Origin of the sequence: Devosia sp. MC532 (assembly GCF_016461625.1) — a bacterium.
Classification (GTDB): Bacteria; Pseudomonadota; Alphaproteobacteria; order Rhizobiales; family Devosiaceae; genus Devosia.
Genome location: NZ_JAEMNZ010000010.1, coordinates 114,484 through 157,932, shown reverse-complemented (window position 1 = coordinate 157,932; position 43,449 = coordinate 114,484). Strand labels below are relative to the sequence as shown.

The 43,449-nt window shown below is 57.8% G+C and carries 54 protein-coding genes (1 of these 54 only partly in view); 29 read left to right on the top strand and 25 right to left on the bottom strand.

Annotated features, from left to right (window positions below; translation table 11 throughout):
- Positions 1-139: 139 nt before the first annotated feature.
- Positions 140-487 carry a DUF559 domain-containing protein gene (locus JHC09_RS13525; RefSeq protein WP_199532336.1) on the bottom strand — a complete coding sequence of 116 codons (348 nt, stop codon included), beginning with the start codon at positions 485-487 and terminating at the stop codon, positions 140-142.
- 174 nt (positions 488-661) lie between these two features.
- Complete coding sequence (locus JHC09_RS13520; RefSeq protein WP_199532335.1) at positions 662-1,063, bottom strand: DUF559 domain-containing protein; 402 nt, start codon at positions 1,061-1,063, stop codon at positions 662-664.
- A 170-nt stretch (positions 1,064-1,233) separates the two neighbouring features.
- On the opposite strand from JHC09_RS13520, the gene JHC09_RS13515 reads away from it, so the two are divergent.
- Positions 1,234-1,740 carry a pyridoxamine 5'-phosphate oxidase family protein gene (locus JHC09_RS13515; protein ID WP_169195630.1) on the top strand — a complete coding sequence of 169 codons (507 nt, stop codon included), beginning with the start codon at positions 1,234-1,236 and terminating at the stop codon, positions 1,738-1,740.
- 106 nt (positions 1,741-1,846) lie between these two features.
- Complete coding sequence (locus tag JHC09_RS13510; protein ID WP_199532334.1) at positions 1,847-2,215, top strand: hypothetical protein; 369 nt, start codon at positions 1,847-1,849, stop codon at positions 2,213-2,215.
- A 76-nt stretch (positions 2,216-2,291) separates the two neighbouring features.
- On the opposite strand, the gene hemH is transcribed toward JHC09_RS13510, so the two are convergent.
- From hemH to JHC09_RS13495, 3 genes are all read right to left on the bottom strand, one after another.
- Positions 2,292-3,314 carry a ferrochelatase gene (gene hemH, locus JHC09_RS13505; RefSeq protein WP_199532333.1) on the bottom strand — a complete coding sequence of 341 codons (1,023 nt, stop codon included), beginning with the start codon at positions 3,312-3,314 and terminating at the stop codon, positions 2,292-2,294.
- A gap of 86 nt (positions 3,315-3,400) precedes the next feature.
- Complete coding sequence (locus JHC09_RS13500) at positions 3,401-5,098, bottom strand: DUF1007 family protein (protein WP_199532332.1); 1,698 nt, start codon at positions 5,096-5,098, stop codon at positions 3,401-3,403.
- Between the two features lie 9 nt (positions 5,099-5,107).
- Positions 5,108-6,007 (bottom strand): LysR family transcriptional regulator, encoded by a 900-nt coding sequence (locus JHC09_RS13495; RefSeq protein WP_169195634.1) that lies wholly within the window; start codon positions 6,005-6,007, stop codon positions 5,108-5,110.
- A gap of 147 nt (positions 6,008-6,154) precedes the next feature.
- Between JHC09_RS13495 and JHC09_RS13490 the strand changes: the two genes are divergently transcribed.
- Positions 6,155-6,577 (top strand): hypothetical protein, encoded by a 423-nt coding sequence (locus JHC09_RS13490; RefSeq protein ID WP_199532331.1) that lies wholly within the window; start codon positions 6,155-6,157, stop codon positions 6,575-6,577.
- Positions 6,578-6,693: 116 nt separating this feature from the next.
- Positions 6,694-7,185: an SH3 domain-containing protein gene (locus JHC09_RS13485; protein ID WP_169195636.1), complete on the top strand. Its 492-nt coding sequence runs from the start codon at positions 6,694-6,696 to the stop codon at positions 7,183-7,185.
- Positions 7,186-7,225: 40 nt separating this feature from the next.
- On the opposite strand, the gene JHC09_RS13480 is transcribed toward JHC09_RS13485, so the two are convergent.
- From JHC09_RS13480 to JHC09_RS13475, 3 genes are read right to left on the bottom strand one after another with little or no spacing between them, the layout of a single operon-like run.
- Positions 7,226-7,498, bottom strand: a complete 273-nt coding sequence (locus JHC09_RS13480) for a hypothetical protein (RefSeq protein ID WP_199532330.1) — start codon at positions 7,496-7,498, stop codon at positions 7,226-7,228.
- 45 nt (positions 7,499-7,543) lie between these two features.
- Complete coding sequence (locus JHC09_RS17085) at positions 7,544-7,666, bottom strand: hypothetical protein (RefSeq protein WP_282567693.1); 123 nt, start codon at positions 7,664-7,666, stop codon at positions 7,544-7,546.
- 49 nt (positions 7,667-7,715) lie between these two features.
- Positions 7,716-8,603: a DMT family transporter gene (locus JHC09_RS13475; protein ID WP_199532329.1), complete on the bottom strand. Its 888-nt coding sequence runs from the start codon at positions 8,601-8,603 to the stop codon at positions 7,716-7,718.
- A 177-nt stretch (positions 8,604-8,780) separates the two neighbouring features.
- On the opposite strand from JHC09_RS13475, the gene JHC09_RS13470 reads away from it, so the two are divergent.
- The 6 genes from JHC09_RS13470 (at position 8,781) to JHC09_RS13445 (ending at position 14,194) form a co-directional block, all read left to right on the top strand.
- Positions 8,781-9,566: an SDR family oxidoreductase gene (locus tag JHC09_RS13470; RefSeq protein ID WP_199532328.1), complete on the top strand. Its 786-nt coding sequence runs from the start codon at positions 8,781-8,783 to the stop codon at positions 9,564-9,566.
- Positions 9,563-11,440 carry an excinuclease ABC subunit UvrC gene (gene uvrC / locus JHC09_RS13465; protein ID WP_199532327.1) on the top strand — a complete coding sequence of 626 codons (1,878 nt, stop codon included), beginning with the start codon at positions 9,563-9,565 and terminating at the stop codon, positions 11,438-11,440. The genes JHC09_RS13470 and uvrC overlap by 4 nt, the downstream gene beginning before the upstream one ends.
- A gap of 246 nt (positions 11,441-11,686) precedes the next feature.
- The gene (locus JHC09_RS13460) at positions 11,687-12,760 is read left to right on the top strand and encodes a 3-deoxy-7-phosphoheptulonate synthase (RefSeq protein WP_199532326.1); all 1,074 of its coding nucleotides are present in this window, start codon (positions 11,687-11,689) and stop codon (positions 12,758-12,760) included.
- Between the two features lie 165 nt (positions 12,761-12,925).
- Positions 12,926-13,495: a CDP-diacylglycerol--glycerol-3-phosphate 3-phosphatidyltransferase gene (gene pgsA, locus JHC09_RS13455; protein ID WP_199532325.1), complete on the top strand. Its 570-nt coding sequence runs from the start codon at positions 12,926-12,928 to the stop codon at positions 13,493-13,495.
- On the top strand, positions 13,492-13,743 hold the full coding sequence (locus JHC09_RS13450; protein WP_169195643.1) for a MoaD/ThiS family protein: 252 nt from the start codon (positions 13,492-13,494) through the stop codon (positions 13,741-13,743). The genes pgsA and JHC09_RS13450 overlap by 4 nt, the downstream gene beginning before the upstream one ends.
- A 4-nt stretch (positions 13,744-13,747) precedes the next feature.
- The gene (locus JHC09_RS13445; RefSeq protein WP_199532324.1) at positions 13,748-14,194 is read left to right on the top strand and encodes a molybdenum cofactor biosynthesis protein MoaE; all 447 of its coding nucleotides are present in this window, start codon (positions 13,748-13,750) and stop codon (positions 14,192-14,194) included.
- Positions 14,195-14,261: 67 nt separating this feature from the next.
- Here JHC09_RS13445 and JHC09_RS13440 read toward each other — a convergent pair whose 3' ends face one another.
- The gene (locus JHC09_RS13440; protein ID WP_199532323.1) at positions 14,262-15,155 is read right to left on the bottom strand and encodes a branched-chain amino acid aminotransferase; all 894 of its coding nucleotides are present in this window, start codon (positions 15,153-15,155) and stop codon (positions 14,262-14,264) included.
- Positions 15,156-15,291: 136 nt separating this feature from the next.
- Between JHC09_RS13440 and JHC09_RS13435 the strand changes: the two genes are divergently transcribed.
- Entirely contained in the window at positions 15,292-15,813 is a 522-nt protein-coding gene (locus JHC09_RS13435) for a MarR family transcriptional regulator (RefSeq protein WP_349236552.1), read from the top strand.
- A 63-nt stretch (positions 15,814-15,876) separates the two neighbouring features.
- Here JHC09_RS13435 and proC read toward each other — a convergent pair whose 3' ends face one another.
- The 3 genes from proC to JHC09_RS13420 all read right to left on the bottom strand — a co-directional run bounded on the left by proC (position 15,877) and on the right by JHC09_RS13420 (position 17,774).
- The gene (gene proC / locus JHC09_RS13430) at positions 15,877-16,698 is read right to left on the bottom strand and encodes a pyrroline-5-carboxylate reductase (RefSeq protein WP_199532322.1); all 822 of its coding nucleotides are present in this window, start codon (positions 16,696-16,698) and stop codon (positions 15,877-15,879) included.
- A complete protein-coding gene (locus JHC09_RS13425; protein WP_199532321.1) occupies positions 16,698-17,198 on the bottom strand; it encodes a YbjN domain-containing protein in 501 nt (166 codons plus the stop codon). Before JHC09_RS13425 ends, proC begins: the two co-directional genes overlap by 1 nt.
- Positions 17,199-17,528: 330 nt before the next feature.
- Positions 17,529-17,774: an accessory factor UbiK family protein gene (locus JHC09_RS13420; protein ID WP_169195648.1), complete on the bottom strand. Its 246-nt coding sequence runs from the start codon at positions 17,772-17,774 to the stop codon at positions 17,529-17,531.
- 195 nt (positions 17,775-17,969) lie between these two features.
- On the opposite strand from JHC09_RS13420, the gene lgt reads away from it, so the two are divergent.
- From lgt to JHC09_RS13400, 4 genes are all read left to right on the top strand, one after another.
- Positions 17,970-18,794: a prolipoprotein diacylglyceryl transferase gene (lgt, locus tag JHC09_RS13415; RefSeq protein WP_199532320.1), complete on the top strand. Its 825-nt coding sequence runs from the start codon at positions 17,970-17,972 to the stop codon at positions 18,792-18,794.
- 33 nt (positions 18,795-18,827) lie between these two features.
- A complete protein-coding gene (locus JHC09_RS13410; protein ID WP_349236551.1) occupies positions 18,828-19,907 on the top strand; it encodes an SAM-dependent methyltransferase in 1,080 nt (359 codons plus the stop codon).
- The gene (pgeF, locus tag JHC09_RS13405; protein WP_199532319.1) at positions 19,904-20,668 is read left to right on the top strand and encodes a peptidoglycan editing factor PgeF; all 765 of its coding nucleotides are present in this window, start codon (positions 19,904-19,906) and stop codon (positions 20,666-20,668) included. Before JHC09_RS13410 ends, pgeF begins: the two co-directional genes overlap by 4 nt.
- A 115-nt stretch (positions 20,669-20,783) precedes the next feature.
- The gene (locus tag JHC09_RS13400; RefSeq protein WP_199532318.1) at positions 20,784-21,716 is read left to right on the top strand and encodes a ribose-phosphate pyrophosphokinase; all 933 of its coding nucleotides are present in this window, start codon (positions 20,784-20,786) and stop codon (positions 21,714-21,716) included.
- A 72-nt stretch (positions 21,717-21,788) separates the two neighbouring features.
- Here the strand turns inward: JHC09_RS13400 and JHC09_RS13395 are convergent, their stop codons facing one another.
- On the bottom strand, positions 21,789-22,220 hold the full coding sequence (locus tag JHC09_RS13395) for a hypothetical protein (RefSeq protein WP_199532317.1): 432 nt from the start codon (positions 22,218-22,220) through the stop codon (positions 21,789-21,791).
- Positions 22,221-22,461: 241 nt separating this feature from the next.
- On the opposite strand from JHC09_RS13395, the gene JHC09_RS13390 reads away from it, so the two are divergent.
- Both JHC09_RS13390 and pth read left to right on the top strand, forming a co-directional pair.
- Positions 22,462-23,061, top strand: a complete 600-nt coding sequence (locus JHC09_RS13390) for a 50S ribosomal protein L25/general stress protein Ctc (RefSeq protein WP_199532316.1) — start codon at positions 22,462-22,464, stop codon at positions 23,059-23,061.
- A gap of 72 nt (positions 23,062-23,133) precedes the next feature.
- Complete coding sequence (gene pth, locus JHC09_RS13385; RefSeq protein WP_199532315.1) at positions 23,134-23,865, top strand: aminoacyl-tRNA hydrolase; 732 nt, start codon at positions 23,134-23,136, stop codon at positions 23,863-23,865.
- A gap of 310 nt (positions 23,866-24,175) precedes the next feature.
- Here the strand turns inward: pth and JHC09_RS13380 are convergent, their stop codons facing one another.
- The 3 genes from JHC09_RS13380 to ychF all read right to left on the bottom strand — a co-directional run bounded on the left by JHC09_RS13380 (position 24,176) and on the right by ychF (position 28,421).
- The gene (locus JHC09_RS13380; protein ID WP_199532314.1) at positions 24,176-25,522 is read right to left on the bottom strand and encodes an alpha-glucosidase/alpha-galactosidase; all 1,347 of its coding nucleotides are present in this window, start codon (positions 25,520-25,522) and stop codon (positions 24,176-24,178) included.
- A 172-nt stretch (positions 25,523-25,694) separates the two neighbouring features.
- A complete protein-coding gene (locus tag JHC09_RS13375) occupies positions 25,695-27,170 on the bottom strand; it encodes a multicopper oxidase family protein (protein WP_199532313.1) in 1,476 nt (491 codons plus the stop codon).
- Between the two features lie 153 nt (positions 27,171-27,323).
- Complete coding sequence (ychF, locus tag JHC09_RS13370; protein WP_169195656.1) at positions 27,324-28,421, bottom strand: redox-regulated ATPase YchF; 1,098 nt, start codon at positions 28,419-28,421, stop codon at positions 27,324-27,326.
- A gap of 196 nt (positions 28,422-28,617) precedes the next feature.
- On the opposite strand from ychF, the gene JHC09_RS13365 reads away from it, so the two are divergent.
- The 6 genes from JHC09_RS13365 (at position 28,618) to JHC09_RS13340 (ending at position 32,300) form a co-directional block, all read left to right on the top strand.
- A complete protein-coding gene (locus JHC09_RS13365; protein WP_182394182.1) occupies positions 28,618-29,097 on the top strand; it encodes a MaoC family dehydratase in 480 nt (159 codons plus the stop codon).
- Positions 29,094-29,651: a MaoC family dehydratase gene (locus JHC09_RS13360; RefSeq protein WP_182394183.1), complete on the top strand. Its 558-nt coding sequence runs from the start codon at positions 29,094-29,096 to the stop codon at positions 29,649-29,651. The genes JHC09_RS13365 and JHC09_RS13360 overlap by 4 nt, the downstream gene beginning before the upstream one ends.
- 31 nt (positions 29,652-29,682) lie before the next feature.
- Positions 29,683-30,027 carry a hypothetical protein gene (locus JHC09_RS13355; protein ID WP_182394184.1) on the top strand — a complete coding sequence of 115 codons (345 nt, stop codon included), beginning with the start codon at positions 29,683-29,685 and terminating at the stop codon, positions 30,025-30,027.
- A 228-nt stretch (positions 30,028-30,255) separates the two neighbouring features.
- The gene (locus JHC09_RS13350; RefSeq protein WP_199532312.1) at positions 30,256-31,275 is read left to right on the top strand and encodes a TerC family protein; all 1,020 of its coding nucleotides are present in this window, start codon (positions 30,256-30,258) and stop codon (positions 31,273-31,275) included.
- A 171-nt stretch (positions 31,276-31,446) separates the two neighbouring features.
- The gene (locus JHC09_RS13345; RefSeq protein ID WP_199532311.1) at positions 31,447-31,839 is read left to right on the top strand and encodes a VOC family protein; all 393 of its coding nucleotides are present in this window, start codon (positions 31,447-31,449) and stop codon (positions 31,837-31,839) included.
- A 62-nt stretch (positions 31,840-31,901) separates the two neighbouring features.
- Positions 31,902-32,300 carry a GFA family protein gene (locus tag JHC09_RS13340; RefSeq protein WP_199532310.1) on the top strand — a complete coding sequence of 133 codons (399 nt, stop codon included), beginning with the start codon at positions 31,902-31,904 and terminating at the stop codon, positions 32,298-32,300.
- 55 nt (positions 32,301-32,355) lie between these two features.
- Here the strand turns inward: JHC09_RS13340 and JHC09_RS13335 are convergent, their stop codons facing one another.
- From JHC09_RS13335 to petA, 5 genes are all read right to left on the bottom strand, one after another.
- Positions 32,356-32,889 (bottom strand): adenine phosphoribosyltransferase, encoded by a 534-nt coding sequence (locus tag JHC09_RS13335; protein WP_169195663.1) that lies wholly within the window; start codon positions 32,887-32,889, stop codon positions 32,356-32,358.
- Positions 32,890-32,917: 28 nt separating this feature from the next.
- Positions 32,918-33,112: a hypothetical protein gene (locus JHC09_RS13330; protein WP_169195664.1), complete on the bottom strand. Its 195-nt coding sequence runs from the start codon at positions 33,110-33,112 to the stop codon at positions 32,918-32,920.
- 155 nt (positions 33,113-33,267) lie between these two features.
- The gene (locus JHC09_RS13325; protein WP_199532309.1) at positions 33,268-34,110 is read right to left on the bottom strand and encodes a cytochrome c1; all 843 of its coding nucleotides are present in this window, start codon (positions 34,108-34,110) and stop codon (positions 33,268-33,270) included.
- 14 nt (positions 34,111-34,124) lie between these two features.
- Positions 34,125-35,378, bottom strand: coding sequence for a cytochrome b N-terminal domain-containing protein (locus JHC09_RS13320; protein WP_169195666.1), 1,254 nt, complete (start codon positions 35,376-35,378; stop codon positions 34,125-34,127).
- Positions 35,379-35,393: 15 nt separating this feature from the next.
- Positions 35,394-35,921 carry a ubiquinol-cytochrome c reductase iron-sulfur subunit gene (petA, locus tag JHC09_RS13315; RefSeq protein ID WP_169195667.1) on the bottom strand — a complete coding sequence of 176 codons (528 nt, stop codon included), beginning with the start codon at positions 35,919-35,921 and terminating at the stop codon, positions 35,394-35,396.
- Between petA and JHC09_RS17200 the strand changes: the two genes are divergently transcribed.
- From JHC09_RS17200 to JHC09_RS13295, 4 genes are all read left to right on the top strand, one after another.
- Complete coding sequence (locus JHC09_RS17200; protein WP_349236550.1) at positions 35,901-36,629, top strand: tRNA (cytidine(34)-2'-O)-methyltransferase; 729 nt, start codon at positions 35,901-35,903, stop codon at positions 36,627-36,629. The two genes, petA and JHC09_RS17200, sit on opposite strands and share 21 nt — an antisense overlap.
- Positions 36,630-36,703: 74 nt before the next feature.
- Complete coding sequence (gene hemF, locus JHC09_RS13305; protein WP_248309022.1) at positions 36,704-37,576, top strand: oxygen-dependent coproporphyrinogen oxidase; 873 nt, start codon at positions 36,704-36,706, stop codon at positions 37,574-37,576.
- A 65-nt stretch (positions 37,577-37,641) separates the two neighbouring features.
- Positions 37,642-38,775: an AAA family ATPase gene (locus JHC09_RS13300; RefSeq protein WP_199532306.1), complete on the top strand. Its 1,134-nt coding sequence runs from the start codon at positions 37,642-37,644 to the stop codon at positions 38,773-38,775.
- Positions 38,776-38,841: 66 nt separating this feature from the next.
- Complete coding sequence (locus JHC09_RS13295) at positions 38,842-39,027, top strand: DUF1059 domain-containing protein (protein ID WP_169195670.1); 186 nt, start codon at positions 38,842-38,844, stop codon at positions 39,025-39,027.
- Here the strand turns inward: JHC09_RS13295 and JHC09_RS13290 are convergent.
- Genes JHC09_RS13290 through JHC09_RS13280 form a run of 3 tightly spaced genes read right to left on the bottom strand, consistent with a single transcriptional unit; the run spans position 39,024 to position 41,402 of the window.
- Positions 39,024-40,187, bottom strand: a complete 1,164-nt coding sequence (locus JHC09_RS13290) for a CCA tRNA nucleotidyltransferase (RefSeq protein ID WP_199532305.1) — start codon at positions 40,185-40,187, stop codon at positions 39,024-39,026. The genes JHC09_RS13295 and JHC09_RS13290 overlap by 4 nt on opposite strands.
- Positions 40,184-40,807 carry a CoA pyrophosphatase gene (locus JHC09_RS13285; RefSeq protein WP_199532304.1) on the bottom strand — a complete coding sequence of 208 codons (624 nt, stop codon included), beginning with the start codon at positions 40,805-40,807 and terminating at the stop codon, positions 40,184-40,186. Before JHC09_RS13285 ends, JHC09_RS13290 begins: the two co-directional genes overlap by 4 nt.
- 46 nt (positions 40,808-40,853) lie before the next feature.
- A complete protein-coding gene (locus JHC09_RS13280) occupies positions 40,854-41,402 on the bottom strand; it encodes an N-acetyltransferase (protein WP_169195673.1) in 549 nt (182 codons plus the stop codon).
- Positions 41,403-41,748: 346 nt separating this feature from the next.
- Here JHC09_RS13280 and JHC09_RS13275 point away from each other — a divergent pair, with 346 nt between their 5' ends.
- Complete coding sequence (locus JHC09_RS13275; protein ID WP_169195674.1) at positions 41,749-42,708, top strand: glutathione S-transferase family protein; 960 nt, start codon at positions 41,749-41,751, stop codon at positions 42,706-42,708.
- Between the two features lie 21 nt (positions 42,709-42,729).
- Here JHC09_RS13275 and JHC09_RS13270 read toward each other — a convergent pair whose 3' ends face one another.
- On the bottom strand, positions 42,730-43,203 hold the full coding sequence (locus JHC09_RS13270; RefSeq protein WP_248306013.1) for an NUDIX domain-containing protein: 474 nt from the start codon (positions 43,201-43,203) through the stop codon (positions 42,730-42,732).
- A 45-nt stretch (positions 43,204-43,248) separates the two neighbouring features.
- On the opposite strand from JHC09_RS13270, the gene JHC09_RS13265 reads away from it, so the two are divergent.
- Positions 43,249-43,449 carry the 5' end (the start) of a metallophosphoesterase gene (locus JHC09_RS13265; protein WP_199532303.1) on the top strand. It continues 759 nt past the right edge of the window, so only the first 201 of its 960 coding nucleotides appear in the window; its start codon is at positions 43,249-43,251; its stop codon lies off the right edge, out of view.

Genomic DNA, 43,449 nt, shown 5'->3' with positions numbered 1-43,449 from the left:
GGACAATCTTGCGCGGTTCAATCGGCGGACAAAGCGCGTCTCCAAAACAGTGCAGATGCTCGAGATTACGCTCAATCTGTTCTTCAACAGACACCTCATAAGGAGTCCCAAATGAACAGTCCCCCCTATTAGGGGGAGGTTAGGTGGGGGTTGCAAGCACTCGGCACAGCACATCGAAGACGCCCTCAGGGCTCTCGTACAAGTCAACATTGCTGAAGCGGAGAACCGTAAAACCTTGGCGTTCGAAATAAGCCGTTCGCGCCGCGTCGTGCGCAAGTTCAGCGTCGGTTGCATGGGTATCGCCGTCGATCTCAACAACCAGCTTCATCCGCTTACAGCAGAAATCGACTACATATGGGCCAATAGGCGCCTGCCGCCGCCAGTGTATTCCCTGCTCTCTCCACGGATAAAGCAGCGCCCAAAACTGACGTTCAGCGTCGGTCTGGTTGCGCCTTAGGGTCTGCGCAAACTTGATCTGGTCACGCATGGTCTCCCCCACCCAACCTCCCCCGCAAGCGAGGGAGGGGCGCTCCTGCGTTCGTAACGGCGACCGCGACAACGACGATGCAACCCCTCACCGTAACATGGGGGCTAATTCGCCCTCCCCACTGCCCGAGAATACGAACAGATCACGCACCCAAAGTCGATCAGACTACGTCTGTCACCCCTCCCGTAAAACCTGAGCCATTTGCCGCGTCAGTGCAGCGATATCCGTCGGCCAGGTTGTGCTAAAGATCGCATTGAGCTGCTCGGTCACCCAATCAGGACGATAGCGCAACTGATCATGGCTGAAGCGGACCACGCGATAGCCGCGCGCGGCGAGCCTAGCATTGCGGGCACTGTCTTCGGTCCCGGCATTGACGTCTGCATCGGAGGTGCCGACGATATCGAACACCACCTTGCCGCGCTTACATACCACGTCAGCCACAAATGGCCCGACCCTGCCCTGACGGCGAAAGTGCCAGCCACTCACCCGCCAGGGATACAGCAGCGCCCAAAAGCGCCGCTCGGCCATTGTTTGATAGCGCCTCACGCCCTGTGCAGGCTTGCCCCCATCACTCATGTCGCCCCCCTGCAACATTGCCCGCCTACCCTCTGCCGTTTCCAAAGATCCGACAAGACAGATTTTTCCGGACAGGCAACGCGGTGTCCGCCCTGCCTTCCCCGCGTGTGGGGGCGGCGTGCAACCGCAGGAGCGCCGAGCCGTTACACACTCCTAACGAGGAGATACACATGGTCAAAGAACACCACGACAACGAGAAAACCCCTCAGGAAGTCGCTGACCGCATTTGGGAACTGGCAGGCAAGATTGACATCTGCATGTTCACCACTTGGGACGGTGAACGCCAGCGCTCTCGCCCGCTCTCCGCCCGCGTTAAACGCGAGGAGGATGCGATTTATTTCCTCGTCGATGTGAGCGGCGAGAAGAACCACCAGATCGAAAAATACCCGTTTGTGTCTCTGGCTTGGGCCGATAATGGCGGCCATCGCTATGCGGTGATGTCTGGCAAAGCCTCGGTGAGCAATGACCGCGCCAAAATCACCGATCTATGGAGCGATTGGGATAAGGCTTGGTGGGAAGATGCCAATGATCCAAGCATTCGTTTGATCACCGTATCGCCCGAAGATGGGGAGCTCTGGGATAGCCCCAATGCCGCTGTCGCGCTGGTCAAAATGGCTGCTGCTGCCGTCACCGGCAAAGCGCCAGACATGGGTGAAAACCAGAAGGTTGAACTCTAGCCACCTCAGATGCGTTGATTGACCAGCAAAGGGGAAAGCCAATCTTTTCCCCGCCACAATCTGCGCGCAGAGACAAGTTTTCTGCGCGCCAGACGGAGTTTGAGAGATGAAGCTGACCATTATTGGTGTGGCAGCAGCCGTGTTGGCGAGCGCCACTTTGATCGCCCCGACTTTCGCCCTGACCATCACCGCCCGCGTCTCGGGCGGCAATATCGCTGTCTACGATCAACCCCGCGAAGGCGCGCGGATCGTTGCGCGCCTGACGGATGGACAGGAAATCCCGGTCGACGAATGCACCCAGAACGATAGTGATAGCTATTGGGGCTCATTTGGCGATGCCGGCCACCGACTGCGCGGCAAGTTTGCGCGTCAGTATTGCCACATCCCTGAACTGGGTTGGGTGGACCGCAGCTGGATCGTCGGCAAGGGCCTCGTCAATGTGACACCCCCCGATTTCCACGGCGCCGGCTGGTAATTCGGCCTTCAAGTCTAGCCAACAAAAAACCCTCCTAGCCTAGGCTGAGAGGGTTTTGTTTCGTCTGGCGCTAGGCTTAGAGCCAGCCCATCAATTCGCGGCGAACCATCGCCTCGATCATGTCCATGCCTTCATCCGAAGCATTCAGACATGGGATATAGGCATAGTTCTCGCCGCCAGCTTCAAGGAAGGTTTCCTTGCCGCCAATAGCGATTTCCTCAAGGGTCTCGATACAGTCCGCCGAAAAGGCTGGGGCTAGGATCGCGACCTTCTTGATGCCCTTCTTGGGCAGTTCTTCCAGTGTCGTGTCGGTGTAAGGCTGCAGCCATTCCGTCGGCCCAAATCGGCTCTGGAACGTCACCATCAGCTTCTCTTTCGACCAGCCGAGATATTCGCGCACGAGACGCGTCGTCTTGAGACATTGGCAGTGGTACGGGTCGCCGTTCTTGAGATATTCGACCGGCATGCCGTGATACGAAGTGATCACCAGATCCGGCTCAAAATCGAGCTTGGCGACGCCATCGCGGATCGAGTTACCAAGGGTCTCGATATATTTTGGATCTTCGAAATAGGCTGGTGCTGTACGAACAGCTGGCTGCCAGCGCATGGTCTTGAGCGCGTCGAAAGCCTTGTCGTTTGCAGTCGCGGTCGTCGTTGCAGAATACTGCGGGTACAGCGGCACCAGAAGGATCTTCTGGCAACCAGCGGCCTGCATCTTTTCCAGGACAGACTTGGTCGACGGATTGCCATAGCGCATGGCGTATTCAACCATAACGCCGTCGCCAGCCATACGCTCGGCCAGCGCTTCGCTCTGAGCACGCGTGATCACGCGCAGAGGGCTCTCATTGCGCTCCTTGTCCCAAACCATATCATACGCATGCCCGGCCTTTTGCGGGCGGAAGCTGAGGATGATCAGGTTGAGGATCGGCCACCACTTCCACTTCGGCGTTTCGATAACGCGCGGATCGGACAAAAATTCCTTCAGATAACGTCGAACGCTCCAATAATCGGTAGCGTCGGGCGTCCCGAGGTTCAGCAACAGAACCCCAATCTTCTGCTGGGGAACGGTCGGGTGATCTTTGGGCAAAACTTGGGACATGAGAGCCAGTTTAGAAGGGTTCCACTTTTGGACGGAACATAAGGGTTTAATTCAACCTCGCAAGGCGGCGATGGGTCGCGCTTCGATCAAATACTCGCAACCAACAACAATATACCAAATACGAGCACAAAAACGGCCCCCAACAGTTCAGCCCACCACAGCAACGCTACAGCCAACCGACTGTCAGCGCCGCCGATCTTGCCAGCGAAACTCTTGGCCGTCACGGCCAAAGCAGCCAGCGTGCTCACAGTGATTGCCGTACCTGCTGCCATCAAAAGCACAGAAAAGATACCGGCCGCCAGCAAGCCCTGCGATAAAGCGAAAACCATCACCACCAAAGCCCCCGAACAAGGGCGAAGTCCGACAGCCAAAACCACACTGAGTTTTTCTGTCCACGACGCGTTCAATTTCTGCGGGCCGACCGCGTGGTGCATGTGCTCTGAATGACTGTGGTCATGGTCATGATGGTGATCGTGGGAATGACCATGGTCATGATGACCGTGACCATGCGCATGACCGTGATCATGTGCGTGCTCGTGGTGATGGGCATCTGAAGCGTCATCCCAGCGGATTTTCGGCCTCGGCTCATGCGCGGCGCCGTGGTGATGGTGATGATGCCCCCAGCCAAACACTTTGCGCGCCAAGAGCCACAGGCCGAGCAAGGCCACCAGCCCGTAGGAAACAACGCCAACCCAGTGCGCCGCATCCGACAAGGCCGTGCTCGTGAAATTCAGTATCCCTGCCAGCACCAAAACAAAGCCGATCGCGACCACCGCCTGCATCAGGGCCGAAATCGTACTCAGCAAAATCCCCTGCCGCAGCTGCTGTTCGTTCGCCAGCATGTACGATGAAATAACCACCTTGCCATGCCCTGGCCCCGCAGCGTGGAACACGCCGTAGAGGAAGCTCAGCCCCCCAAGAACCCAGAAAGCGGTCCAATCGGTGCGCATGCTGTCGAGCGCCGCAGTCATCGCGCCATAGAAATCGCGCTGAGTGTTCTGCAGCCAGCCGAAAAATCCTGTGCGCGGCAGATTGAGGCCAACCTCGGCAGGCGGTCCGGCAAACGGAACCGTCGCGCGCGGCTCGGCCATCTGCTCGGTCGCATCCAGCGCTGTTTCAGGCACTGGGATTGCGCCGCCACTGCACGATACAATCGTCACACCTTGAGTGCCACGCATCGCGGCAGCTAAGTCTGGCGGCAGCTCCAGCACTTCCGGTCCCAGCGCATAAATCCGCTCTTCAATGTCGCGCGACATTGCCTTGGGCGGCTCCACCCGCGCGGTGCAACTCGCTGGCGCATTCGAGAGTGTGACGTCCGCCACCGAAGCCGTGGTGATGGCCACGTAATACTCAGGATCGTAGACGCCCAGCTCAAAATTGGGGCCCGGCACCTGCGGGCGAACGGCGGCCAACGTATAATCGAGCGTCACTCGATTATCCTCATAGCGCATGGCTTGGTCCCCCGCCGGAATCCACTCCATGCCCTCCCCTGCGACCGTATAAAAACCGAACTCAGCGAGCCCGATCATGTTCTCGTCGGCCAGCTCTTGCAGCTCAGCGCTGGTAGTCACCCCATCACCATCGGTGTCGAGCCCCTGCACCATCCACACGGAAAATGCGCTGTCGAAGGTCCAGCTATGCTTGAGAGTAGCAATGCGCCCCGCCGCATCAAAACCAATGTCGACTTTGGCATCGATGAAGATATGCGGATGCGCCAGTGCCCCATGCGTTAGGCCAAACAAACCGAGTGCTGCACCAAACAGCGGGGCACGCCAATGTTTCAAGAGTTCGTCCTAGTGGATGGGGTGAACGGCGAACCAGTCCACCAGATGGTCGATCAAGGCGCGAACCTTGCCAGCAAGGTGTCGACGATGCGGATACACAGCCTGCAAAGTCTGCCCAGTGGGCAAAAACTCAGCCAACACCGGCACCAGCTCGCCAGTCGCACAACTTGGCTCTGCCAAATAAGAGGGCAATACGACAAAACCGAGACCGGCCTTGGCAGCGCTCATCGCCGCCAGAGGAGAATTCACCCGCACCGGACCATTAACCGGCACTGATATGGTTTTACCGTCTTCCGTAAAACGCCAGTTCGATTGCCCTTGCAGATTAACGTCCACAATACAGGGCAGATGGCGCAAATCTTCCGGGTGCTTCGGCACGCCATGGGCGGCGATAAACTCGGGGGCAGCGCCCACCACCACATGCATATCGGCAATCTTACGGGCAATCAGCGAGCTATCGGCCAAAGTCGAAATGCGCAGGGCGACATCGATACCTTCGTCGATAAGATCGACATAACGGTCCTCGAGGCGCAGATCGAGCTGCACCTTTGGGTGTTGCAAGAGGAAATCAAAAATCGCGGGCGCGAGCGTGGTCTCCCCGAAATTGCGCGGCGCCGAGACCCGCAACAACCCACGGGGTTCGGTCGTCTGTTCGGCAATCGTTGCGTCCAGATCGTCCAATTGCAACAATAGGCTCGAGGCCTCGCGATAATAGGCCTCGCCCGCCTCGGTCAGACTCAACTTGCGCGTCGTCCGGTTCATCAAACGAACCCCGAGGTAGTCCTCAAGATCGGTGACATACTTCGATAGCAACGCTTTGGACCGCCCGTGCTGACGCGCTGCGGCAGAAAATCCACCCGCGTCGAACACTTGGACGAATGCACGTATGCGGGCAAGATCCTGCGTCATAGCAACCGTTCCATCCGTTTCCGGGTTAAAGCCCACGCATAGCTCATCCGCTGTGAGTGAACAATAAGACCCCTTGGTCGTCTGTAGATTAACGATAGAATGCAAGGTGCATCGACCAAAGAAGGAGTTCGGATTATTTTCCCCCTCATGTCCAAACCTTCTTCCCGTTCAACGCTGTATAAACTCATCGAGGCCGGTCAGCTCGCTCACAAGGCGCTGGTTGTCCCCCTCTATGAAAAAGGCCTCGAAGCGGGAGATGACGCCGTTCTGTTCGCTCTCGGCAAAAAAGGCTCCACTGAGACCAGTATTGCCAATGATTTTGGTATAACCACCGAGATTCTCCAGCCCCGCCTGCAGCGTCTGGTCGACCGCGATATTATCGCGCGCCAGGCTGTCGGACCCCATTTAGAGCCAGGGATTGTGCTCACGGATCGCGGTCTTCGCCTCCGCAACAGTCTCGCGGATAATTGGGCTCAATTGGAAGAAGCGCTCATGGGTGAGCTCAAGCCAAAGCACCGCAAAAGGCTCGGCGACGCCCTCACCCGCTTTATCAATCTCCTGCGTCTCTAGCGGGCTTTTTGAACGCGAAAAACTTCCTAAACGCACCATTCAGCTTGGGTTCATCCGGAATGGTGTTTGTTGTTATCACAGGCTGCAAAGCCGCCGCAACACACAGGGAGTGTCAAATGACCTTCAAAAAGAAACTGCTCACAGCCGGTATGGCCGCACTGGCCATCTTCGCCACTGCCGGAGCTGCGTCGGCAGCCTCCGCAGTCGCCACCGCAAACGTCAACGTCCGCACCGGTCCCGGTACTGGCTATGGCGTGATCGGGACCCTCTTCCAGGGCGAACGCGTCAATGTCGATCAGTGCCGAGGCTCTTGGTGCTACATTGAACGTCGTGGCCGCGAAGGCTGGGTGTCCTCCAGCTATCTGAGCACCCGCTCAGGCTGGGACAATGGTTGGGATAACGGATGGGAACGCCCACGTCCTCCGCGCCCACCACAGTGGAACCCGGCACCACGCCCCCCACACTGGAATCCGGGCCCACCACCACGCCCACCCCATTGGAACCCACGCCCACCGCGTCCAGAACCGATCTACCCGATCAATCCCGGTGGCCCGAACGCAAGCTTCTGCTTTAACGGCCCGAATGGCTACTTCTGCGCCGGAAGCTAAACTCAAATAACAAACGCCGCCCTCCGGGGCGGCGTTTTCGTTACATCACTTGTAATCGATCCACATCGATCCCGCGCTTTTCGAGCGGCGCCTTGGCCGTACGACTGAGGTAAACACTCGTGCCATAGCCGACGAGCGCGCCCACCGCAGCACTTGCCAAAAATGCCACCCAGCCTTCTTGGCTCCCGAGGGCCGCCGCAATTATCACGGTCACGAGACCAATGCCCGTCACCGCCAGATTGCGGCGCTGCTCAGCAACTTTGAGGTTCGTTGCCCCCGCGTGCAGCAGGTCTCGCAACTCACTGTCGCTCATGGCCGCCAGCTCGGCGTTTTTCCGCTCACGACGAATGGTTTCGATCTAGGCGTCCACACGCCGCAAGGTCAGCGCCTCACGCTTGGCATTGCGCTTATTGCGATTGAGATAGGTCCAGCCGCCGCCGACCACCAAAAGCACAATGGCGATTTCGATCAAAATCAGCATGTGGCTAGCCCTCCTATTTCAGAACACATGTAGAGCGTGAGCCCCAAGGTCAAGACCGCTTCATGCTCTCACGCGCCATCACCACAAGTCCGGCCCCCACAACTATAGCCGCGCCGACGAGGGTCAACGGATCAATGTGCTCGCCAAAAGCGAAATAGCCAATGCAGATCGCCCATGGGATCGCCAGATAATTGAAGGGCTGAATGACACTAGCCGGAGCCATCTTAAGCGCATAGGTCATCAGCCCGTGCCCGGCGATCGTCGTGCCCATGATCGTCACGATAATGGCCAGATGCCACCATCCCATTGGCTGCCAGAAAAACACCCCGACGGCACTCGATAGCACCAAGCCAACCACCGCTGTGTAGAGCATAGAGGTCGACGCACTATCGACGCGCGTCACCTTGCGGGTGATGACGATATACACCGCATAGAGCGCGGCACTGGCCAAGAGGAACATCGTGCCCGTGCCGACCGGAACCATGCCCGGACGCACTATGATCAAAGTGCCGATTAACCCCGCTCCCACGGCGAAAAAGCGGAACGGACCAACTTTTTCACCCAAAACCGGTATCGCAATCAGCGTCACCAGCAGCGGGTATATGGATGCAATCGCCTGCGCTTCCGCGATCCCAACGGAAACCAACCCGAACGCAAAGCACCAAATATCGGCGATAAGAAACACGCCGCGCGCAATCTGCCATTTCGGCGTTTTCGATTGGAACGCTTTGCGCAGCGGCGCCTGCCGCGACACCAGCCACAGCGCAAACAAGGCAAAGCCCCAATAGCGCATCATAGCCACTTGGAAGGGCGAATAGTCCTGCACCATCAGCTTGAAGAGCGCATCTTGAACCCCGAAAACCAAAACGCAGAAGATCGTCAGGAAGATGCCGCGCCCGATCTGATCGGTGCGCGAAAAGTCTGCAGAAATGGTCATAGTCTGTACGCTCAAGAAAAAGCGTTCTGCCCCGGTCTACCGCAGAACGCTGAACATCATTATCTTAAGCAAGTGACGCAGACCACAGACGAAACCAACTGCCACACGTTGACACACCTGCTCACTATGCACCTGATGCGTTGAACTGAATCGCCGATCCGACCTATTGTGCCGTTGATGTCAAACACACCCGCTGCTTCGCTCTCGCAAAATCCCGTCGCCCTGGTCACCGGTGCCAATGATCGCATTGGCGCGTGTCTGGCCAAGACACTTGCCGCGTCAGGCTATGCCGTCATTGTGCATTACCGCTCTGATCCGGAGGGAGCCAATCGCGTCAAGTCGGAGATTGTCGCCGCCGGCGGTCGTGCCGAAGTCCTGCAGGCCAATCTCGCCGATCGCGCTCAGCGCAGTCAGGTGATCGCCAAGGCGGGCGAGCCCTTTGGCCCGCTGACCTTGCTTATCAACAACGCATCGATTTTCGAACGCGATAGTATTTTCGACGTGTCCGAAGAGCTTTGGGACAAGCATTTCGCCATCCACGCCGAAGTGCCGGTCTTTCTCTCGCGCGACTTCGCCGCCCAGCTGCCCGCAGCGGCATCGGGCAATATCATCAACATTCTTGATGAGCGCGTGCTCCACCCGACCCCGGGCTATTTCAGCTATTACCTCTCCAAAGCTGTTCTCTGGACCGCAACCCAGACCATGGCGCAAAGCTTGGCTCCCGCCATTCGCGTCAACGCCATTGGGCCCGGTCCGGTCCTCCCGAATGCCCGCCAGACTCAAGCCGAGTTTGAAGAATCGCTGCTGCGCCTCCCCCTTCACACCAGTGCTGGCCCCCAAGAAATTGCTGAAGGCGTGCTCGCGATCCTCTCGATGCGCTCCTATACCGGTCAAATGCTGGCTCTGGATGGCGGCGAACACTTAAGCTACTTGCCCGAAAGTGGGCTCACGCGACGCAAATGAGCACCGACCAGACACCTCAGGCGGGCCCGGAAGTCATCAAGGCTTTCGTGCGCACGCTACCTTCTGCACCCGGCGTCTATCGCATGCTCGATGCCGAAGGCGCCGTCATGTATGTGGGCAAAGCGCGCTCGCTAAAGTCGCGCGTCACCAACTACACGCGACCTGAGGCCCTGCCCGTTCGTCTGCAGCGCATGATCGCCGCCACCGTCAGCATGGAGTTCGTCCGCACCGAAACCGAGTCTGAGGCCCTTCTGCTTGAAGCCAATATGGTCAAGCGCTTGCGCCCTCGGTACAACGTGCTGCTGCGCGACGACAAAAGCTTCCCCTACATCATGATCGCCACCGATCATGAAGCGCCCGAGCTCACCAAACACCGCGGGGCCAGACGCCGGAAGGGGCACTACTTTGGCCCATTTGCCTCGGCCAGCGCTGTTAACCGCACCATAGCCAGTCTTCAGCGCGCCTTTTTGCTGCGCAATTGCTCTGACAGTTTTTACGCCGGGCGCACACGTCCGTGCCTGCAATACCAAATCAAGCGCTGCGCCGGTCCCTGCACTCGTGAAATCAGCCTTGAGGGCTATGCCGGCCTCGTTGAGGACGCGCGCCTTTTTCTCACCGGCAAGTCACGCGCCGTGCAGGATCACTTGCAAAAAGACATGGCGCAAGCCGCCGAAGACCTCGATTTTGAGCGCGCCGCTGTCATCCGCGACCGCCTATCAGCCTTGGCCCTGATCCAGTCGCAGGGCGACTCAACCGCGCAATCGGTCGAAGAAGCTGACGTCTTTGCCATCCACCATGAAGGTGGCCAGTTCTGCGTGCAGGTGTTCTTCTTCCGCGCCTTCCAAAACTGGGGCAATTATCCTTACCGCCCCAAGGCCGACATCACCCTCACCGACGAGGAAGTCTTGGAAAGCTTCCTCATCCAGTTCTACGAGGACCGCCCGCCGCCGCGCCTCATCCTGCTCAGCCACAATTTGGCCGAAACAGAACTGCTCGAAGAAGCTCTCGCCACGCGTGCGGGCCGCAAGGTTCGTATCGAAGTGCCGCAGCGCGGCGAGAAAAAAGATCTCGTCAATCACGCGCTGCAAAACGCCAAGGAAGCCCTCAGCCGTCAACTCGCCGAGGGTGCCTCAAATCGCAGTCTGCTCGAAGGCGTGGCTGAAGCCTTTGGTCTTGAACGCGTTCCCCGCCGCATCGAAACCTATGATAACTCCCATATTTCCGGCACCAATCAGGTCGGCGCTATGGTCGTTGCGGGTGAAGATGGCTTTTCCAAAAAGCACTATCGCACCTTCAACATCAAATCTGACATCGCCCCGGGCGACGACTTCGGCATGATGCGCGAAGTGCTCACCCGTCGCTTCTCACGGCTCGCCGCTGAAAGCGAAACAGACGCTGAGGACGATGCCACCGGCATGCCAGATTGGCCCGATGTGGTCTTCATCGACGGCGGTGCCGGCCAGCTGAACGCCGTCAAGGAAGTGATCGCTACACTCAACCTGCCCAAGGAAGTGACCTTCATTGGCATCGCCAAGGGCGAAGACCGCGACGCGGGGCGCGAAAAATTCCACATGGAAGGTCGCGAGGCATTCATGCTGCCCCACCGCGATCCGGTCCTCTACTATGTGCAGCGTATCCGCGACGAAGCCCACCGCTTCGCCATCGGGACTCACCGCGCCAAGCGCAAGAAAGATCAGATCAAAAATCCGCTCGACGAAATCGACGGCATTGGTCCCACCCGCAAGCGTGCCTTGCTCAATCATTTCGGCTCGGCCAAGGCAGTTTCCCGCGCATCGCTTGCAGATTTACAAGCCGTACCAACGATTTCTGCCGCCATCGCCCAGCTGGTTTACGACCATTTCAACCAGGCCTAGGCCTTATACCAAAGCCGTAATCAGGCGCGGCGTTTAGGACTCGACAAACCCGCCGCGCCTCATCTACAAATTGTGCCATGATCAACGCAGCAACCTTTTACTGGTACTTTAGCTATCCGCTCCCGGCGGAGGCTATCGCGCGCGCATCCTGATCAGACAAAATCAGTAAGCAAATCGCAAGCCAGCCGCCCGAACCCGAGGCGGCTTTTTTCTTGGCCGCCTTGATACAAAATCAAGAGACGCCAAATGCTTAAATCGACAGACGACCTTCGCATCACCAATATCCAGCCGCTAACCACGCCAATCGAGGTTATGCGCCAGCATCCGCGCACCGACGCGGCGACGCGCACGGTTCTCGCGGCCCGTCACGACTTCCACAACATCCTGACCGGTCAAGACGACCGTTTGGCTGTTGTTGTTGGCCCCTGCTCGATCCATGATCCGAAGGCCGCGATTGAATACGCAAAGCTGCTCGCTCCTCTGCGTGAAAAGCTCGGCGATCGTCTCGAAATCATCATGCGTGTCTATTTCGAAAAGCCGCGTACCACTGTGGGCTGGAAGGGTCTGATCAACGATCCAGACCTCGACGGTAGCTTCAATATCAATCAGGGCCTGCACACCGCCCGCGCGCTGCTTCTCGAAGTAAACAACCTCGGCCTGCCTGCCGCTTGCGAATTCCTCGACATGACCACCCCGCAATACATTGCGGACCTGGTGTCCTGGGCTGCAATCGGTGCACGCACTACAGAAAGCCAGATCCACCGCGAACTGTCGTCCGGCCTCTCCTGCCCCGTCGGCTTCAAGAACGGCACCGATGGCAACGTCAAGATCGCGCTCGACGCTGTGCTCTCCGCCTCCCAGCCACACCATTTCCTGGCCGTGACCAAGGACGGCCGTTCCGCCATCGCGGCAACTGCTGGCAACGAAGACTGCCACATCATTCTGCGCGGCGGCAAAACCACCAATTACGATGCTGACAGCGTCAACGCTGCTGCAGAGCTGGCCAAGAAGAACGGCGTCAACCCGGCGATCATGATCGACGCGAGCCACGCCAATTCCTCCAAGAAGCCAGAGAACCAGCCACTGGTTCTCGGCGAGATCGGCACGCAGGTCGCCTCCGGCGACAAGCGCATCATCGGCGTGATGATCGAGTCCAACCTCGTCGCCGGCCGTCAGGATTTGGTTGAAGGTCAGGACCTCGTCTACGGCCAGTCGATCACCGACGGCTGCATTGATTGGGCAACCACCGTTACCACCCTCGAAGCACTGGCCGAATCCGTCACCCAGCGCCGCGCCCTCAACTCCCAAGCCGTGGCATAAGCGCCTCGTAGAGGCCCCCTCACCCCAAAAACGCGATCCCATCCCTCCCCCTACCAGGGGGAGGCTAGGTGGGGGTGGCGCAACAGCCCCAACCTCCCCCACATCCCAGTGCCCAAACGCACCTCTCCCCTTGACCCCTGACGCCGAACCCTGTTCTCTCGCGCCATGGCACAGAACCCGCTCTTCCTCGTCCCCAACATCATCACCATTGCCCGCATTCTGGCGATCATTCCCATTGTTGCGCTGGTGATGAGCGGCGACCCGACGCTCCGCTGGGTGGCCCTTGTCCTTTATGTCGTTGCCGCCGCCAGCGATTGGCTGGACGGCTATCTGGCCCGCGCGTGGAACCAGTATTCCGACCTTGGCCGCATGCTCGACCCCATTGCCGACAAGCTCTTGGTCAATATCCTCATTGCCGCTCTGGCATGGGACGGCAGCCTCAGCGGCCTCGACATGATCCCGGCCATTGCCATCATTTTCCGCGAAACCTTCATTCCGGGTCTGCGCGAGTTCTTGGGCAATACCGCGGTCGTCCTGCCCGTCAGCCAGCTCGCCAAATGGAAAACGACGATACAGCTCGTCGCCCTCGCAGCCATTCTGTTGGCAGGCAACATCCCGCAAGCTGAAATCGTCGCCAGTCTTCTCCTCTGGGCCGCAGGCGTCATCACGCTCATCACCGGCTGGAATTATCTGAGCGCCTCCTGGCCGCATCTATCCGGCATCGGCAAAAAATGAAAATTCTCTACTTTGCTTGGCTGCGCGAGCGCCTCAATCGCGCCAGCGATGAGGTGTCTCCGCCTGCAGAGGTGGTGACACTCAACGATCTCATCGCTTGGCTCCGTGCCAATGATGAAGTGCTCGACCACGCCATGCAAAATACCAAAATTTTCAAACTCGCCCGCGATGCCAAAATAGCGGCTTGGGATACGCCCATCGGCGATGCCAAAGAAATAGCCATCCTCCCGCCCATGACAGGCGGCTAGCGCTATGATCCGCGTCACCACCGAAGCCTTCGATCAAGGAGCCGAAGCCAATGCCTTCATTGGTCGACACACCGACGCGGGCGCACTCGTCACCTTCACCGGCCTTGTTCGCTCTCTGCCGTCAGACCCGATCTCAGCCCTGATCCTAGAGTGCTACGAGGAACTGGCCGTCAATCAACTCACCGCCATTTGTGACGCAGCGATCACCCGCTTCGCCCTCACCGACGCGGCCATTATCCATCGCTACGGACGCTTGGTTCCGGGCGAAACCATCATGATGGTCATGACGCTCGCGCCCCACCGTCAGGCCGCCTTCGATGGCGCGCAATTTTTGATGGACTACCTCAAAACCGATGCGCCTTTCTGGAAACAGGAAGAAACCGTGTCGGGCCTGCGCTGGGTCGACGCCAAATCAGCCGACGACACCGCGCGCGACCGCTGGCAGGGCTAAAGCCCCCTTCCCTCCAAACAAAAACGCCCACCTTGCGGCGGGCGTTTTCAATTTCATTCAGCGCTACTTATTCAGCAGCAGCAGCCTTAGCCGGGTGGCTAGCAGCAGTGTAGAGCTCGATCAGCTCACGGCAGCCATTGCCCGGGGTAAAGCGATATTCGCCAACTTCCGAAACCGGGGTCACTTCCGCGGCCGTACCGGTGAGGAAGCACTCGTCAAACTCAGCCAGTTCTTCCGGCTTCATGTGACGTTCGGTGACGGTGTAACCGGCGTCCTTGGCGAGCTGGATAACGGTCTGACGGGTGATCCCGTTCAGAATGCAATCCGGTGTCGGGGTGACGATGTTCTTGCCCTTGATGAAGAACACGTTCGCGCCGGTTGCTTCGGCGACATAACCGCGATAGTCCAGCATCAGCGCGTCAGCATAGCCATTGGCCATGGCCGCATCCTTCGAGAGGGTGCAGATCATGTAGAGACCAGCGGCCTTAGCCGTGTGCGGAATGGTTGCCGGATCAGGACGGCGCCACTTCGACCACTCAAGGCGAATGCCCTTAAGCTTTTCTTCGGTCGAGAAATAGCTCGGCCAGACCCAAGCCGCGATTGCGACGTGGACCTTGTTGTTGCGCGCTGGAACCGAAAGTTCCTCAGAGCCGCGCCAGACAACAGGACGCAGATACGCGTCGGTCAGGCCGTTCTTGTCCAGAACGAGGCGCTTAGCTGCTTCAATTTCTTCTGCCGAATATGGCAGCTGCATATCGAGCGTTGCTGCCGAACGGATAAGACGCTCAGTATGCTCTGCAGACTTGAAGATTTCGCCGCCGTAGCAACGCTCGCCTTCAAACACCGAGCTCGCGTAATGAAGCCCGTGCGTCAGCACGTGAATCTTTGCGTCCTTCCAAGGCTTGAGTTCGCCGTCAAACCAGATCCAGCCTTCGCGCTGGTCCATTGGCACGCCTGCCATAGTTCCTACTCCGCAGATTTATGAGCAGCCATCCTCTTGGGTGGCCATTGCCGCCGATCATGCATAAGGGACATGCCCTTGGCAAACCCGAACACCTTTGGGATAAGACCAAGTGGAAGGCGACAGTGGAGAAACTATGCCTGCGGACGTAAACAATGTCAACAAGGCTGACATAAATTCAGCAACGCTGGAGCATGCTGACCTGCCGCTCGACATCATGGGGCTTTTCTTTTTTGCCTACAGGGACTTCACTGCCGACGCCGATGCGGTCTTGGAGCGTCAGGAATTCGGCCGCGCTCACCACCGCGTGCTTTATTTTGTAAATTTACGTCCAGGCATGTCGGTGGCCGATCTTCTCGACATCTTGAAAATCACCAAGCAGAGTCTCGCCCGCGTGCTGCGACAATTGGTGGATAACGGTTATATCGAGCAACGCACCGGACAATCGGATCGTCGCCAGCGCCTGCTTTACGCCACGGACAAGGGCCGCGAGTTTTTCGCAGTGCTGTCTTCGACTCAGGCGAGCCGCATTAAATCCTCAATCGCGGCCCTCCCCCCAGACGCTGCCGACATCGTCCGCAAGTTTCTCGTTGGCATGGTCGACACCGAAGATCACCGTAAGCTCGACCAGCTCAGCCTCACGACAAAACTCAAGTAAAATGGCCCCCAAGCACTGTGCTTGGAGGCCATCACTTATCTCTGTCTTTCGCAGGCTACGGGCTTAGCCGCGGCCCAGCTCTTCGCTGCGCAGCTTTGCCGCTTCCACGGCCCGCCCCATCAGCGGCGTCAGACCATCGTCGGCCATCAGCACATTGAGCGCTGCAAAAGTGGTGCCGTTCGGCGAGGTCACGTTCTGGCGCAACACGCTGGCCGGAGCCGGGTCGGCTTCCATCAAAGCCGCCGAACCAATCACGGTCTGGCGCGCCAGTTTCATGGCGATGTGCTCAGGTAGCCCCTGCGCCACGCCTGCTGCCGCCATAGCCTCAACCATATTGAACACATAGGCAGGGCCAGAACCCGATACAGCCGTGACGATATCGAGGTCGCCTTCCTTGTCAAACCACAGCACCATGCCCGCAGCCGCTAACAGCGCATCGGCCGCCGCGCGATCCTCAGCTGAAGCGCCCGATCCCGCGACTGCACCCGTCACACCCTTGCCAAGCTGAGCCGGGGTATTGGGCATCGTGCGCACCACGCGATCTGTCCCCAAACCCGCCGACAGCTTTTCAATCGAAATACCGGCGGCAATGGAGAGAACCAGCGTATGTGAACCAATCACGGGCGCGAGGCTGTCCATCACGGGCCCGATCACTTGCGGTTTAACCGCCAGAACCAACACATTTGGCTGAAGACCAAAGGCTTCTTTATTGACGACAATGCCATTGTCCGCCGCCAAAGCCAGCGCTTGCTCGCTGGGGTTTGGATCAACCAGCACGAGGTTCGACGCTGGCAATCCAGCCCCAAGCCAGCCTTCAGCCAGTGCCAAGCCCATCTTGCCGGCACCGACCAGCATGACCGGACCCAAATTTTGCAAATTCGTCATCAGGCTTCGCCTACCGTCTCAAACATCACATGGCTCAGCGCGTCTGCGGCTGATTTCCCGGCCCACACGACGAACTGGAACGCCTGATAGTACAGATCGCAGGATTCGCTGGCGGAACGAAGCAGCGCTTCACACTGCTGGGGCGACACATCCGCGCCACCGGTGAGCAGGTGCGAATTCCGGAACAAGACAACGCCTTCCTTGTGCCAAGCGTCGAAATGTCCAATCCAGAGTTGTTCGTTGACAAGGCTGATCAGTTGTTTGATTTCAGCGCGCCGCGCTTCGGGAACTTTCAAGTCGAAGGCACAGGCAATGTGCAGACTTTCCAGATCCTGCATCCAGTTGAACGACACATGATAGTCGCTCCACCCTCCGCGTACTGAAATAGAAATCTCGTCCGCGTCCTGACGTTCAAACGTCCAGTCGTTGATCGAAGCGATGTGCTCGACTAGGTCCACCGGGTGGGACATCCGATCGGGCTCGAATTCAATCAGAGACATGAAGTTCCGTCCTCACAAAGGGCGTTGTCATGGCGCAGCATTTGCTGCGCGTTCTGGATGCGCGTGAAGGAACTTGATCGCCGCAACCGCGACTTACGAATCGTCCTCCTAAGCAAACCCTACACTGAGCATTTGATTCAGGGCACGCGGGCCAACCGCCGAACGCCAATCTCTTGTGGATGATCCTTGGTCTTTAAGTATTAACGAGGGTTTAACAGAAATTATGCACACCGTTTCATAATGGTGCACTTTCATCGCCTTGGAACAATTCCCAATAAAAAAGGCGCCGCGTTACCGCAGCGCCCTCGCATGATCATCAATCCGCTATTGTTAAGCGGACTTACCGCGCAACTCAGCCAGTTCCTTGCGCAGAGCGTCAATTTCTTCGCCCTGCACCTGAACCAGCTCGCGCAGCGCGTCGAAATCTTCGCGCTTCACCAGGTCCATATCGTTGACGATGCGCTGAGCTTGGGTCTTCACCACGGTTTCGACCTCGCGGCGAACGCCGTCAGCGACGCCAGCAGCTTCGTTCATCACACGACCCAGCCCGTCGAATAGCTTGTTGTTCTGGTTCATACTGTGTCCGTTCCCATTGGGGCATTGTTTGCATTTACTTAAGCCACCTAGGACCTAAAAACCAGAGTACCCAAGCAAAGCCCTTTGACGTGCTCAACGTCACAGGGATTGAATGGCTCCAACCGACGCGCTACCTCAGGCACTCTATTGCCACGATTGCTTGGCAAGTTTCGGTCGAACCTCGGAGAACCATCGGTGCCCTTCCCCAATATCGACCCGATCGCCATTGCTATCGGCCCTATCGCTATCCGTTGGTATGCACTGGCCTATCTCTTTGGTGTTTTCCTTGGCGCGGCCTATGGCTATTCCCTGCTCAAGAACACGCGGCTCTGGCACCGCGGCAATCCCCCCTTTGAAGCCAAAGACATTTGGGATTTTGCCTTCTGGGCCATGCTGTCCATCGTTATCGGCGGCCGCGTTGGCTATGTGCTGTTCTACAACTGGGGATATTACAGCCAGAACCCGCTGGAGATGATCAACACGCTCGATGGCGGCATGTCCTACCACGGCGGCATGGCAGGCCTGATGATCGCTGCCTTCTTCTTCACGCGCTCCAAAGGCGGCAATTGGTTGTCGAGCCTCGATCTCCTCGGCGCAGTGGCCACCATTGGTATTTTCCTTGGCCGCGTCTCCAACTTCATCAATTCCGAGCTTTATGGCGCGCCGACCAACCTGCCTTGGGGCGTGGTCTTCCCGACAGACCCGATGCAAGTGCCCCGTCACCCAAGCCAGCTTTATGAAGCCCTGCTCGAAGGCCTCCTGCTCTTCATCATCATCCGCATCGTCACCCATGTCTTCTATGGGCTGCGCAAGCCGGGCCTCGTCGCTGGCATTTTCGCCATTGGCTATGCATTGGCGCGTTCCTTTGTCGAATTCATCCGCTTGCCGGATGCGCAATTGGGCTATCTCAATGGCGAATGGCTCACCATGGGCCAGCTCCTCAGCCTTCCCATTCTCCTCGGCGGCATCGCTCTGGTGGTCTACGCGCTGACCCGGCGCGAAGACCCCATCCGCCCATAATCCTCTTTCTCTAGTGCAAGTGAGACGTTCAACGTGAACCAAGCCCCCACGCTTGAGCAGCAGATCGAATTCCAGATCCGCACCTCCGGTCCCATGTCGGTCGCGACGTACATGGGGCTTTGCCTCACGCACCCGAGCAAAGGCTATTACAAAAACCAAGACCCATTCGGCGCTAAGGGCGACTTCATCACCGCGCCGGAAATCTCGCAGATGTTCGGCGAGCTGATTGGCTTCTGGGTGGTCAATCTCTGGCAGCAGATGAATGAGCCCAAGGCGTTCACCCTGCTCGAACTCGGGCCCGGTCGCGGCACGCTGATGAGCGACGTCTTGCGCGTGGCTTGCCGCGCCCCCGGTTTCCGAGATGCGCTAGACCTGCGCCTTTTTGAAACCAGCCCAGCCCTTGTGGCCGAGCAAAAAGCGCGCCTCGAAGCATACGATCCCAAATGGCTCGAGAACTTTGAAGATGTCGGTTCCGGCCCGATCATCATGCTCGCCAATGAATTTTTTGACGCCCTGCCGATCCGTCAGTTCGTCCGCAAGGAAAACGGCTGGCACGAGCGTCAAATCGGGCTTGATGGCGATAAGCGCGTCTTCGGCCTCTCGCCCACTCCCATTCCGCCCATGTCCATGCCGCCCGGCGTGGCCGACGCCGCGATCGATGAAATCCTCGAATTCTGCTTCGGTGGCGCGCAGCTCATGAGCCGGTTGAGCCAGCTGGTGAGCCGTCAGGGCGGCGCTATGCTCGTCATCGACTATGGCTACGCCCGCACCCAAACTGGTGAAACCCTGCAGGGTGTTCGCCGCCATGCCTATGCCGACGTGCTTGAAGCGCCCGGCGAAGTCGACCTCTCCGCCCACGTCGATTTTGAGGCGCTGGCCAGCGTTGCGCGCCAGTCTGGCCTCGCGGTCCAACCGCTCCAGACCCAAGGCGGTTTCCTCACCGACATGGGCATTAGCCACCGTGCGGCGGCCCTTGCCGGGGCCAACCCCAATCTCGCCCCAGACATTCGCGCCGCCGAGCAGCGCCTCGTCGGTGCCGATCAAATGGGTGAGTTGTTCAAAGTTCTCTGCGCCCACAGCCCCGGCCTGCAACCGTCAGGTTTCGGCGCATGACCCTGTCGGCAGAACACTCTCCTTCCCTTGCGTCCATGGATTGGCTCCGTCACGGCTTTTTCGGTCGCCAAGGCGGCGTCTCAATCGCCCCTTACGACAGCCTAAACGTCGGCCTCGCCGTTGACGACAGCGAAGCCAGTGTTCAGGCCAACCGCCAAGCTATCGCGGATACATTGGGTGGTGCTCCGCTGATCGTTCTCAAGCAGACTCATTCCACCCATGTCGAGACCATCACCGCGCCCCTAACGGGCGTGGTCGAGGGCGACGCCATGATTACCGCCACCCCCGGATTGCTTCTCGGCATTCAAACCGCGGACTGCACGCCGATCCTTTTCGCCGACCATCAAGCGCACATCATCGGTGCCGCTCACGCTGGTTGGCGCGGTGCCGTTGATGGCATTATCGGCAATACCATCGCTGCTATGGTTAAGCTTGGTGCGGATCCTGAGCACATTGTTGCGGCATACGGCCCCACCATTTGGGCGCAAAACTACGAAGTTGGCGACCAATTCCAGGCCGATTTCCTAGCCCTTCATCCCACTGGCGACGACCTGTTTTTCACCCCAACTGGCGGAAAAGCCCACTTCGACCTCCCCGGATTTGTGCAGGCACAGCTAAGGGATGCAGGGGTTTCCACCATCGAACAAGTGGGCGGCTGTACCTACGACAACCCAGACCGCTATTTCTCCCATCGCCTCTCGACCCATCAATCGCGCAAGACCGGTCGGCAAATGTCCGTAATTAGCATCTCTCTGCGATAATTTAACGACACTGGCCAAAAGTGTAGTTGTGAGTCCGAAGTTCTGCCGCTAAAGCTGCCCACGAAACTGGTTGGCCCCTGCTCCCGTGGGGCCGGTTGAGACAGGATCGCACCTCATGAAACTGGTGACTGGCAATTCCAATCGTCCATTAGCGGAAGCTGTGGCGAGCTACCTTGAGCTGCCGCTGACCGATTGCACGGTCAAGCGCTTTGCCGACAAGGAAGTCTATGTAGAAGTGCATGAGAATGTGCGCGGTGAAGACGTCTTCATCCTACAGTCGACAAGCTACCCGACCAATGACAACTTGATGGAACTGCTGATCGTGATCGATGCTCTGCGTCGCTCGTCAGCCCGTCGTATCACCGCCGTTATCCCTTATTACGGCTACGCCCGTCAGGACCGTAAATCAGCACCACGTACGCCGATTTCGGCAAAGCTGGTTGCCAACCTCATCACCGAGGCTGGTGCAAACCGCGTCCTAACGCTCGACCTGCATGCCTCGCAGATTCAGGGCTTCTTCGATATCCCAACCGACAACCTCACCGCAGCTCCGGTGATGGTGCGCGATATCAAGGATCACTACGACGTCAGCAATGTGATGATCGTGTCACCAGACGTTGGCGGCGTGGTTCGTGCACGTAATGTGGCGAGCCGCATTGGCGTGAACCTCGCCATCGTCGACAAGCGCCGTCCCCGCGCTGGCGTGTCCGAAGTGATGAACATCATCGGCGACGTATCGGGCAAGACCTGCATTCTCATCGACGATATCGTCGATTCTGGCGGCACGCTGGTGAATGCTGCTGAAGCTCTGCTCAACGCGGGAGCCAAGGAAGTCTCCGCCTACATCACACACGGCGTATTGTCCGGCGAAGCTGACAAGCGTATCGCCGCTTCCAAGCTCAAAGAACTGGTCATCACCGACTCGATATTTGACCCGCACAACAGCAAGGCCGCGGCCAATATTCGCCGCATGAACATCGCTCCGCTCCTCGGCGAAGCGATTGCCCGCACCGCCAGCGAACAGTCGGTTTCGAGCCTCTTCGACTAAGATTTGAGCCCTTTTCGGTCTCTGTAAAGCCTTCAGACCACCAGCATGGTCTGAAGGCTTTTTCTTGCGCTCTTACGAGTTACGCAGCTCGATCGTGCCCGCTTTGGCAGCCGCACGACAATCGGTCGCGTCGTGCATGATGTCGTCCTGAATCAAAGCTGTTTCGGTCATGCCGCTGCCGCTAAAGCGCATGTCATCGCACTCACCGTCATTGGCGAACTCGCCCTCGTCGTCGCCAAAATCAATCTTGCCGTCTTCCGCCACGCCCAGAAGTGAAATCTTGCCGGCGTCAAACGCGCTCTGACAGTCGGTGGCATCAGCCAGCAGATCCTCGCTGAGCAGATCGGTTGCCGTCATGCCAGCGCCAGTGAATCGTGGATCGTCGCACTCGCCATCATTAGCGTAGCTGCCACTGTCATCGCCGAAGTCGACTTGGCTCTGCGCCATCGCCGGAGTGACAGCCGCGCAAAGAACCACCGCGCACGCCAAAACTATTGATTTCATTGAACAATCCCGAGATAAATACAAACAGGGCAGACCCTATCTTCGGGATGTGAACCTATCAAATCACATATGCCGCCCACCGGCGATTTCACCCGGCCAAGAGGCCCGCAAAACCACTATATTTCTTGCTCCCCGCCCCCCTTTGCGCTATAGCCGCCCCCATGAAGCGCTCGTCACCCCTGGAGGACGGGCGCGTATGGTGTTGTGTAACACCGTACACCAACCGGAATGGATGATTTCCATGGCCAATAAAGTGCTCAAGGCACAGGCGCGCGACGGAGTGGGCAAGGGGGCAGCTCGCGAAGCACGTCGTCAGGGACTTGTTCCTGCAGTTATCTACGGTGACAAGAAGGCTCCTGTCACTGTTTCCGTCTCGTTCAAGGACGCCTACAAGGCGATCTACGCAGGCGGCTTCAAGTCCCACATCCTCGACCTCGACGTTGACGGCACCATCCACCAGGTAATCCCACGCGATTACCAGCTGGACGTTGTTCGCGATATGCCACTGCACATCGACTTCCTGCGCGTTTCGGCTAAGTCGCTGATCAACGTTGAAGTTGCTGTTAAGTTCATCAACGAAGAAAAGGCTCCAGGCCTCAAGAAGGGTGGCGTTCTGAACATCGTTCGTCACGCTGTTGAACTGACCGTTCTCGCTCACAAGATCCCAGAAGAAATCACCGTTGATCTCGCTGGCCTCGAAGTTGGTGACTCGGTGCACATCTCGGCCGTTAAGCTGCCAGCTGGCGCGACCCCAACCATCACCGACCGTGACTTCACCATCGCAACCATCGCAGCTCCATCGGCTGTTGGCGGCGAAGAAGAAGAAGCTACTGCTGAATAAGCAGAGCTCTCACGCTCATGATTTTCTGAGGCGGCCTTGCGGCCGCCTCAGTCATTTGTAAGGTTTGGTTTCATGAAACTGCTCGTTGGTCTGGGCAACCCCGGCGCTCAATACTCTGGCAACCGCCACAATATCGGCTTCATGGCGATTGACGCCATTGCCCGCACTTATGGCATTTCCGCGTGGAAAACCAAGCACTCGGGCCAATATGCCGAAGGCAATGTCGGCGGCGAGCGCGTGCTCCTCCTCAAGCCTCAAACCTTCATGAACAAGTCCGGCGACAGCGTGCAGCAGATCGCCAAGTTCTTCAAAATTCCCGTCAGCGACGTCTACGTCTTCTACGACGAGCTCGATCTCGCGCCGGGCAAAGTCCGCGTCAAAACCGGTGGCGGCAATGGCGGCCATAACGGCCTACGCTCTATCGACCCGCAGATCGGCCTCGACTACAAGCGCATCCGTCTCGGCATCGGCCATCCCGGCAAGGAGAACGTCACGCACCACGTTCTCGGCGACTTCGCCAAAGCCGACAAAACCTGGCTCGAGCCGCTGCTCGATGAGCTGGCCCGTCAGACCCCACTGCTCCTCAACGGCGACGACGCTGGCTTCATGAACAAGCTCGCCCTCGCCCTCAAGCCCGAAGAGCCAGCCAAAGAAGCCAAGCCGAAGAAACCGTCGGCAGAAGCGTCTGAGGCACCCAAAGGCCAAAGCCACATCCGCCAAGCCCGCCCAGCGGTGTCCAAGGTCGAATTCCCCAAATCCGGCCCCATGGCCGACATGCTCAAAAAGCTTTTAGGCGGCGAATAACCGCCCTTACCACCTCCCTTTGTGGAGCGAATTGAGGGTGACCACTGCTTTCATCTGAGGCTTAGAGACATCCTCCGTCTCAGTCTTCCTCCCTCCCCCTTGTGGGGCTTCGGCGCGTACCGCAGGTCAGATTGCTCCAGTGGAGCAATCTGAGCAGAGAAGGCATGAGACCTATGGTCGAATGGCGCTTGAGGGTGGGGCTCTTCAGTTCGGTGCGTCCTCAGCCCAAATCTCCCCACACACTTGATGCCATCCCTCCCCCGGTTCCGGGGGAGGTTAGGTGGGGGCAACGGGGCCTTAGCGCTGAGCCTTACCCCCGCGCCCACTCCGGCAACATCTCCCCGTGCGCCTTGAGCAGATCATCGACCAGCGACCAGATCTGGTCGAGGTCGAGTTCCGCCGCCGTGTGCGGATCAAGCATAGCCGCGTGATAGATATGCTCACGCTTCTCTTCGATCAGCGCCCGCACGGTGAGCTCCTGCACGTTGATATTGGTGCGCATCAGCGCCGCCAGCTGTGGCGGCAATTCCCCGATATAGGTTGGCTGAATGCCATTGCTATCGACCAGACACGGCACTTCCACTGCGGCTTGGTTCGGCAGCGAGGTGATCACCCCATTGTTGCGCAGGTTGCCGTAGATCACCGAGGGCTCGCCGGTCCAAACCGAGTTAACAATCGAGGATGCATATTCATGCGAAGCCTTCACGCTGATCGTGTCGGCATTGCGATACTGCTCGGACGTCTTCTTCCAATTCTCGATCTGCTCAATGCAGCGCTTTGGATATTCATCCAGCGGAATGCCGAATTTTTCGATCAGATCGTCGCGCCCGTCCTTGATGAAATACGGGGTGTATTCGGCAAAGTGCTCGGAGCTTTCGGTGACGAAGTAGCCGAGGCGCTTCATCATCTCATAGCGCACCTTATTCGGGCAGCGCGGGTTCCAACCGGGCTTAGGCGCACGACCCTCAGCATAGGCGCGGTGCAGCTCCGGATAGAGGTCCTTATACGACCCATCCGGCTGACGATGCTCAAACTTGAGATAGAAGGCCATGTGGTTGATACCGGCCGAGCGGTAGCGGATTTCCTCGTATGGAATGTCGAGGTCATGGGCCAGCTCATGCGCCGTGCCCTGCACCGAATGGCACAGGCCAACCTGCTTGATCTTGGGAAATTTCTCCGCAATCGCCCAGGTGTTGATCGCCATCGGGTTCACATATTGCAGCATCACCGCCTCAGGCGCGACCTGCATCATGTCTTCGCAAATGCTCCAGAGATGCGGCACCGTACGAATGCCGCGCATGATCCCGCCAACGCCCAGGGTGTCGGCAATCGTGTGGCGCAGGCCATATTTCTTGGGCACATCAAAATCGATCACCGTCGATGGCTCAAAGCCACCGATCTGGAAGCAGACGACGACGAAATTGGTCCCCGTCAACGCCTCGCGCTGGTTCGAGTAGGTCGTCACACTCGCTGGCACACCCAGCGTTTTGACCAGCTTCCCGGCGATAATCGCGCTTTCCTCAAGACGCGTCGGATTAATGTCCATCAAGCGAATTTGCGCACCGGCAAGGGCCGGACGCTGCAAAATATCGCCAACGATATTCTTCATGAACACGGACGAGCCAGCGCCGATGAACGTGATGATAGGATTAGCCATTTAGAAAATGCTCCGATAGCGGCCAGGCCGGCCCGCGGCTCCTCCCGCCGCTTTAGTCCATGCTAGCGCGACCGCATCGACTTGCAATCCGGGATTAAAAGCGAATATTCCGGCTTTCTAAGCTTTACCCATGAGACGCAAAAAAGGCGGGATCGCTCCCGCCCTGCCGATTTTATCCAACGACCTCAACAATGCCCATCATGCCGTGGTCTTCGTGGAAGAGCAGATGGCAATGGTAGACATACTTGCCGGTAAAATCGAGGAAGCGATGACGAATGGTCAGCGACCCGTTCGGCGGAATGCCGCGCGTATCTTCGAACGATAGAACCTCATCAACGGGCTCGCCATTCACCGCCACGACTTGGAAGTCGTTGGTGTGAATGTGGAACGGATGCCATTCGGGCGAGTCGTTGACCAACTCCCACTCCTCGAAGGCCCCGAGCGGAACCGTCTGATCAACGCGGTTCATATCGACCTGACGACCGTCTATTGTGAACTTGGTACCACCTGGTAGCCCGCGGACAACGCCGAAGCGGATCTCGCGGCGCTTATCGACAGGCTTGCCCCTAAAATCCTCGTCTAGCGGGATCAGCGTGGTCGGGATCACGTGATCTGTGACCGGATCATCCTCTCCTTCCACCACCAGCGTCGCCAGCAGCTCATCAGCCTCATACTGACGCGGCGCGCCGTACCAGAGCATTTTGCGCAGCTCAAACGCGCCGTTGAACATATAGCCCTGCACCAAAACATCAGCGCGCGTGCCCGGCTCAATAAGGAGGCTGCTGTGTTCCACGACACGGGTCATGGCGTTACCGTCCTTGGAGATCTGGTAGAGCAAATGCCCTTCCAACCCGATCATCAGGAATGCCTCAGCTGTCGCGTTCACCAAGCGCCAGCGCTGCACCTCGCCCGCACGAATGCGCAGGGTGGGGTTGATCTGACCGTTTATCGTCACGGTCTGCTTATGCTTATCCTTGTCTTCGATCGGAACCATGGTGTTGGTTTCATCGAACTGGCACGACTGAATAACCAGCAGCTGATCGACGCGATCATTGATCCCCTCAAGATCATCAAGACCGCCTTCAATAATCAGCGCCCCCGCCAAACCGCCAGACACCTGCGGATAGGTCAGCCCATGGACATGGGGGTGATACCAATAGGTCCCAGGCATGTGATCTTCGGGAATCTTGATTTCATAATCAAAGGTCTCTCCCGGCTGGATCACCAGCATGACATTGTCGCTATTGCCCGATGGCGACACATGCAGACCGTGCGTATGTAAATTCGTGACATCGGGCAGATCATTGGTCAGCTTGATCTTGATCGTATCCCCTGGCTTCGCCACCAGCGTCGGGCCCGGATAAGACCCGTCGTAGGTCATAGCGACGGCACGTTCGCCGTCGATCTCGGTTGGCCCATAGGCCATACGCAAACTGGTTTCGAGCACACCGTTTTCCGAACGACGCACCTCCGGCAAGCGCAGGTCATCGCCTGTCGCCGCCACGATGGAGCGAGCGATTGGCCGTTCCTGAGCAAACACCTCAACCTCACCGTGATGGTGCTGCGCCAAAGCTGACGTCGTGACAGACGCAGCCGCCAAAGCACCACCTGATGCCAGCAGCTTCCGTCGGCTCAGAGAAATGGCCATTCAAAACACCCCGAGTTAATTATCACGAACACGTTACAGGATTTTTCCTCATTCGTTCACCCACAATCGAGGAGTAAAATGCGTAACGAAAAGCCGAAAACAAAAGGGGCCGCCGCAGCGACCCCTTCTCAATCTTGCAAAAATTCAAAACCCTTAGGTGTTGAACTTGAACAACATCACGTCGCCGTCCTTGACGACATATTCCTTGCCTTCGTCGCGAGCCTTGCCCGCTTCCTTGGCGCCAGATTCACCGCCAAGCGCGATGTAATCTTCGTAGCCAATGGTCTGCGCGCGAATAAAGCCGCGTTCAAAGTCCGAGTGAATAACGCCAGCCGCAGCCGGAGCCTTGTCACCCTTATGGATGGTCCAGGCGCGTGTTTCCTTAGGACCAACGGTGAAGTAGGTCTGCAGCCCCAACAGGTCGTAGGCTTCGCGGATCAGACGGTTCAAGCCGGCTTCCGAAAGGCCGAGGCCTTCAAGATATTCTGCCTGTTCTTCGTCTGGAAGCTGCGCCAACTGGCTTTCGATTTCAGCCGAGATGATGACAACGCCTGCGCCATTGGCAGCAGCATAGTCTTCAACCAGCTTGCTCATCGCATTGCCCTTGTCGGCCGAACCTTCGTCTACGTTGCAGACGTAGAGAACGGGCTTGGACGTCAGCAGCTGCAGCTCCTGGAAAGCCTTTTCTTCTTCAGCATCGCGCTTAACAAAGCGAGCCGACTTGCCTTCGCGCAGGACAACCAGCGCGCGATCGATCAGATCGAGCGTGACCTTGGCGTCCTTGTCATTGCCCTTGGCCTTCTTTTCTACGCCAGCGCGGCGCTTCTCAAGGCTTTCAAGGTCAGCGAGCATCAACTCGGTTTCGACAACTTCGGCGTCCGCTAGCGGGTCAACCTTATTGGCGACGTGGATGATGTTGCCGTCTTCAAAGCAACGCAGCACATAAGCAATCGCGTCACACTCACGAATGTTCGCGAGGAACTGGTTGCCCAGCCCTTCACCCTTGGATGCGCCCTTCACGAGGCCCGCGATATCCACGAAGCTCATGCGTGCTGGCAATACATTGATGGACTTGCCGATTTCGGCAAGCTTGTGCAGACGCACGTCCGGAACCGGCACATCACCGACGTTCGGCTCGATCGTGCAGAAAGGGAAGTTTGCAGCAGCTGCTGCGGCGGTGCGCGTAAGCGCGTTAAACAGCGTCGACTTGCCCACATTCGGCAGACCGACGATACCCATTTTGAAGCCCATTGGGATCTCCGGAAATCATTGGGTTCCAATTGGGTCGGATTGCCCCAGAAGTCAATGCGTCGGGGTGTACTCCCTGCCTGCCAAGGCCCATCACAGTGCTGAAAATGATCTCAGTGAAGCAAGTCCACCCCCAAACACCTTGCCCGTGCCCCGCACCCTATGGCAGAAGAAAATAATTGACGTATAGGGAAAGCAAATGACCAATCCAGTCATAGCTAATCGTCTCCATTTTGAAGACCTGCGCCTCGGCGAAACTATTGCGCTCGCCCCCTCGACGCTGACACGCGAGATGATCACGACTTTCGCCGCAGAGTTTGATCCTCTGCCTTTCCATTTGGATGAAGAAGCAGCTCGCCAGAGCCTACTCGGAGGCCTCGCCTCTAGCGGCTGGCAGACGGGCGCACTGAGCCTTCGCGCCCTTGTCGACGCATTCCTCTCCAAAATCGCGTCGGCTGGCGGCCTCGGCTTTTCAGACCTGAAGTGGAAGGCCCCGGTCATGGTCAATGACACTATCTCAGGCACTGTCACGATAGCCGAGCTGCGCCGGTCGCAGTCACACCCCCATTGGGGCATTGTCACCCTTGATTTCGACATTCGAAATCAAAAGAACAAGCAGGTCATGACCATGCGCCTCGCCAATCTGGTTGAGTGCCGCAATCCGGAGGTCGCGGCATGACGCGCTGGTTTGAAGAGATCAATCTGAACGAAGACTTCCCGATGGGAAGCCACACATTCACTCAAGACGAGATCGTGCGGTTCGCCTCGCTCTACGATCCGCAGTATTTCCATACCGACGCCGAAGAGGCCAAGCACAGCCATTTTGGCGGCATCATCGCCTCCGGCTGGCACACTGCATCCGTCGGCCAGCGGCTCATGGTCGATGCGCTCTTTGCCGAAGAAAAGCGCCTGCTCGATGCCGGCCAGTCGCCGGGTGTCTCGGGTCCCTCCCCCGGCATTAGTTCTATGCAATACACCACGCCGGTTCGCCCCGGAGACACCATCACCTATTCGATGTACGTCAAATCCAAGCGCGTCTCCAACTCGCTTCCGGGCTGGGGCGTGCTCATCACCCATGTGTCGAGCACCAACCAGAATGGCGAAGCCGTCTATTCGGCAGAACTCGTCAGCTTCTCGAAATTGCGCGACTACAAGATGCCCCTCAAGCTCAAATTGCTCCTTGGCCTTGCCAAAGTTCCTCTGCTCAAGAGTTTGATCAAGCGCGGGTCTTGAAAGACAGAGGTCGGGTCGGCACTGTGCACTTATGCGCCGATTCGCCCTTGCACTTGCTGTCACCGCCGTAACCGCAATCCCTGCCTTCGCTCAGGCCTATGAAGGCAATTGGAGCTGCAGAGACGAGACCACTGAACGCGTGGGCATTCTCACCATGTATGGTGGCGTCTACGGTTGGGCGGGCCGAACCATGGGCGACACGCGCTCCGGCACTGGCACGATTACCGCTTATCAGGACGGCGTCGGCTTTAACGATGGCAATCTGCTGGCCAATGGGTCGGTGCAAGCGGGCCGCATTACCAGCGACGAAAATTTCAATATCGCCCTGCAACTGGAAACAGCTGAAGCCGTCGTTATGTTCTGCACCGTCCGCTAATCCCGTCTGACGCCCCACAAAAGACCTCTGCGGCCGCGCTGCCACGCGTTCTCACGCCAATTGGGCACAGCATAATTCTGTGCTTTGCGCGCTGCCTCGCGGCAACACCTTGAAACTTTCCCGTTTCTGGCGCATTTTATACGAGCAGCGCCGGGCCCCTCTGGTCGTAGCTCTTGCTACGGCGATGTCGGAGCTGCTCCACCACGTTACATGGAGAAGGTCCGGCACATGGATATGTTGCTGTCCGCTTTTTCGGGCGAGTTCCTCGGTACCCCCGTTTACTTCTGGGTCGCGTTTATCGCGATCGTTCTTGCTCTGCTTGTCTTCGACCTTGGCATCCTTCACAAGGATGAACACGAGATCGAAGCCAAAGAGAGCCTTATGCTCTATGGCTTCTACGTCATCATCGCGCTTGCGTTTGGTGCTTGGGTCTGGTTCCAGCGCGGCTCGCAAGCCGGGCTTGAGTTCTACACCGGCTATTTGATCGAGCAGTCGCTGGCGATGGACAATATGTTCGTCATCGCCACCATCTTCGGCTTCTTGGGCATCCCACGTCTCTATCAGCACCGCGTGCTGTTCTGGGGCATCTTGGGCGTGATCCTGTTCCGCGCTGTTCTGATCGGCGTTGGTGCGGCTCTGGTTCACCAGTTCAGCTGGATTCTGGCGATCTTCGGCGCCTTCCTCATCTTCACGGGCTTGAAAATGTTCAAGCACGACGACGAAGAGCCGAAAATGGAAGACAACAAGATCTACAAGTTCTTGTCGTCCCGCTTCCGCGTCACCAAGGAACTGCATGGCCGTAACTTCACCGTTAAGGCTCCAGATCCGAAGACCGGTAAGCTCGTCACCTGGCTGACCCCGCTGGCGATTGCGCTGATCATGGTTGAAATCGTCGACCTGATCTTTGCGGTCGACTCGGTTCCAGCCGTGTTCGCGGTCACCCAAGACACCTTCATTGTCTACACCTCGAACATCTTCGCGATCCTTGGCCTGCGCGCGCTCTACTTCGCTCTGGCAGCCGCAATGAACCGCTTCCGTTACCTGCAGGTATCGCTGGCCGTCATTCTGGTTCTCATCGGTATCAAGATCTGTCTGGTGCCATTCGGCATCCATATCGACACCCTGCTCTCGCTCGGCGTCACGATCTCGATCCTTGCTGCTGGCGTTTTCTACTCCCTGTGGAAGACCCGCAACGAGCCAAACATCAGCGCCGAAGACCATCCGGAAACCGGCAAGCTCGAGCCTTAATCCGCTCAGCTCTGAACAGGAAAGAGGCCCTCCGGGGCCTCTTTTTTTGGGTTCACCCGCCATAAACCAGCCTTCACAATTACGTCGGCAAGCCCCGACCTCGCCCTATTCTGTTCAAGCTCTGGCCCCATTCTGCCGTTAACCCTTCGGTAAAGAATGAGGAGAAGCGCCATGGGCGTCATCAATCAAATCGTTTTTGACTGCGAACACCCTGCCGCTCTGGCAAGGTTTTGGGCCAACGCATTGGATGGCTACGCCCTGCGCGAATATGATCAGCTGGAGTTGGTTCGGCTAGCCGTCTTTGGCCTCACCCCCGAAACCGACCCAACGGTGATGGTCGATGGCCCCGGCCCCAGCCTCTGCTTCCAAAACGTCGATGGGCAGCGTCACGATAACAATCGCGTCCACCTCGATGTGGAAGTGGCCAATCGGCAGGCGGAGGTGGATCGCCTGAAAGAGCTTGGCGCCAGTATTGATCGGGTTCTGCCCACCTATACGGTAATGCGCGACCCTGAGGGCAATCAGCTCTGCCTGATCGACAAGCGCGAATCCATCGCCGCCTAGTCCTACTGACAAGCTCTGTCAGAACCACTGGTTAGCACCCACTCATAACGAGGAGACTGACCATGGCTTTGACTGCCTCTTGCCACTGCGGCGCTATAAAATTCGAGATTGCCTCTGCCCCAAGCGAGGCACACACCTGCAACTGCAGCTATTGCCAGCGGTCGGGAGCCGTTTGGACCGGTGTAAAGCCTGAGGATTTCAAGCTGCTCTCCAACAGCGCTGAAGGCACCTACAACCCGACAGGGCTGAACGTGCATCACTTTTGCGCGGCCTGCGGCATGCAGACTTGGGGCGACAGCCCTGATTGGAGCGCAATCTACAACGACGACGGCACGCTCAAGCCGGGCGCGACCGAGGGCGTCCCTGAAACCCGCTCCATGTATTTCAATCTCAATTTGGTCGATGACTTCGACCGTACCAGCATTCCCATCACCGCCATGGATGGCCGCAACAACTGGTAGAAACGACAAAGGGGCCGAGCTAGGCTCGCCCCCTTCACATTCAGCTTAAACCGGCTCAGTGGCCTTCAAAAGCCATCAACGCGCTGACTTCAACGTTCTGTGCCGCCAACTTCGCCGCACCGCCTAGATCAGGCAGATCAATGGCAAAGGCTGCATGGTCACACGTCGCGCCCGTGCTGCGCACGAGGCTGACTGCAGCAATAGCAGTGCCGCCTGTGGCGATCAGATCGTCAACGATAAGAACCTTGTGCCCAGCGTTGAGCACGTCAGCATGGATTTCGATCGTGTCGACGCCATACTCAAGCACATAGTTCTGGCCGATGGTGGCGCCCGGCAGCTTGCCGCGCTTACGGACCGGCACAAAGCCCACGCCCATCGCGATAGCAACGCCAGCGCCAAAAATGAAACCACGCGCTTCAATACCAGCGACATGGGTAAAGCCCTGATCGCGATATTGAGCCGCGATCTGTTCAACGCTTTGACGGAACCCTTCCGGATGCTCGATCAGGGTGGTGATGTCCCGAAACAGAATCCCTTCCTTGGGATAATTCGGAATCGTACGGACGAGCGACTTCAGGTCGAGCGACATCTGCGGCCTTGAGGCTAGAATTTAAGAATTAGGTTTTGTTGCGGCCCAAAAGATGCCGCGCCAGAACGCCAGCACTATAGGCGACATTCCGGGATGTGTTGATTGCGACTTCGCGCGTTTTCGGGTTCTGAGCCACTGCCTGAATCCCCGCGCGAACCGCTGGGTGGCGGCTGACGGTGATAGCAGTAGTAACGACCGTAACGGCCAAACGGACAGCGGACATCTCAGTCCTTCTCTCAACACAGCGACTTCACGGGAATATCACCATACTTCCACCCGATGGCAAGAGCATGGCGCAAGCGTGAGCGGATTAGTTTACCCGAACCACCAAAAAGAAAGGGGCCCAACGGGCCCCTTAAATGTTCAGCGAGCGTGCACTTAATGCTCGATGCCCTTCCAGAGCTTGCGCTTGGTTGCATAAAGCAGACCGGCGAAGCCGATGAGGAAGATCAAAACCATGAAGCCGGTTTCCTTGCGGCTCACGAGGTGCGGCTCTGCAGCCCACATCATGAAGGCAGCAACGTCATGGGCGTACTGGTCCAGGGTTTCCGGAACGGTTTCACCGTTTGGACCTGACTCATACGTCACCGAACCGTCAGACAGCGGAGGCGCCATGCCAATAGCATGACCAGGGAACACGTCGTTGTACGACTTGCCATCTGGGAGCTCAAAGCCTTCTGGAGCTTCGTCGCGGTAGCCGGTCAGCAGACCATAGATATAATCAGCGCCGCCTTCCTGGTAGCCAGTGAAGTAGTTGAAGATCCAGGTCGGGAACTCGTCCTTGACGCCGCGAGCCTTTGCCAGCACCGAGAAGTCAGGCGGGAAAGAACCGCCCATCGCTTCGGCTGCTTCAGCGTCGCTCGCAAATGGGCTCGGCCAACGATCAGCTGGAACAGCTGGGCGAACGCCACCTTCTGCGGTTGAATCAGCGACTTCGTACTCAGCAGCAAGTGCCTTGACCTGTTCTTCCGAGAAGGACGGGCCATTCTCTTCCGAAAGGTTACGGAACGAGAGAAGACGCGCACCGTGGCAGCTCGCACAAACTTCACGATAGATTTGGAAGCCGCGCTGAAGCTGGTTCTGATCGTAAGTACCGAAAAGACCGCCGAACGACCAATTCTGGCGTTCAACATGAGCCCCTTCGCCGGCGGCGAAGGTTGGAGTCGCAGCAAGGCCTGCTGCGACTGCCATTGCGATAGCAATGGTTTTGATTTTTGACATAGGTCTCGCCTCGTTCACGAGTGTACCTTGCCGAGAACACTCTCGGAGATGCTGGTCGGCAGCGGCTTTGGCGTTTCAATCCGCGAAAGCACCGGCAGAATCACAAGGAAGTAGATGAAGTAGTACGCAGTGCAGACTTTTGCCAATGTGGTGTAGACGCCTTCTGCCGGTTGCGCACCGAGGTAAGCCAGACCGATGAAGTTGATCACGAACAGAGCGTAGAACCACTTGAACATCGGACGGAACGAACCCGAACGAACCTTGGAAGTATCGAGCCACGGCAGAACCAACAGCAGGAGCATCGAACCGCCCATGGCGATAACACCGCCAAGCTTGGAGTCGATGAACAGGATGTTGAAGTCAACCGCACGAAGAATGGTGTAGAACGGAAGCAGGTACCACTCTGGAACAATGTGAGCCGGCGTTACCTGGCTATTCGCCATGATGTAGTTGTCGGCATGGCCCAGAATGTCCGGCGCAAAGAAGACGAACCAAGCGAAGGGGATGCAGAACAGCACCATCGCGAACAGGTCTTTCATCGTGTAGTACGGATGGAAAGGCACGGTATCGCGTTTATCCTTCACTTCGACGCCAATTGGGTTGTTATTACCCGGTACGTGAAGCGCCCAAATGTGCAAGCCCACCACCGCAGCGATGATGAACGGCAGCAAGTAGTGCAGCGAGAAGAAGCGGTTCAGGGTTGGGTTGCCAACGGCAAATCCACCCAAAACGAGCTGCTTAATGCTTTCACCAATGCCCGGAATTGCGGTGAACACGTTAGAAATAACGGTAGCACCCCAAAAGCTCATCTGACCCCACGGCAGGATATAGCCCATAAAGGCGGTAGCCATAGTGAGGATGAAGATCAGCACACCCAGAATCCAGATGATTTCACGTGGTGCCTTATACGAGCCATAATACAGCCCACGGAAGATATGAATGTAGAGTGCGACAAAAAACATCGACGCACCCACAGCATGGGTCGCCTGAATGATGCGGCCGCCGTTGACGTCACGACGAATGTGCTCAACCGAGTCGAAAGCCATCGAGACGTTCGGGGTGTAGTGCATGGCCAGGATAATCCCGGTCACGATCTGCACGCCAAGGCACATCACGAGAATAGCGCCGAAGGTCCACCAGTAGTTGAGGTTCTTCGGAGTGGGGAAATCCATCAAGTGCTCTTTAGCGAAGCGCACGACCGGCAGGCGGTCATCGAGCCACTTCTCGACTGAGGATCCCGGAGTATAATTCGAGTGTTCAGAAGCCATCGGGTAAGTCCCCCACTAACCGATCTTAACCAGCGTATCGCTGACAAATTCATAAGGCGGCACGACGAGGTTTGTCGGCGCGGGACCCTTGCGAATGCGACCTGCGGTATCATAGTGCGAACCATGGCACGGGCAGAACCAGCCGTCGAACTCACCAGCTTCACCAACTGGTACGCAACCGAGATGCGTGCAGTTCGCAACCATAACCAGCCACTGTTCGTGACCTTCCTTGGTGCGCTGCTCATCTGTTTCCGGATCCTTCAGATCCGACAAAGGTACAGCCTTGGCTTCAGCAATTTCAGCAGCCGTACGGTGACGTACGAAAACAGGAAGACCGCGCCAGGTAATGGTTACCGACTGGCCTTCTTCGATTGCGCCTAGGTTGAATTCGATGCTGGCGAGAGCCAGTGTTGAAGCGTCCGGATTGAGCTGATTGATCAGCGGCCAGACCACGGCGGCTGCGCCAACAGCGCCAACAGCGCCCGTGGCGACGTACAAAAAGTCCCGCCGGTTCGTGGATGAATGTTCTACTTCTGTGGCCAAAGTCCGTATCCCCGTACGAATGCACCTTTGACGGAGCCGGCAGCGGCATTATCGATTATGCAAATAGGAGAATATGCAGAATCGACCGCCGTCCGCCCTCAAGCGGTCCGTCAGTTAGGGTCCTTTTTGCACTGTCACGGGCACTTGTCCAGAGTGCGACAACTGACAGCACCCTCCTGCGACACTATACCCGTGGATCATGCATGCTCCACCCTTGCGAAAGATAAACACTTAGTCATGGCCTTGGATTTAGCACTCTATCAACCTGACATTGCAGCAAATACCGGGACCCTTTTGCGCCTGGGAGCGTGCCTGGGAGTACCAGTTCACGTTATTCATCCAGCCGGCTTTGCCATCACCCAGAAAAATCTCGCAAGATCTGGAATGGATTATCTCGATCACGCCAATCTTATTGAGCACAACAGCTTTTCCGCCTTTGAAGACTGGCGGATTTCCCAAGGCAGGCGGCTGGTTTTGATGACCACCAAGTCCAGTTCATCACTTTATAAGGCGCAGTTTGTCGCTGGCGACATTTTGCTCCTTGGACGTGAAAGCGCTGGCGTGCCAGATGAGGTCGCAGAACGCGCCGACCTTCGTATCCGTATCCCCATGCGAGAAGGCCTGCGCTCTCTCAATATCGCTATCGCTGGCGCTATGGCTTTAGGAGAAGCCATCCGTCAGACTGGCAGTTACGCTGAAGACATTTGAAACTATCCGCACGGCATCCCCCCATGCTGCTAGGACCCTTTACAGTTTCCGCATAAAGGTACATGTCCCCCGCCATGACACTGCCAATCGATATCGACGACAAGAAAATCGCTGCGCAAACTTGGTTCCGCACTCTGCGAGACAAGATCGTGGCGGAGCTGGAAGCTATTGAAGCTGAGGTCACCGGACCTCATGCCGATAGGGCGCCCGGCAACTTTGAAATTTCCCCATGGGATCGCGCCGCTGGCGGCGGCGGCGAAATGGGCATGCTTCACGGCCGCGTCTTTGAAAAGGCAGGCGTGCACATCTCAACTGTGCACGGCACCTTCTCCGAAGACTTCGCCAAGCAGATGCCAGGCACCGAAGCGGGTGCGGGCTTCTGGAGCTCGGGCATTTCGCTCATCATCCACCCTTGGAACCCCCATGTTCCTGCCGTGCATATGAACACGCGCATGATCGTCACGGGCAAGCAGTGGTGGGGCGGCGGCGCCGACCTGACTCCAGTTCTCGACGTTAAGCGCACGCAGGATGATACCGACACTATCGATTTCCACGCAGCCATGAAGGCCGCCTGCGAAAACCGTCCGGGCGTTGACTACGATCGCCTCAAGGCATGGTGCGACGAGTATTTCTTCCTGCCACACCGCAATGAACATCGCGGTATCGGCGGTATTTTCTACGATCACCTCAATACTGGTGATTGGGATGCCGATTTCGAGTTCACCCGCGCTGTCGGCGAAGCCTTCCTCGACATCTATCCCAAGCTCGTTCGCCGCCATTTTGAAAAGAACTGGTCCGAAGCCGAGCGCGACGAACAGCTGGTTCGCCGTGGGCGCTATGTCGAATTCAACCTGCTCTATGATCGCGGCACGACCTTTGGCCTGAAGACCGGTGGCAATATCAATTCCATCCTCTCCTCCATGCCGCCTGCGGTAAAGTGGCCCTGATCGGCGACTGACCCAACTCAAATTTGATCATGGCGCCCTCACTCACCTTCTGATTGACTGGCGCCATGACTGTTTCTGACCTTGAGATCAAAGCCTATCGCTCGGTTCGATCGATCCGCTTTCCCCTGCGCCGCCTCACCGTGCTGACCGGCGGAAATGGCGTCGGCAAAACCAATCTCTATCGCGCCCTCGAACTCCTGCAAGCCGCGGCCAACGGCACCATTACCCACGCCATCGCCCGCGAAGGTGGACTTGGCTCCGTCCTTTGGGCGGGCGAGCGCGGGGTCAAAGACCTGCCGCGCCTCAGCCTCGAAGTCGGTCTTGAGGCCGACAACGGCTCCGACGTCATCCTGCCGCGCTACGCCGTTGAAGTCGGGTTCGGCGACAGCAAATACGAAGCCGTCTTCTCCGAAGAACCCCAGATCAAATCCGAGAGCCTGATCCTGCCCGGTCGCCGTCCCGTGACGCTGCTGGAGCGCAATCGCGCGGCCGTGTGGTATCGCGATGATAATGGCGCGCGCCGACAGCTTGATGATCCGCTCCTGCCCAGCGAAACCGCTCTCTCGTCATTGCGCGGCACCCTCCCCGAGGTCGATGCCGTTCGCCATATGCTCGCAAGCTGGCGATTCTATCACGGCTTCCGCACCGACCCAGATTCGCCGTTGCGCCGACCTTCGCTCGCCATCACCTCGCCCATGCTCGATTCTGACGGCAGCAATCTCGGCGCGGTCTTTGCGACCCTCAAACATATTCGCGGCGACACCGTCGATCTCGACGCAGCAATTGATCGAGCCTTCCCCGGTGCGCGTCTCGACATCCCGCCGCCAGACAAATACGCCAGTTTCACCATGACCTTCCCTGAGGTCCCCAACCGCCCCTTCGGCGCTGCGGAACTCTCCGATGGTACATTGCAGTTTCTCGCCCTGCTGGGTGCCCTCCTCAGCTACCGCCCCGCCCCCTTCATTGCCCTCAACGAGCCTGAAGCCTCACTCCACCCCGATCTTCTGCCCGCTCTGGCGCAAGCCATCGCCCGCGCTTCTGAGCGAACCCAAGTCTGGGTCGTCACCCACTCCCAAGCGCTCGCTCGGGCCCTTGAAGACGCAACAGGCGTGGCCCCGCGCACCGTTATCCGTCGCAAGGGCTCAACCTGGCTCGAAGGCCTTTCCGACATGGGCTTCTTCCCCGATGACGAAGATTAGCGGAACCCATACCCCGCCCACTCGTTGGGCCCGGACACGCCCAAGGTCAACCCAAGGAGTTACGTGATGAAGCGATTTGATGCTGGAACACTCATCCCAGGCGCAACCTGGCACGCAGAGGCGGAATCAGAAGCTGAAGTCGTGCGTCGCGCTGTCGAAAATCTAAAATCTTTGCACGGCGAAACGGAAGTGCGCCCCGACATGGTCGAGCGTATCAAAGAGCGGATCGTCGATGTTGGTCCCCGCGCCTAAAGCGCGAGGAGCTCATCTTTTGAAAGCGTAAAACCGCTCTCGACCCAGGCCTTCTCAAGCTTTTTAAGCCGTTGACCCATTTCCGGGCCAGCGGCAACGCCTTGCTCTATCAGGTCTTTCCCCGACACGGGCAGCGGCTGCGCGGGCAGTCGCGCCAATTCTCGCGCCGCTTCCATAAGCCGATCACGCGGCCAGTCATCAGTGCTCGCCGCAACAGCCAGCCCTTCAACCGCGTCTTCGCCAAACCGATAAGCGGCCCAGTTGGCTTGATTATGCGCCAGCAAGTCTGCGGACTCAACAATGCGTAAAGCCTTGGCATAAACCTCGCCCGAGAGCCGCCACTCGGCCTGACGCAGCGGCAGGCTATCCGCGCCCAAGAGCGCCAAGCGCGCTTCGGCGGAGCGACCGCCAAGGTCCTCATAGGTTACAAGGCTTGCAATCTGCTTTTCCGTCGCCCGGACAAGGCCAATGCCTTGCATAACCGCCAGCGTCCGCGCCACTTTTGGCTGCGCCAGCATCCGCATCATTTCTGAACCGACACGCTCGCGCGAGAGATGGTCCAAGCGCCCCGAGGCCGCGCGACAAGCAGCCAACCCCTCGGCATCAAACTGCCCGCCACCATGCGTCGTCGAAAATCGGAAGAACCGATAGACCCGCAAACCGTCCTCAGCGATTCTCGTCGCCGCATCGCCAATAAAGCGCACGCGTTGATTGTGGAGATCGCCCAACCCGCCCAGCGGATCAAACACCGTCCCATCAGCCTCCACATAGAGTGCGTTCATCGTAAAATCGCGCCGCCGAGCATCCTCCACCCAGTCCGTGCCAAATTCCACCTGCGCGTGCCGACCATCGGTCTCCACATCCTTGCGCAAGGTCGTCACTTCCACGCTCGTATCGTCGAGCCGAAGCGTCACCGTCCCGTGGTCTATGCCCGTCGGATAGGTCGCTATGCCCGCAGCTTTCGCGCGCTGCATCACGCTCACCGGCAACAGCTCGGTGGCCATATCAATATCAGTATTGGGCCGAAGCGAGCCGAGCAGGCTGTCGCGCACAATCCCACCGACCGCGCGGGTTTTCCCCTCAGCGCCGCCGAGCACCGAAAAAATGGTCTGCACAGCAGGAAGAGCGAGCCAATCCGCTTTAAGCTTGGTCGACGTCATGCAGCATCCTCATCCATCACCAAATCTCGGAATTTCCGCGTGAGATTGGCCGTTATACCCCAAATCATGTGACCATCATGGTCGATCTGCCAAGTGGTGTGTTCTTTCCCCTGCCGAGAGATTTTAAAGCGCCCATAGGTGGATCGCTTTAATATCCGCGACAGTGGCACTTCAAACACCGAATGCACTTCCCCCGGATTAGGGACAAACGGCCCACTCGGACTGACCAAAGCCACCACCGGGGTAATCAGATAATTCGTGCCCGTATAATAGGTGGGCAGATAGCCGAGAATTTTCACATCCTCCGCCCGCATTCCCACCTCTTCATTGGCCTCGCGCACCGCCGCTGCCGCCACATCGGCATCGGTCTTGTCGACCTTGCCGCCGGGAAAAGCCACCTGCCCCGAATGCGCCCGCAAATCGGGCGACCGCTCCGTATAGAGCACCGTCAACCCTTCAGGCCGCTCGACCAAAGCAATCATCACTGCCGCCTCAACGGGCGGACGGTCATAGGGTGTCAACGGCGCCCAATCGGGCACCAGCTCTCCGGCGTGTACTGGCGGAACCTGCAACAGGCGGCTGCTCAGTCGAGAAAGGAATGCTTCGTCGCGAATAGTCATAGCGCCAGATTAGGGCAGCCGAACGCAAAGAGCAGCAGAAATCTGCCTACTGACCGGTGCGGAACGCACCGATGCGGCCCGACAGGGTCTTGGCAAGGCCCTTGTCATCCGACAGCAGCAGCACGCGGCTCACATCGACCGGGCCGGGAAACTCGATATTGCCCGGAGTGGTGATTTCCCAGCCAAGCGGGCAGTAATAGTCCTGATCGCCAACCAGCAGCACAAACTTGCCCTCGCCACGCGACAGCGCCAGCTTAGACACTTCCAAAGCCAAAAGCTTACCAGCACCGCGCTTGCGGAATTTCGGGTGTGTTGCCAGCGGCCCAAGCATGTAGCCGTTCATGTCGCCAACGCTGATCGGGGTCATCCACACCGAACCGGACGGCACGCCATCGACTTCCGAAATCAGGCTCAGGCTCGGATCAATCGGGAAACGCTCACGCACCCGGAAAGCCGTCCGCGCAAAACGACCCGGACCAAAGGCCAGAGCCTGAAGGTCATCGACGAATGCATCGTCAGCCGGGGTTGCAACACGCAGGGAAAGGGTTTCGCCAGCAGGAGTCGTGATGGCAGCGGACGCAAGAGAAGCGGTCATGGGAAAATGGTCCAGTAATGTTCAGACGAGGACAGGGCCACCCGCTCGGGGCACCCGTTAAAAACGACCAACTAGGGTCGTCGGTTCATCTGAAAAACTTTCACCATCCTGGACGCCTCCACGTCTAGAATCCCGATTAGCACCGGTGTGCGGTCACGTAAACAAAAATGCGAAGTCGCGAACAGTCTTGTGTTCGCATCGCCTGTTTGTGTTCCAAATGCACAACAGTGCGTTGCCATTGCCTCCCCTTATCTCAGCCCCTCATTCCTCCTAACTTTGGGGCCACAGCAACCTCCACATCCCCTGCCTCATTGAGGACGTGCGATGGCGAACGAAAGGACGAACAATGGGACAGTTGATAGATGGCAAGTGGTCAACCCAGTGGTACGACACTTCCAAGACCGGCGGAAAGTTCGTCCGCTCGCAATCCGGCTTCCGTAATTGGGTCACCGCTGATGGCGCTCCCGGCCCGTCCGGCGAAGGGGGCTTTAAAGCCGAAGCAGGCCGCTATCACCTCTACGTCTCCCTCGCCTGCCCTTGGGCCCACCGCACGCTGATCTTCCGCAAGCTCAAAAACCTTGAAGATTTGATCCCGGTCCACATCGTCTCGCCCAAAATGCCAGACGAAACCGGCTGGTCATTCAAAACCGACGAAGGCTCGTCCGGCGACACGCTTTTAGGCAAAGACTTCCTCTGGCAGGTCTACGCTGCCGCCAAGCCGGACTACACCGGCCGCGTCACCGTTCCAGTTTTGTGGGACACAAAAACCAATTCCATCGTCTCGAACGAAAGCAGCGAAATCATTCGCATGTTCAACTCGGCCTTTAACGAGCTGACCGGCAATGAGGACGATTATTACCCCGAAGCCCTGCGCGCTGACATCGATGCGGTCAACGCCCGCATTTATGACGAGGTCAACAACGGCGTCTACAAGGCTGGCTTTGCCACGACTCAGCCCGCTTACGAAGAAGCGGTAGCAAAACTCTTTGCAGCCCTCGATTGGCTAGAAGGCCTGCTCGGCGAAACCTCATACCTCACCGGCGATACCATCACCGAAGCCGATTGGCGTCTCTTCACCACGCTCGTACGCTTTGATGCGGTCTATGTCGGTCACTTCAAATGCAACATCCGCCGCATCGCCGACTACCCCAACCTCTCGCACTATTTAAAGGCGCTCTACGAGGTCCCGGGCATCAAGGAAACGGTCGACCTCGACCACATCAAAACGCACTATTATTGGAGCCACATCACCATCAACCCAACCCGCGTCGTGCCGGTCGGGCCAGATCTGGAATTCCTGCGTTAAACGTAAAATTCGGCGTGGGGCTTAATAGCCCCACACTTTCCGCTTTTCGACGCCGTCAAAATACTCGTCGATCCGCTGCGAAGTTGCCGGAGACACCCCATTTGGCAGCTGCCGACGGTCAAACCAACCGATCTCTGCAATCTCCCGATCCGGCTTGCGCTCGAATTCGTGGCTGAATTTTTTGCAGACGAAGAAGGCGACGTGGTCCCGGTTCGTCACCGGACTGGAATTATGGTAAAGACCAAATAACTCCATCGGGCCCTCGACTCGATAGCCTGTTTCTTCCAAAGCCTCGCGCACTCCGGCCTCTTCAAAAGTCTCGCCGGGGTCGACGCCACCGCCCGGAAATTGCCAACCCGGCACGTAAGTATGCTTAATTAGCAAGACCTTATCGCCATCGACCAGCATAACGCGGGTGCCGACAGTCATGCGGAGCATAAAGCCTTTTACGGTTAGAAAGATGCGCGCAATCATGCGCTGTCGGCCATTCATCATCGGCTTAGCTCCAATACTTGCCCCATCGCTAGCAGAGCTTTGCGCGTGACAAAATCGTGTGGAAGCACGATTGAACATTTTCTTGGCCGCTTCATTCTGGCACAACCCCTCTCGATGATCACACTCGCCCACATTTCAGACATCCATCTCTCGCCGCTTCCAGAAGTGGCACCGCGTGACCTTTTGGGCAAACGCCTGACGGGCTACCTGAACTGGAAGCTCAAGCGCCACGGTGAGATGAACACC

Bases quoted from the DNA above. Each gene is read 5' to 3' on its own strand.
- JHC09_RS13325 (WP_199532309.1), bottom strand. From the start codon at position 34,110: ATGTCAAAAATCAAAACCATTGCTATCGCAATGGCAGTCGCAGCAGGC.
- JHC09_RS13470 (WP_199532328.1), top strand. From the start codon at position 8,781: ATGTCAAACACACCCGCTGCTTCGCTCTCGCAAAATCCCGTCGCCCTG.
- JHC09_RS13460 (WP_199532326.1), top strand. From the start codon at position 11,687: ATGCTTAAATCGACAGACGACCTTCGCATCACCAATATCCAGCCGCTA.
- JHC09_RS13485 (WP_169195636.1), top strand. From the start codon at position 6,694: ATGACCTTCAAAAAGAAACTGCTCACAGCCGGTATGGCCGCACTGGCC.
- uvrC (WP_199532327.1), top strand. From the start codon at position 9,563: ATGAGCACCGACCAGACACCTCAGGCGGGCCCGGAAGTCATCAAGGCT.
- hemH (WP_199532333.1), bottom strand. From the start codon at position 3,314: ATGTCCCAAGTTTTGCCCAAAGATCACCCGACCGTTCCCCAGCAGAAG.
- JHC09_RS13475 (WP_199532329.1), bottom strand. From the start codon at position 8,603: ATGACCATTTCTGCAGACTTTTCGCGCACCGATCAGATCGGGCGCGGC.
- ychF (WP_169195656.1), bottom strand. From the start codon at position 28,421: ATGGGCTTCAAAATGGGTATCGTCGGTCTGCCGAATGTGGGCAAGTCG.
- JHC09_RS13365 (WP_182394182.1), top strand. From the start codon at position 28,618: ATGACCAATCCAGTCATAGCTAATCGTCTCCATTTTGAAGACCTGCGC.
- JHC09_RS13450 (WP_169195643.1), top strand. From the start codon at position 13,492: ATGAAAATTCTCTACTTTGCTTGGCTGCGCGAGCGCCTCAATCGCGCC.
- JHC09_RS13275 (WP_169195674.1), top strand. From the start codon at position 41,749: ATGGGACAGTTGATAGATGGCAAGTGGTCAACCCAGTGGTACGACACT.
- JHC09_RS13435 (WP_349236552.1), top strand. From the start codon at position 15,292: ATGCCTGCGGACGTAAACAATGTCAACAAGGCTGACATAAATTCAGCA.
- pgeF (WP_199532319.1), top strand. From the start codon at position 19,904: ATGACCCTGTCGGCAGAACACTCTCCTTCCCTTGCGTCCATGGATTGG.
- hemF (WP_248309022.1), top strand. From the start codon at position 36,704: ATGACACTGCCAATCGATATCGACGACAAGAAAATCGCTGCGCAAACT.
- JHC09_RS17200 (WP_349236550.1), top strand. From the start codon at position 35,901: ATGTTCTACTTCTGTGGCCAAAGTCCGTATCCCCGTACGAATGCACCT.
- JHC09_RS13400 (WP_199532318.1), top strand. From the start codon at position 20,784: ATGAAACTGGTGACTGGCAATTCCAATCGTCCATTAGCGGAAGCTGTG.
- proC (WP_199532322.1), bottom strand. From the start codon at position 16,698: ATGACGAATTTGCAAAATTTGGGTCCGGTCATGCTGGTCGGTGCCGGC.
- JHC09_RS13360 (WP_182394183.1), top strand. From the start codon at position 29,094: ATGACGCGCTGGTTTGAAGAGATCAATCTGAACGAAGACTTCCCGATG.
- pth (WP_199532315.1), top strand. From the start codon at position 23,134: ATGAAACTGCTCGTTGGTCTGGGCAACCCCGGCGCTCAATACTCTGGC.
- JHC09_RS13390 (WP_199532316.1), top strand. From the start codon at position 22,462: ATGGCCAATAAAGTGCTCAAGGCACAGGCGCGCGACGGAGTGGGCAAG.
- JHC09_RS13345 (WP_199532311.1), top strand. From the start codon at position 31,447: ATGGGCGTCATCAATCAAATCGTTTTTGACTGCGAACACCCTGCCGCT.
- JHC09_RS13330 (WP_169195664.1), bottom strand. From the start codon at position 33,112: ATGTCCGCTGTCCGTTTGGCCGTTACGGTCGTTACTACTGCTATCACC.
- JHC09_RS13440 (WP_199532323.1), bottom strand. From the start codon at position 15,155: ATGGCAGGCGTGCCAATGGACCAGCGCGAAGGCTGGATCTGGTTTGAC.
- JHC09_RS13445 (WP_199532324.1), top strand. From the start codon at position 13,748: ATGATCCGCGTCACCACCGAAGCCTTCGATCAAGGAGCCGAAGCCAAT.
- JHC09_RS13340 (WP_199532310.1), top strand. From the start codon at position 31,902: ATGGCTTTGACTGCCTCTTGCCACTGCGGCGCTATAAAATTCGAGATT.
- JHC09_RS13510 (WP_199532334.1), top strand. From the start codon at position 1,847: ATGAAGCTGACCATTATTGGTGTGGCAGCAGCCGTGTTGGCGAGCGCC.
- pgsA (WP_199532325.1), top strand. From the start codon at position 12,926: ATGGCACAGAACCCGCTCTTCCTCGTCCCCAACATCATCACCATTGCC.
- JHC09_RS13395 (WP_199532317.1), bottom strand. From the start codon at position 22,220: ATGAAATCAATAGTTTTGGCGTGCGCGGTGGTTCTTTGCGCGGCTGTC.
- JHC09_RS13525 (WP_199532336.1), bottom strand. From the start codon at position 487: ATGCGTGACCAGATCAAGTTTGCGCAGACCCTAAGGCGCAACCAGACC.
- JHC09_RS13290 (WP_199532305.1), bottom strand. From the start codon at position 40,187: ATGACGTCGACCAAGCTTAAAGCGGATTGGCTCGCTCTTCCTGCTGTG.
- JHC09_RS13350 (WP_199532312.1), top strand. From the start codon at position 30,256: ATGGATATGTTGCTGTCCGCTTTTTCGGGCGAGTTCCTCGGTACCCCC.
- JHC09_RS13420 (WP_169195648.1), bottom strand. From the start codon at position 17,774: ATGAACCAGAACAACAAGCTATTCGACGGGCTGGGTCGTGTGATGAAC.
- JHC09_RS13375 (WP_199532313.1), bottom strand. From the start codon at position 27,170: ATGGCCATTTCTCTGAGCCGACGGAAGCTGCTGGCATCAGGTGGTGCT.
- JHC09_RS13335 (WP_169195663.1), bottom strand. From the start codon at position 32,889: ATGTCGCTCGACCTGAAGTCGCTCGTCCGTACGATTCCGAATTATCCC.
- JHC09_RS13270 (WP_248306013.1), bottom strand. From the start codon at position 43,203: ATGATGAATGGCCGACAGCGCATGATTGCGCGCATCTTTCTAACCGTA.
- JHC09_RS17085 (WP_282567693.1), bottom strand. From the start codon at position 7,666: ATGCTGATTTTGATCGAAATCGCCATTGTGCTTTTGGTGGTCGGCGGC.
- JHC09_RS13515 (WP_169195630.1), top strand. From the start codon at position 1,234: ATGGTCAAAGAACACCACGACAACGAGAAAACCCCTCAGGAAGTCGCT.
- JHC09_RS13285 (WP_199532304.1), bottom strand. From the start codon at position 40,807: ATGACTATTCGCGACGAAGCATTCCTTTCTCGACTGAGCAGCCGCCTG.
- JHC09_RS13320 (WP_169195666.1), bottom strand. From the start codon at position 35,378: ATGGCTTCTGAACACTCGAATTATACTCCGGGATCCTCAGTCGAGAAG.
- JHC09_RS13355 (WP_182394184.1), top strand. From the start codon at position 29,683: ATGCGCCGATTCGCCCTTGCACTTGCTGTCACCGCCGTAACCGCAATC.
- JHC09_RS13380 (WP_199532314.1), bottom strand. From the start codon at position 25,522: ATGGCTAATCCTATCATCACGTTCATCGGCGCTGGCTCGTCCGTGTTC.
- JHC09_RS13480 (WP_199532330.1), bottom strand. From the start codon at position 7,498: ATGAGCGACAGTGAGTTGCGAGACCTGCTGCACGCGGGGGCAACGAAC.
- JHC09_RS13425 (WP_199532321.1), bottom strand. From the start codon at position 17,198: ATGTCTCTGATTGAATTCGAGCCCGATCGGATGTCCCACCCGGTGGAC.
- JHC09_RS13280 (WP_169195673.1), bottom strand. From the start codon at position 41,402: ATGACCGCTTCTCTTGCGTCCGCTGCCATCACGACTCCTGCTGGCGAA.
- JHC09_RS13295 (WP_169195670.1), top strand. From the start codon at position 38,842: ATGAAGCGATTTGATGCTGGAACACTCATCCCAGGCGCAACCTGGCAC.
- JHC09_RS13520 (WP_199532335.1), bottom strand. From the start codon at position 1,063: ATGAGTGATGGGGGCAAGCCTGCACAGGGCGTGAGGCGCTATCAAACA.
- JHC09_RS13490 (WP_199532331.1), top strand. From the start codon at position 6,155: ATGTCCAAACCTTCTTCCCGTTCAACGCTGTATAAACTCATCGAGGCC.
- JHC09_RS13300 (WP_199532306.1), top strand. From the start codon at position 37,642: ATGACTGTTTCTGACCTTGAGATCAAAGCCTATCGCTCGGTTCGATCG.
- JHC09_RS13495 (WP_169195634.1), bottom strand. From the start codon at position 6,007: ATGACGCAGGATCTTGCCCGCATACGTGCATTCGTCCAAGTGTTCGAC.